Below are 57,671 nucleotides of genomic sequence, written 5' to 3' on the forward strand. Positions count from 1 at the left end.
CATCCGATGCAGTTATTAAGTGCGGAAACATTTTTGATGTTTTGTACACTTGAAAAAGCTGTTGATTGGGGAGGTAAGAAAGTACAAGTTATTATTTTATTTAGTGTAAAGCGCAATAATAATGAGGATTTACAACGTCTTTATGATTTTTTATATGATATTATGTCTAGTCAAAGTACGATAGAGAAATTAACGCATGCTGAAGGTATTGAAGATTTCCAAGAGGTATTACTATCTATATAAGAAAAGTATGTAAAAACTTCCGTTACACAACGGAAGTTTTTTATGTTTAATTGTATGCGTTTTCATAATAAGATAAAAACATAGAAAAAAGATAGCTTGGGGGAATTTAAAATGGCTGATATGCAAACTCCATTTGCGTTAATTTTACATGGTGGCAACGCGAGAAGTGCAGCGCTTGAAGCAATTGCTTTTGCAAGAAAAGGAGATTTTGAGAATGCGAGTGAAAAGATGACACTTGCTAGTGAAGAAATTTCAGCAGCTCATCGCATTCAAACAGATTTAATTCAAGAAGAAGCAAGAGGAAATCATGCAGAAATCAGTTTACTGTTAGTACATGCACAAGATCATTTAATGAATGCAATTACAGTGAAAGAACTTGCGGAAGAATTTATTACTCTTCATAAACGAATGGAAGAGAAAGTGATAGCATAAGATGTACATTTTACTATGTTGTGCAGCAGGCATGTCAACGAGTATGGTCGTAAGAAAAATGCAAGAAGAAGCAAACAAGCAAGGAAAGAATTATAAAATTAAGGCAGTTGATTCAGAACTAGTGAAGCTTGAAATTAAGGAAGCTGATGTCGTTTTAATTGGGCCACAAGTGAAATATTTATTTCCAGCCGTACAGTTTCTTGCAAATTCATACAATATACCAGTTGCAATTATAGACCAACGAGATTATGGCATGTGTGATGGTTTGAAAGTACTGAAACAAGCAGAACAATTAGTTTTAGCATAATTATATTTTTTTAAATATAAACATTATAATGTTATAACTTTATTTCGTTCTTTCATAGAAAAGAGAAAGAGGAGGGGTTTTGATGAATGGATTTATGAGTTTTATGGAACAAAAGATTATGCCAACAACGCAAAAGATTGCCGGACAGCGGCATTTATTAGCAATTCGAAACGGGGTTATTTCTACATTACCGTTAACGATTGTCGGATCATTTTTCGTTATCTTTTTAAACTTACCAATTGATGCATATATGGAATGGATTGCACCGTTTCGCCATATTTTAGATATTCCATTCCGATTTACAGTAGGATTAATGGCGTTATACGCAGCATTTGGGGTAGGAGCTTCGCTCGCAAATTTTTATCAGCTCAATCAATTAAGTGCAGGGTTATTATCTGTACTCGCCTTTTTACTAGCATCGGTTGAACCAATTCAAATTACGAAAGCTGTACCAGGTGTTATTGATGCGGGTAGATATATTTCAGTAGGAACATTAAGTGCGACATCTTTATTTGGCGCAATTGTTACAGCTTTAATTGCAGTAGAAATTTATCACTTTATGATTAAGCATAATATTTCGATTAAATTACCAGATAGTGTACCACCAGCAGTTTCAAATTCATTTGCAGCATTAATTCCAACATTAGCAGTTATTCTTTTATTCTGGGGTATTCGTTACGGTTTGAAATTTGATGTAAATACAACAATCACGTATTTAATCGCACCATTAAAATCAGTATTAGTAGGAAATAATTTATTCGGCGGTTTATTAACAGTATTCTTAATCGTATTCTTCTGGTCATTCGGTATACATGGCCCTGCGATTTTAGGACCGATCATTCGTCCAATGTGGGATTCAGCAATTCTTGAAAATATGGAAGTATTCACAGCTACAGGAAATGCACATCAATTACCAAACTTATTTACAGAGCAATTTATTCAATGGTTCGTATGGATTGGTGGATCGGGCTCAACGTTAGCTTTAGTAATTATGTTTATGTTCTCTAAATCTAAGTTCCTAAAAGAGTTAGGTAGATTATCATTTGTGCCAGGCTTATTCAATATTAACGAACCGATTATTTTCGGGGCACCAATTGTAATGAATCCAATCTTAATTATTCCGTTCGTTATTACACCGTTAGTGACAACGACAGTATCATATTTCGCAGTTGTTTCAGGTATGATTCCGATGATGATGGCGAAACTGCCATTTACGATGTTAGCACCAATTGCAGCGATTATTAGTACGGACTGGACAATTATGGCTGGTGTACTTGTACTTGTTAACTTTGTTATCTCATTTGTTATTTACTATCCATTCTTCAAAATGTATGAGAAACAACAATTAGCAGGAGAGGAGAAAACAGAATGCTCGGAGCAATTATCATCTTAATTACATTCGTGGTCGGACAGTGTATTGCCCATTATTCGAAATGGGTACAAAGTAAATCTTTATTAGTGTTACTACTAGTATCAGTTTTATTTATCGGTTGTTCAATGGGTGCATATGTACTGTTAGGATTGCAATCACCGTACGTAATTATTGTACCGACAATTTTATGTGCAACATGTTTATCTGCAAAATATAGATTTACGAGCATGGCATTAATACAACGTGTGAAGGAGATGCAAAAGCATGGAGCGTAAATTAGGAATTTCACTTTATCCAGAGCATTCAACGAAAGAAAAAGATATGGCATACATTTCGGCAGCGGCACGCCACGGTTTTTCAAGAATATTCACTTGTTTATTATCTGTGAATCGTCCGAAAGAAGAGATTGTAGCTGAATTTAAAGAAATTATTCATCACGCAAAAGATAACAATATGGAAGTGATTTTAGATGTAGCTCCGGCTGTCTTTGATCAGCTCGGTATTAGTTATAGTGATCTATCATTTTTCGCAGAGTTAGGTGCAGACGGTATTCGATTAGATTTAGGATTTGACGGATTAACTGAAGCGAAAATGACGAATAATCCGTACGGCTTAAAAATTGAGCTGAACGTAAGTAACGATATTGCGTACTTAGAAAATATTCTTTCGCATCAAGCGAATAAGTCAGCTTTAATCGGTTGTCATAACTTCTATCCGCAAAAATTTACTGGACTTCCGTATGACTATTTCATTCGCTGTAGTGAACGCTTTAAAAAGTATGGTATTCGCACAGCAGCATTTATTACGTCACATGCAGGTGACATCGGTCCATGGGATATTAATGACGGATTATGTACGTTAGAACAGCATCGTAATTTACCAATTGAAGTACAAGCAAAACATGTATGGGCAACAGGGTTAATCGATGATGTGATTATCGGAAATGCTTATGCGAGTGAAGAAGAGTTAGAGAAACTAGGAAACTTAAATCGTTACATGTTACAGCTGAAAGTAAACTTTGTAGACGAGGCGACTGAAGTAGAGAAGAGAGCCACGCTGCAAGAATTACACGTAAGACGCGGTGACATAACAGAATATATGGTACGTTCTACAGAAGTACGTAAAAAGTACAAAGGCTATGACTTCCCAGTGCGCAAAGGTGTACTACAGGAAAGAGGGCAAGTTGTAATTGGTAACAACTCATTTGGTAAGTATAAAGGCGAACTACAAATCATTCTAAAAGAAATGCCGATAGATGAAAGGAAAAATATTGTCGGTACAATTGCGGAAGAAGAGTTATTCTTATTAGATTATGTAGGAGCTTGGACACAGTTTACTTGTGTGGAATAGAGAAGTATAGGAGGCTGTCCGAATTTTGGGCAGCCTTTTTATCATAAAGTACTTTTTAATGTCAAAGTTTGTCGGTAAATCGATATCTCTTGTTTAATCGTTGATATATTATAAGTTACGATAGATATATTCGAAAAATCGTTGATATAATTTCAGATAGAAGTATATTTTTCTTTAGAAGGAACGCAAAAAGAGTCAGCCTCAATGAGACTGACTCTTTTTATACGAACTAGTTTAATACTTTAACTGTAACTGTTTTACGTCCCCAGTTACTTGATGTACCTTTGTCTGGCATTAAAACGTCGATTTTATTTCCTTTAATAGCTCCACCAGTATCACCAGCGATTGCTACTCCATAACCTTCAACCCATACTTTTGAACCTAATGGAATGACACTTGGATCAACTGCGATTAGTTTCATGTTTGGATTAGCTGTTAAGTTATGACCCATAGCTGATTTTACTTGGTCGCCTGCTTTATAACCATTTTCAAGCGGATCTGCTGTGTAAGCTGTTGCTACAACGCGTAACTCACGAGAAGATGATGGTGCACTTGTTTCAGTTTCTTTTGCAACAGGTTGTTGTGTAGCTGGTTTTTGAGCTTTAGCCGCTTCACGAGCCTTAGCTTCTGCTTGAGCTTCAGCTTCTGCCTGGGCTTTAGCTGCTTCACGAGCTTTAGCTGCCTCTTGGGCTTTAGCCGCTGCTTGAGCTTCAGCTGCTTCTTGAGCTTTAGCTGCTTCTTGAGCCTTAGCTTCTGCTTGAGCTTCAGCTTCTGCCTGAGCTTTAGCAGAAGCTTGAGCTTTAGCTGCTTCACGAGCTTTAGCTGCCTCTTGGGCTTTAGCCGCTGCTTGAGCTTCAGCTGCTTCACGAGCTTTAGTTGCTTCCTGAGCTTTAGCTTGCGTTTCAGCTACTTCACGAGCTTTAGTTGCTGCTACAGTTTTAGCTGTATCTTGAACTTTCGTTGTTTTTTCAACTTTTACTGCTGGTTGAACTTTAACTGGAGCTTTACCTGTTAAGTAAGGAACATGAACATAAGCTGTTTTTCCGTTATATTCAAATTGGATCCAATCATTTTCAACTTGGTGTGTTGTTTCAATTACATCATCTTGTTTCAGTTTACCAAGAATTTCTGAGTCTGTGTTTGCACCAGCACGTACATTTAATACGTTAGCTGTTACGTAGTAAGTGTCTTTTGTGTAGTCAGCGCTAATGAAAGCTTCTTTACCGCTATTCAATTTCACTTTTGACCATCCGTTTTCTGTATGTAAAACGTTAACTTTATATCCATCTAATAATTTTCCTACAACTTTTGATTCAGTAGTTGGGTTTTCTCGTACATTTAGTACATCAGTCGTTACGATTGTTTCTGCTTTAGCAGATGTTGTGAAAATCCCAAGACCAAAAACCGCTGCTGTTGCTATACCCATAAATTTTTTCATAATAGCCTCCATTGCATTTGTTTTCGTTGACCTCATTATAGCAACCATTATTTTCTTATTTGCGAAAAACATAAAATTACAAAGCTTTCGTAACGGGTCATTAATATTCTGTAATAATTCCAGTAATATCCTAAAAGCGCTTTCTTATAGTTTTTAGGGGAGGTTAGAGCATATGATGCATAAAAAAGGTAGTATTTCAATTTCTGATAGGTTAATAGTGTTTCTGTATTATTACGTAATTGTTTCGTAATCATTACAAAAATGGCGTATTTTGCTGTCGGAACAGAAAAGTAGTTATGCAAAGATAACTATTTTAGTTGTGGAGAAATAGAAATGAGGTGAAATTTAATAAAATATCGCTATAATTGTTACAAAATAAGTCGAGGTATGGAAAAAATTACGCCTTGATTTTCGACTTTCACATAGTATTTTTGCAATAATAGGATTCTATAATAGATTTAGTAGGTTAAAATAATTAAAGATGTTTATAACGTGAAACATATATAATAGAAGAAACACGATTTAATAGATAAATAAAAAACGTAGGAGTGTAAACTCCTACGTTTTTGTTTATTCATATCGTAAACATTCAATTGGATCCAGTTTTGCAGCTTTGTTAGCTGGAAGTAAACCGAATATAATACCGATTAACATGGAGATACCTACTGCAAGAAGTCCAAGTTCTTTTGAAACAACGAGTGGCCATCCAGCAAAGAATGAGACGATCCAAGCGAAGAAGATACCGAGCATAAATCCGATGAAACCACCGAGTCCTGTTAAAATACAAGATTCAATTAAGAATTGTGTTAATACTTTACCGCGCGTTGCACCAAGAGCTTTACGAATACCGATTTCACGTGTGCGTTCTGTTACAGATACAAGCATGATGTTCATTACACCGATACCACCGACAAGTAAGGAGATAGCGGCAATACCACCGAATACCATCTTCATCATACCGATTGATTCATCTAATTGCTTCGTAAATTCACCTAAGTCTTGTGCTTCGAATTTGTGCTCAAATTTAGGAGCTTTCATTTCGTTTAAAACGGAAACGGCTTGTTTTTCTACATTTTTACGTTCTGTCGGAGAGGTCATTGTTAATCTGACAGAGTCATACTCATTTACTCCTGAAATGACAGGGGCATTTTCAAGTGATGTATAACCTTCAGGCATAGGCATTCCGAAGTCGTTTTTCGTTTCGTATACACCGACTATTTTATACGGCTTTCCTTTTATATCTGTGTATTGATTTGATTCCCAACTACTAAATAATTTGTTGAAAGCTTCTTCATTTAATATAACAGCAGGGATTGCTTGGTTTAGCTCACTGTCGTTTAATTCACGACCGTGAACTAATTTTATCTTCGAATCTGTCATAAAGGCGCCTGTTCCACCTTTTAAATCAAGATTTACATCTTTTGAACCAGCAGATGCTTTTACTTTCATACTTACATCTGGATACACATCTTTAACGCCTGGTACAGTTTGCAGTCGGTTTAGCATATCAGCTGTAATTTTGGCATTATCTGTTCCATAGTCAGGATTGTTGTAGTAAATCGTTACTTCGTTATCTTTTCCTTGGCCTAACTCTTTTTTAAACTTTGCGTTAGTACCATCACCCATTGAAATGATAGTAATAATGGCACTAATACCGATAATAATACCTAACATCGTTAAAATAGAACGCATTTTATGAGCAAAGATAGAGGAAAGGGCCATGCGTATATTTTCACTCGTGTTCAAAATTAACCTCTCCAATCTTGGACGATATTTCCGTCACGAATTACAATTTGGCGTGCTGCTGCTTCCCCAATTTCACGATCGTGGGTAATCATAATGATTGTTGAGCCTTGTTTATTTAATTCGTAAAAGAGGTCCATAATTTGTGTACTTGTTTTCGTATCAAGTGCCCCCGTCGGTTCATCGGCTAAGATAAATTTCGGGTTATTTACGATTGCGCGTGCAACAGCGACACGCTGCTTTTGTCCACCTGATAGTTCGTTCGGCAGGTGAGTAGCACGATCAGCTAAACCTACTTTTGTTAAAGCAGCTAATGAGCGCTCACGCCTTTCTTTTTTATCGACTCCAGCGTAAATAAGAGGGAGCTCTACATTTTGAAGTGCTGAAAGTCTCGGTAATAACATGAAGTTTTGGAATACGAATCCGATCTCTTTATTACGAACATGTGCAAGTTCTGTTTCAGACATGTTTGAAATGTTTTGCCCAGCTAGTTCGTACGTACCTGTCGTTGGTTTATCTAAACAACCGATAATGTTCATTAATGTTGATTTACCAGAACCAGATGGTCCCATAATAGAAGTGAATTCTCCTTGGTTCAGTGTTACGTCAATTCCGTGTAATATTTGAACGGACTCTGCACCATTTTGGAAGGATTTCGTGATGCCTTTTAAGGTAATCATTGGGCGACGACCTCCATACCATCCTTTAAGTCTTTTTCCGGTTTAGAGATAATTTGTTCTCCTTTTTTCACTCCAGAAACTTTTGCTTCGCTATCTGTCTCGAATTCAACAGTAATTGCTTGTTCTTTCGCTTTACCGTCTTTTATGACGAAGACAACATTTTTGTCACCTTTTTTCACGATGCTGCTTTTCGGAACAATTGTACCAGTTGCTTCGCCAGATTTACTCGTTACGTAAACGTGGAAGCCGTTTTGTAATTCTTCACTATTATCTAATGTGACAGTGAATTGATAGTTAGAAACTGTTTTGTTTTCGTCCATACTCTTTAATGGTGTAGAACCGATTTCTGTTACTTTTCCTGTCCAAGTCTTACCAGCGACCGTTTTTGAAGAAACAGTTACTTCTTGCCCAACTTTCATACTAGCAAGCTCATATTCAGAAAGTTGACCTTTTACTTTAAATGGACCAGCGTGACGAAGTGTAATACCGCTCATACCTGTTTTTTCATCAGCAATTTTTACGATATCATCAATTACGCCATCAGCAGGACTCGTTACAGAAAGTGTGTTTACTCTCTCTTTTGCAGCTTTAATCATTTCATCAGATTTTTCAACTTCAAACTTTTTCATTTCAAGCTGTGATTCTAATTGTTGTACCTCGATTTCTGATGCTTTTAATGCTTCAGCCGGAAGACCTGCATTTTTATCTTTTTGTAATTTTTGTTTCGCTGTATCAATTTGTTTTTGGAACAATGTTACTTCTTTTTGTGCGATTTTCTTTTGCATTTCTGCTTCTGTTACACCTTGTTTAGCAGTAGGGTCATTGTATTTAAAAAGGAGTTGCCCTTTTTTTACTTCATCACCTTTTTTAACTGCTAATTCATACGTTCCTTTTGTTGGATCAAATGAAATTGTTTCGATGCCGTTTGGAATAACTTCACCGCCAAATTTTTGCGCGTTTTCAATTTGTTTTTCTGTTACTTTATATCCGCTATATGCCATTGCTACTTCTGAACCGCCGCCAGCAAATGCAAAGTATGATCCAGCTGCAATTCCGATTGCTACTAAACTAGTAATTAACACTTTATTTTTCTTCTTCATCTATTTATCACCTTTTCGTTCGTTTTAGTATCTACATTCAGTATAGAAGAGGTGAAGAATCTGACAAATCGTTTTAGCTTACAATAACCTTACAGTTTTGTAAGGTATGAATATGTAAATGTAAGGTAGAGGTTGTCTTAGTGTAAGCAAATGAATTGACGCGTGTTTTTTTTCTTACAATAATATTGTATGAAGGAGAGGAGGAAGGAAGATGGAAGCTTATTTTAGTGCGCATCCATTAAAACCGTTTATTCCATACTCAAGGCAACATGCCATTATATTATTTATTATGTTGGTGGGAATCGTTTTTTTATATCAATACCAAGATGTATTACGTCAAAATGAGTGGAATATAACGGTTCGATATGCGATTGCATTTTTATTTATAGGGAGTGAAATTGGACTGCACATGTGGGAGTGGAAAGCTGGGATTTTTGAGCTAGCTACTTCATTACCATTCGAGTTGTGTACGATTAGTTTGTTGTTAGCGTCGATTATGATCGTAACGAAAAGTTACCGTATATATGAGATTGTATTTTTTACAGGAATTATTGGTGCATCACAAGCCATTTTAACGCCAAACTTGCAGTATGCTTTTCCGCATTTTCGTTTCATTGAATATTTTATCGCGCATATATTGCTCATTTGGGCACCGCTCTTTATGACTTGGGTAGAAGGTTATCGTCCGACAGTACAATCTATTAAACGCACGATGGTATTTTTAAACATATTGATTCCGCTTGTTTCGTTTGTAAATTACAAAACAGGTGGTAATTATATGTTTTTAGCCCATAAGCCAGAAACAGCTTCATTACTTGATATGTTAGGACCGCATCCTTACTATATTATTTCATTAGAACTCGCAGCGCTTATTGGATGTTTTATTTTGTATATGCCGTTTGCGAAAAGAGAAGGACATACGCATAAAGAATCACTAGGATCATAGCCTAGTGATTTTTTTATATGAATATTTACAATTCAGAAAATTAAGAATAAAATTAGAGAGTAAATTATATAAAGAGAGAAGGGAAAACGTGGTCAAAAAAGTTTTTCTGAATGGGATGGAAGTGACGCTTCAATTTCTTATTTCGATTTTGGGTATTATTTGTTTAGGGACATTGCCGAAACTATTTTATGGATTTGAGCTGCATGCATCACAGTACATACAGAGTTTACAAGAAGTGTTTGTGAATTTAATGGACATCTCCAATTTTAAATATGTGGGAGATAAATTTTTATTTCCACAGTTGTTCGTCCATTATAAAGAAACGATTATTATTTTTTTAGCTGCTTTTTTTATTTCATTATTTGTAGCATTTTGTATTGTTTATGTAATTATGAGTAGTTCACCGCGTATACAACATCGAATTAAATCATTTCTTATCTTCCTAGAATCCATTCCAGATATCCTTCTTATTTTAGTATCACAAATTTTAGTTGTATGGTTTTTTAAACAAACAGGTTTTTTACCTTTTCAAATTGCTTCAATTGGAGGCGAGTCGATTAGGGGGTTGCCAATATTGTGTTTGAGCATCCCGACTACGATTATGTTTGTAAAAATGGTCGTGCTTCGTTTTGAAAATGAACTAGAAAAAGATTATGTACTATTTGCTAAGGCGAAAGGGCTGGGGCGCTTTCATATTTTAAATCGTCATATTTTACGAAATGTGTTGCTTAGTACATTGTTCTTTGCGAAAACGAATATCTTTTTTATGTTATCTAATTTATATATTATAGAATGGATTTTTAATACGGGTGGTATTTTTATGTTTTTGAAATCGTATGAGGGTATTAGAATTGAAGTTTTTATCGTGAGTGTACTGCTTATTTATATTCCGATTTTTATTTTATTTAAATTGTTTCATTATCTCATTCCGGCTGCGATGAAGGAGAGATTATAATATGTGGACGTATATAAAACGTGATAAAAGATTTTGGATAAGCATTGGGTTTCTTTTCCTATTAGTTCTTTTGAGCATCGGAAATACGTTATGGAATGATGGACATATTAGACAAGTTACATTGCAATATGATGCGGATGAAAATCCACAAGTGCCACCTTTTCCACCTTCATTACAATTTTTACTTGGGACAGATCGGAAAGGATATGACCTTTTACATTTAGTCATTGAAGGCGCGAAATGGACGATTGGTATATCTATTTTAATTGCGGCACTTAGAATGGTAATAGGTGTATTTTTCGGTGTCGTGCTCGGAACGTACATAAAAAGAGGATTTTCAAAAATTGAGTCTTTTTTTGATAGTTTTACAGTTATTCCGACAGTTATGATTGCGTATTTTTTTCTTCAATTTGCAAGTACATTTGGAAGTGGGGAGGAAACAACAACCTTTTTTGAAAGGGCTTCGTTTCAAGTTGTCTTACTTGTAATGCTTGTAATGCCAGTTATTGCACTGTATGTTGCGAAGGAAGTTCGTAAATTGCGAACGGAGGAATTTGTTGATGCCGCGCGCATATTAGGTGGATCGAGAAGACATATTGTTATAAAGCATCTTTTCCCGCATCTTTATATGACGTTTATACTTGTATTTTTTCAGCAGTTTACGCAGACTCTTACTATTTTACTGCACTTAGGGTTACTAGAAATATTCTTTGGCGGAACGGTTAAGTTTTTTGGACCGATAGAAGAAATAGAATCTTACACACATGAATGGTCAGGGCTAATTGGAGTCTATTTTAGATCATTAACAGTGAATCCGTGGATCCCTCTCGTTCCAATTACATTTTTTGGACTTACTATTTTTTCAGGAAATATGATTGTAAAAAGTATCGAAGAGGCGATGATGAAAGTAAGGTTAGGAGGAGAGCTAAAGAAGGATGTTGTAGAAGAGGAACAATCTGTTGTGCAGTTGAAAGAAGAGTTATTTACTTTTAAGCATACGATGTAAAGAACCTAGGAGACTAGGTTCTTTTTATTTTGTTATATTACAATATCGTAAGAGAGATGTAATGAAAATCGATAGGGGAGAAATACAATTTCGTATACACTTCATGTATAGAGAAATACGAGGGCGGGTGAAGGTATACGATGGATTTTTTAGAAGTATCAAAACGTAGTATAAAACGAAATATGAAACATTATTTTCTATACTTTATTTCATTAGTAGGCAGCATTATTATTTATTTTACATTCGTATCGATTAAACGAAATGAAAGTGTAGTAGCTCTTTTAAAAGAATCGGATAAGGTGGAAACGACATTTACGTTTGCACAAATATTGTTGATTATCTTTTTAACGATATTTATTTTTTATTGTAATAGCTTCTTTTTACGAAAGAAGAAAAAAGAAATTGCACTATACAGTTTATTAGGTATCCGTAAAGAGGAGATTGCGAAGTTACTCTTTTATGAAACATTATTAGTTGGTGCTGCGGCAAGTGTGTTAGGTATTCTTGCTGGTTTATTTATAGCGAATATGTGCGCAGGGTTTCTCGTAAAGTTAATGGGAAGTGCATTTACTTTTACATTTACGATTTCATTTTTATCTATAGTAGAAGTTCTTATAACGATAGGTGCAATTTTCTTTATTGCATCATGGAAAAGTAAAAAGTTAATTTATGAGCATCGTTTAGTTGAATTACTATATGGCGAAAATCAAAAAGAAGAGGCACCTACGTATTCAAGTAAGAAGGCAAAACGAGCGATTGTTTTATTAATTACAGGTTATATCATTGCGCTACTTACACAAGTTTTTGGATTTGGAGCAATTTTTATTACAGGTCTACTTATTTTTGGCTGTATTGTAAAAGGTACGTTTTTACTATTTGAGCAATATACAGTGAAATCACTCTATACAATCAAGGGAGATAAAACGAAATATTGGAATGGAACGAACATTTTATCGATTTCTTCATTGTTCTTTAGAATAAAAGGAAACGTAAAGATGTTAGCTTTACTCTCTTTATTAAGTGCGGTAACACTATGCACAATTGGTATGAGTTCTAGTATGTATTATGGAGCAAAGAAAACAGCAACACTTATGAATCCAGTTAGTTATGAATATGTAACCACTGGGAAGGAATTAAATAAGAAAGTTAGAGAAGAGATACAAAAACATGGAGGAATCATTAAGGGTGAAACAAAAGTAGAGTTGTTTTCGGGGCAAGTAAATATAGATGGTTCGAGTATGTTAACAGGATATTTAATTAGTGATGGCAATGTACAAGTTATAAAAGAGTCAGATTATAATAAAGCAGCTCCTATGTTAGGTAATAAAAAAGCTGTTTTAGGTTCTGAAAAGGAAGTTGTTTTATTAGATCCGTATAAATCATATAACATCGAAAAGAATTCACTTGAAGGAAATAATGTGTCCTTTGAAGGGATGAAGAGAGATGTAACAATTGTTGATCACCGCAAAGAAACAGTTGTTAGCGCGAAACTTGCACCAGTTGGACTTGTTGTTCAAGATTCGTTATTTAATAAGTTGCAAAGAGGGAAAGCTATTTCAACAGTAAGTGGATTTATTGTTGAAGGAAATGGTAATGCAGAGGTAACGAAAAATCTAGCGAATATCCTTTCCAAAGAAGCGAAATTCCAATCATTTGAAGAGGCGAGCCAATCTGAATTGCAAGATGGTGCAGTGTTATTATTTGCTAGTGTATTTTTAGGGATTGTCTTTATTCTTGCGACAGGTTGTATTTTATACTTTAAACAAATAACAGAAGCGATGGCAGAGCGACCAGCATATGCAATGTTAAAGAAAATTGGACTAACGAAAAAGGAAGCAACAGAGTCTGTAAGAAAGCAAGTAGGTGCAATATTCTTAGTACCATTACTCCTTGCGATTTGTCATACATTCTTTGCATTTTTAAGTTTGATGGGCTTTACAGGCATGTTTGAATATAGCCTTCCTTTATTAGGCAGTATAGGGGTTTATATCATCACTTACTTTGGTTACTATACGTTAACGGTCCGTTCGTACAGAAATACAGTATGTAGCGATAGAAAATAAAAAAGAAGCAAGCATGGATTTCATGCTTGCTTCTTTTTATTTTGTAGAAACTTCACCTTCAGCTTCTGTTTGCGGAATAAAGTATCCAATTATACCACCGATGATTGCCGGGATAATCCAGCCAATTCCTAAGTTATAAAAAGGAATGGTGTGTACGATATTCGCGATAAAACTTGGTATCATTTCCACATTATCAAGTGCATGAATACAGCTAATAAGGAATGCTGCGATCATTGCCCCGATGTAGACAGAAGGTTTACGTTTCGTATATTTATCGATAAATGATACGAAAATTAAAATGATTGTAATTGGATATAGAATAATTAATACAGGCAAAGTAATTTTAATTAGTAAACTTAATCCTAAGTTTGAAATAATGAAGCTAAATATACAAACGTATAGTACGAGCTTTTTGTAAGAAACATTTGTTAATACTGTTGCGAAATAGTTGGCAAATGCACTTACAACGCCGATTGCTGTCGTTAAACAAGCAAAGATAATGGCGATACTTAATAAAACGTTACCGCTTGTCCCAAAGAAGTGATACATAACAGTCGCTAATAGTTGACCACCGTTTTCAAAATTCCCTAAGTTGCCATTTGAAGCCCCGATATAACCGAGTAAGAAGTAAACAATTGTTAAGAATAGAGCGGCAATGCTTCCGCAAATGATTGTATATTTTGCGATAGATTTCTTTTCTTGTATACCGTTTTGACGAATCGCATTTACAACAATCGTTGATAGTACAAGTGCACCGATTGCATCTAACGTTAAAAATCCTTCAAGAAATCCTTTGAAAAATGGAATTTCTTTATAGTCACCAATAGGTTCTGTAAATGTTCCTGGTGAAAGAATCGCTTTTGTTGCCATAATTGCAATAATTCCAAGTAAAATTGGTGTTAATATTTTTCCGATATGATCTACTAATTTTGATGGATTTAATGATAAGAAGTAGACGACTGTAAAGAAAATCGCACTAAAGATTAACATAGAGTACCATTGGTCCGGGAAAAGTGGTGCAATCCCAATTTCATAAGATACAGATCCAGTTCGTGGAATAACAAATAGTGGGCCGATTGAAAGATAAATAATGATAGCGAATATTGCTGCGAATTTTGGGTGAACACGGCTTGCTAAAGTGTTAAAACTACCACCGGCAAGGGCAACAGCGACGATAGCTAGTAAAGATAAACCGACGTCTGTAATAATAAACCCTGTAATGGAAATCCACATATTTTCTCCGGAAGAAAGGCCGAGAAGGGGCGGGAAAATCATATTACCAGCACCGAAGAAAACTGCGAATAGTAATAAACTAATCGAAAGTATTTGCGCTGGTTTTAGAGTTGTACGCATATAAAGAAAATCCTCCTAATGAGTGTTTTTGTCGAAAATTCAAATAATTTGTCGAGTAACTGTTATTATTTTAAAGGTCTGATGACTAGAAAGCAATAGGGAATTTTGAAAAAATTAAAAAATAATGCATTAAATCGAATAAATATACTATTTGTATGTTTAATAAGAAGGATTTAACTTTAAACGTAAAAAAAACACATATCGCTAGGATACGTGTGTTAAAAAAATATTTTCTTATCACGTTCTTCTTTTAAAATTTCAACCGCTTCTCGGAAACGTTGTGAATGGACAATTTCTCGTTCACGTAAGAAGCGTAGGCTGTCATTTATGTCGGGATCGTCTGATAAGTTAATGAGCCATTGATATGTTGCGCGTGCTTTTTCTTCAGCTGCAATATCTTCGTATAGATCGGCAATTGGATCACCTTTAGCCTGTATATAGGTTGCAGTAAATGGAACACCAGCAGCGTTATGGTAGTGGAGTGCACTATCATGGTCAGCGTAATGAGGGTCAAGACCAGCAGCTTTCATTTGCTCTGGAGTTGCATCTTTCGTCAGCTTATAAACCATGGTAGCAATCATTTCAAGGTGAGCAAATTCTTCTGTACCAATATCGGTAAGTAAGCCAATGACTTTATCAGGAATTGTATAACGCTGATTTAAGTAACGGAGTGCTGCAGCTAATTCTCCATCTGCACCGCCATATTGTTCAATCAATAATTTTGCAAGTGCTGGATTACAAGTTCCTACTTTAACAGGGTATTGTAATTTTTTTTCATAAATCCACATAGTTTCTCTCCTTTATATTTGCCATGGCCAAGGACCTTTGCTCCATTCCCAAGGGGCATTAGAATAGCTGTTTCCGTACTGTTGAAGTGGTCCGTATTTTTCTTCCATCTGTTGTTTTAGTACTCTTCGTTTATAAGAAAAGTCATTAAATTGATTAATAGCTGCTGTATCGTCTGGGTGGGTGTCTAAGTAAAGCGTTAGTTCGACTAGTACAAAGTCTAATTCTTGGAGATTCTCTAAAAGTCGATAATATTCTTCTGGTAGTGGCTGGTTCACGTCAGTCGTCACCGCCCTTTTTTATAAGGATTTTCGTAATAGTCATAAAAAACAGGCCATAAAGTTCCTTTTTGTAGTGCTTCTTTCGGTGAGAATTGTGGTAAATTTGGCGGTTGAAAACCTAAATATAAATTAGGAGGGGTAGAGTAATATTTTTTACCAATAGGAGGACAAGGATCTTGAGGACTATGATATGGCACATATGATTTCATATATTTATCCATTAATAAACCTCCCTATATTCTTCATCACTACGTATTGTATTCAGACATAATGAGCATTTATGACACATATAAAAAAGTAATAGGTACGGGGGGAATGAATGTGGAGACTGTGAAACAATTCATTGTATTGGAAGTGAAAAACTTAAAGGAAACTTTGTATTTTTACGAAGGGATTTTAGGAATTAAACCTAGTTTAGAAAGACCACAATCAGATGTAACAGGGGTTTGGTATGATGCTGATTCAACGAGAATTAGTTTTGTCATGAATCGCATGTTAGGTGGACGGGAAAAAAGTGTTACAGATTCATGTGAGGATTTAACGTTTACGATTTCTAACATAGAGAAATTGAAAAAGAAGCTAGCGTTTTATGAGATTTTATATACAGAAAATGAATGTGCGAAGAGTATTGTAGTACAAGACCCAGATGGATATAAACTTCAAGTGATAGAGAAGAATGAATAGATGGAGGGGATTTGGTGGAGAGAAATTATGAAGAAAGTGCGTTGTTCGAGCATCAATTTTGGTTAAAGGTACTTACTGATCATTCGCAATTTTTACTTGATGCGTTAGCTCCGAAGGAAAAAGAAGATATAAAAAAAGCTACTTATTTTGTTGAACTATTTACGAATCTGTTAAATAAAGTTCGGAATGTGAATCTCGTGGCATTTTCTAAAGAGGCGGAACAAGCAGCAAAGGAAATACGAACGTTTAAATTAAATATTATACAGAAGCAGTTGGAAGGGAAAATTACTATTCATTTTACGCCGACTTTTATTAATCATATGGTAAACGAAGTGGAAGAGTATATAACGGTTTTAGAGTTTTTGAAGAAGGGGGAAGTTCCACCTGTTTTTCATGAACTGCATTATCATCTCGTTTGGTTAACAGATGCAGCTGGTCATGCGGGCTCTATTTCTGGTGGATTAGATCTTGTTGAAAAAAGATTAAAAGAGAAAAGTGAAGAATTTGAGAAGCACTTTGAACAATTTTATTTGAAGGCAGTTGAAATGACGGGGTATTTAAGAACAGAGCTTCATCATTTTCCTGCATTAAAGAAGTTTACAAAAGATGTTTCACTTGAACTAAAATTATTTTCACATTTTTTACATGAAGTTGAAGAGCTGGAGTTATCGAATGAAGTATTAAGTGTATTATCAGCGAGAATGGCAGATCATATGGCAAGAGAGGAATGTTATTATTTATTAAAATTAGCCCAATCATCTGGACTCGAAATGCCGAAATGTAATCCGCTTTAAAGAAAAAGAGGTCAATTTTATTTGGCCTCTTTTTCTGTTTTATCGTCTCTTTTTATTTTTGCTTGTTCAATACTTGCCTGTAATGTCTCCATAATATTGATGATGTTTGGAGCAGGAGAGATGGTTTCCGTTTTTTCTTGTTCTTCAATTTTATTTTCGATTAATTCGGTAAGAGCTTCTTTATATTCGTCTGTATATAACTCTTGTTCGAAAGGGTTTGTAAGATGGTGGATTAAATTAATTGCTGCGGTGAGTTCTTGTTTTTGAATCGGATAATTTTCGTTACTTGGTAAGTTAGGTATATTTGTTATATCGCGAATTTCATTAGGATAGTGAATAGTTTGCAACATAAGTCCATCTTCAAAGTTACGGATAATAGCTAAATGTTGTTTTTTTCTAATGGAAATATGGATAAGACCAAGTTTATTCGTACGTTCAAGAGCTTCTTTTAATAATAAATACGATTTTTCGTGTCCTGGAGTAGGGCCTATAAAATAAGAACGATCATAGAGAACAGAATCAATTTCGTTATTTTGGATAAAAGATATAATACGAATAGATCGTGGTTCGTGAGCTTTTTGCAACGCAGCTAATTCTTTTTCATCCATAATAATATATTTATGAGGGGCGTATTCATAGGCTTTTACAATATCTTTATCATCAATTTCTTCATCCGTACAATCAGGAGAAAATTTTTTATATTTAATAGGTGTTAAGCATTCTTTATGGAGACTTAAAAATTTGATATCGTTTTCTTCTACGGCGCTATATAGTTTAATTCCTATATTTAATAGTCCAAGTGAAAGTGCACCTTTCCATACGGTATGCAAATGAAATCTCTCCTTTCATTCAAAAATGATTATGTATATTATGAGATAGTAAGAAATTTCCTATACGTTTTTTGTTTTTTACGGAAGGGGGTGGGATATAAAATATATTGACAAGCCCTCCAAAATATTTTAATGTGATTGTATAAAATTGTGTATATAAAGGGGAGTAACTTATTACAGTAAAGTCGTCATTACAGGGAGAAACCCTCGGCTTTATTGGCAACGTTTCGTTGTTAGTGAGACCTTTACCAGCAATGGTAAAGGCCCCTTATTGTCTTTTTTAGGACCCTTACCATATTTGGTAGGGGCCTTTTTGTATACAAGGAGAGGAGATATAAAAATGAAAAAACTTATTAGTAGATTAAGAGTTGTATTTCATGTTCGCCGATTTGTTCCATTCCTATTTGACTTTTTTACTTCAAAAGAGGTTTCAATAAAGAAGAAAATCTTATCCGTTGCTTTTTTAGTTGGTTATGTAGCGATGCCGCTCGATTTAATTCCAGACTTCCTACCGTTCATCGGTATTTTAGATGATATTGGAATTGTGTTATTTATCCTGAACCGAATTGTAAAAATGGCGCCAGTTCAATTACAAGAAAAGCATAACGTAAACATAGGATAGGAGTTAAAATATGGAGCAAATTATTTTAGATATAATTGAGTTTTTAAAGCAGTTTTCTTATTTTGGAGTTGTATTGGCTTTAACGTTTGAATTTATTCCAGCAGAAGTCGTTTTGCCTATGGTTGGATATTGGGTGTACGAGGGGGATATGAATTTTTGGCTAGCTGTATTAGCTGGAACACTTGGCGGAACGACAGGACCGTTAACGTTATATGCACTCGGTTATTACGGTGGTCGTCCTCTATTAATAAAGTACGGGAAATACTTCTTTATTAAAGAAGAACAAATTCAAAAAGCAGATGATTTCTTTGAGAAATATGGACCAGTTGTAGCATTTGTTGGACGCTTTGTACCTGGCGTTCGAACGCTTATTTCTGTTCCATGTGGTATGGCGAAAATGAACATATGGAAATTTAGTATCTATACATTTGTAGCAATGTTCCCGTTAACAACTTTATATGTCTATTTTGGAATGAAATTAGGTCCGCATTGGGAAAAAGCGGCGGATGTTGTGGGGCAATATATGCTACCGATATTACTAGTCGTCGTTATTGTTGTCGGCGGTATTTTAATCTATAAATTTATGAAAAAAAGAAACAGAACGGAATCTATCTAGTCATTGGTATTGGTATTTGTATATTTTTTGAAAATAGATGAATAGTACAGGCAAAAGACTCTGAAGGACATACACATATAGGGAATATAAAAGAGAGAGGGGAAACAACTATGTCTTGTGAGTGCTCAGGGGCAGCATTAACTTGTTGTCCAGATAAAAATTATGTACAAGATAAAGTGTGTAGTCCGTGGTCTGCTACTGTAGTTGCAACAGCAATTGATAATGTTCTCTATACAAATAATATTAACCAAAACGTAGTGGGGACTGGTTTTGTTAAATATGATGTTGGACCAGGACCAATTACTGTAGAGGCGCTTGATTCTGCTGGTACTGTAATAGATACACAAACATTAAACCCAGGAACGAGTATCGGGTTTACGTATCGGCGTTTTGATATTATACAAGTTGTGTTACCTGCAACGCCTGCTGGAACGTATCAGGGAGAATTTTGTATTACAACACGTTATCCACTTTCATAGCAGAATAGGAGAGGATCAAAATGGGAATGAGAAGTTCCAGTTTGTCTTGTTGTTCTAATAAAACGCTTGTACAAGATCAAGTATGTACAGACTGGTCTATTACAGGTGCGGGTACTCAAATTGTATATACAAATAATATCACGCAAGAAGTATATGGTTCAGGTTACGTGAAATATGATGTAGGTACGGCTCCAATTACAGTTGATTTTTTAGTAGGTGCTACAGTAGTTGATACAATTACTGTACAACCGCAAAGTAGTAGTACTTTCACTGTACGATATTTTACGACTGTTCGAATTACTACAACCGGAACAACTGTTAATCAAGGGGAATTTTGTATTACAGTACGTTATCCAATTTCATAAAAAAGCATACCGTAAATGGTATGCTTTTTTAATTGAGGAAGTAATAAAATTGGTATTTTATAAACAACATGTAAATTGGCAACAATACTTGCCTTCTAAATATAGTGAAGGATTATGTTGGATATTAGCAATACTGACTGACTGTAAGTCTTTTCCTGTGTACGATATTGTATTACCAGGAAACACAGTGAAAATATTGGTTACTGCTCCAACGATTTCAATTGTAATTGCTTCTGTGCTGCTAGTACTATTGTAAACCGAGACAGTACCCGATATAAGTAGTATCCCATCACTTTGCCACAGTATCATCGATTGTGATGCACCTTTGGCAGAGGGCATGGTGTTATTCGTTATGAGGAAATTTCCTGCAAATTCATTTGTTACTCGCTCGCAATTTGGATTTGGAGGAGGGGTCGATGGACAAGGGTCTGGGCAAATGATAGATAAAGGAGCAAAACAGCCGATATTTTTTTTGTTATTCAATACAACCCCTCCTTTTAAGTTGTCTTTTACTACTATTAAATGTAGAAGCATGGCCGATGTGTTAAAAAAAGAAGGAAATGTTAAAAATTAAGATTGTCTAATAGGCTTAAAACTTAAATTATTATTCATGTTATAGAAAAGATTATATGTGAATAGACATGGGAAAAGAATGCTCAGACTCTTTTAGACAAAAAGTGGTTGTATACAATAGTAAGAAGAATGTTGGACTTAACCTTTAATTAACTGTATATTTACAAAAATCTAATAAAATTCATTTATTATTTAAACGACATTAATATGCTTTAGATAAAATAGCCCTTGTAATGAATCGATTATTATGAGGAGGATACACGTGGACAGAACTGCTTTACGAAAAGTAAAAGGTCTTATTGGATTATTAATGGTTTTTGTATTAGCATTTGTATCATTTCCGTGGAGTACATCAGTTAAAGCGGAAGAGAAGAAGCAAGAAAAGGTACCTAGTGAAAAGAAGATCGTTTTTCCAGTTGTAAGTGATGTACATATTAAAAATAGTGGAACGGATGATACGTTTCGCTGGAAACGAGCGATTGAACAGCTCAATACGCTTGCACCAAAGCAAGATGCATTTGTTATCGTAGGTGATTTCACAGATACAGGGTCATTGCAGCAATATGATCGTTTCATGCAAGTGTATAATGAAAATGCAAATAAAGATGCCGTGCGAATGAATTCTCTTGGTAACCATGATTATTGGAACGGTTTATCTGTAGAGGGCGCACAGAAGCGTTTCTTAGAAAAAACAGGAATGGAATCGATTTATTATCATAAAGTGGTGAAAGGGTATCACTTCCTTGTTATGTCGCCAGAAAATGGGACAACACACGGATATTATTCAGACAAGCAAATTAATTGGTTAAAAGAAGAGATGGCGAAAGCACAAAAAGATGACCCAGAAAAACCGATTTTCGTATTTTTACATCAACACATTAAAGAGACAGTATACGGTAGTCATGAATGGGGAACGCAAGATAGTGCAAAAATTAATGCGGTATTAAAAGAATATCCGCAGGCTATTACGTTTTCAGGTCATTCACATTATCCGCTAGATGATCCAAGATCGATTCATCAAAAAGACTTTACATCCGTTGGTACATCTTCTATAAGTTACATGGAAGTTGAAGGTGGTAAAGTGCAGGGGAATATCCCGCCAGGAGCTAGTACATTAAGCCAAGGTTTATTAGTAGAAGTAGATGATGAAGAAGTAACGATTAATCGTCGTGATTTCCATACAAATTCTTGGACAGGTGAGCCTTGGAAAATTAAATTACCAGCAAAGAAAGAAACTTTTACACATGTAGAAGATCGTGATAAAGAAAAACCTTACTTTGCTAAGGATGCAAAACTTGCGGTATCAAATGTAACAGAAAATGCAGCAACAGTAACATTCCCACAAGCGCTGGATAACCTTCTTGTTCACTCTTATCGTGTACAAGCTAGAGATAAGCAAACGGGCGAAATAAAGAATAAATTGTTAGCATTCTCAGAGTTTTATCGTGATCCAGTACCAAAAGATCTTACGTTTACGCTTGCAGGATTAGATGGTGGAAAAACATATACGCTTGAAGTTGTTGCAATCGATTCGTTCGGTAATGAAAGTGCGCAGCCGTTAACGGCAGAAGTTACTACGAAAAAAGATAATATTGATCCGAATGTAAAAGTGCCAAAGGCAGATGTTTTTGATGTGAATTTCTTAGATGGTACATTTAAAGATAATTCATCGTTTGGAACGAAGGGCGATGTGAAAGGGAATGTATCTATTGCATACGATAAAGCTTTAAAAACAAATGTAATGAAATTGAATGGACAAGCTAATACATTTGGATACCTTCCATTTTCAGCAGCACAAAAAGAGAAAGTAGCAAATACGTTCACGCTAGAAACTGTATTTTCAATGAATGAAATTCGCGGACAAGGTATTTTACAAAATACAGAGAGCGGCGGAATTGGCTTTGAATCTACAGGAAGTGGAAATGTTGAATTGTGGGCTCATATTGGCGGCAGTTATAAACGTGTTGGCGTTCAATTAGAAGCAAATAAAACGTATCACTTAGCAGGAACGTATAACGGAAGTGAAGTAGCTATTTATGTCGATGGTAAAAAAGTAAATAGCCAACCAGCTAAAGGGAAAGTGTCTCATCCGAACGTACCATTTGCATTTGGAGCTGATCCTGATAGCAAAGGAAATGGTGGTATTCCGTTGAATGGACAAATTGCGCTTGCGAGATTATATAGTAAAGCGTTAAGTTCTTCTGAAGTATTAGCGGCGTACAATGAGTTTTCTAACCGCACAAAGTTAGAGCAAGTGAACGCGTTATATGAAGAGCTTGGGAAAGTGAAAGAAGTGTTAGCAGGTACGTATGAGTTTGGTGATAAGCCAGGTCAATATTCAAAGGAAGCATTTCAAGAATTAGAGAAAAGCTATAATAATGCAAAGCAAGCATTTGAAAATGTAGGGAGTACGGGAGAGCAAATCGTTCAAACGTATAACGAATTAAAAACAGCTAATGTAACATTTGTACAATCTAAAGTAGTAGAACAACCGAAAACACCGAAAGAAAAATTACAAATCAATATTGAATCTGCAATAGCAGTAGTGAAAAAAGCGCAAGATGCAAATGTAACGGACGGTTCAGTGAAAGCACTGAGTCAAAAAATTACAGTGGCCGAAGCTGTAGTGAAAGATGTAAAAGTAAAAGATGCACAGGTAGAAACGATGAATCGTACATTAGAGTATACGATTTCACTTGTTGAAAAAAGCATAAACAAATAAGAGAGAAGAAAAGAAGCTTATCATGATAGGCTTCTTTTTTGTTATACTAAAAATAGCATAGAAAAAAGGAGCGAATAATTTGGAAGAGAAAAAGCTAAAAAGAATTCTGGAATATGTATGGATCGCGGTTGTGCTCCTTGTAGGATATTATTTCTTAAAAGAAAAAAGTATATGGGTTCTATTTTTAATGACGTTTTTATTAGCAGGTTTAGGCACGTTATTTATTAACTTCTTCTTTGATAGTTTAAATGCATGGAAGAAGAAAAAGAAGGGAACGAAGTAAAGGAGGGAACATATGCAAAAGTGGAAGCTTATATATCAGGTGATTATTTTTCTATTGCTTGTAGGTATTGGCGTTTTTAAATACGCAACACCAATAGGAAATTGGGCATCGTTTACAGCTTGCATCGGCATATTTTTCATTTTACAATCGTTAACGAAAAAATATAATAGTACAGAAAGATAGCTCGCCGCTAAAAAGGCGAGCTATTTTGTTATGCTTTTTTCTGTTCATCACTCGTTTTTTCGGTAGCTAAATGGCTATGCTTTCTAGAATAGAAGAAATAGAAGCATAATCCGACTATAAGCCAAACGGCAAAGCTAATCCATGTTGTTTTAGACAAATTGATCATTAAATATAAGCAGCAAAGAATCGCGACAACTGGTAGTACAGGTACGAAAGGTGTGCGGAATCCGCGTTTTAAGTCAGGGTGTGTTTTTCGTAAAATAAGTACTGCGCAGCAAACAAATGTAAAGGCTGTTAATGTCCCGATGTTTACTAAATTCGCTAATACGTGCAGGTCTAAAAGTCCTGCTAATAAAGCGGCAACAACACCAGTAATCCACGTGTTTAATAAAGGGATTTTCACTCTTTTATTTACACGTGCTAACGCTTTTGGAAGTAAACCGTCACGGCTCATCGCATATGAAACGCGAACTTGTCCATACATAACGACTAAGAGGACGGTTGTCATTCCAGTCATCGCACCAACAGCAAGTAGTCCTGCAATGGTATCTTCACCAACGAAATGTAAGGCAAACGCAACTGGATCAGAAACATCTAATTGTGTATAAGGAACCATACCTGTTAAAACGAAAGATACGATCATATATAAAACAGTACAAATAAGAAGGGAACCGATAATGCCGATTGGTAAATCGCGCTGTGGTTTTTTCGTTTCTTCCGCAGCGGTTGCGATTGCATCAAAGCCTAAGAAGGCGAAGAATACAGTGGCAGCTCCAGTAATAATACCGTCGTATCCGAATGGAATGAACGGCGTCCAATTTTCAGGTTTTACATATTTTGCGCCTGCTACGATAAAGGCGATAATAACAGCCAATTTAATAAGAACCATAATATTATTAATGCGTGCGCTTTCACGTATACCAAAACTTAAAAGACCAGTAATGATGAGTAAAATACAAACAGCTGGTAAATCGATGAGACCACCTTTTCCTACGCCAGGGGCCGAGGCGATTATGGCGGGCAGATGGATGTTAAATCCTTGTAGTAAAGATTGTAAATAACCAGACCAACCGACAGCTACTGCTGCGACTGCAAGTAAATATTCGAGCATTAAACACCATCCAACGATGAAGGCGACGACTTCTCCGACTGTCATGTATGCGTAAGTATACACACTGCCTGAGACAGGAATAGAAGAAGCAAATTCGGCATAACAAAAGGCTACACAAGCACAAGTAAATGCAGCAATAAGAAATGATAGCATAATACCAGGACCAGAATGTTTCGCTGCAACAATACCTGTTAATACAAATATCCCTGTCCCAATTACGGCGCCAATTCCTAAAAACGTTAAATCAAGTGCGGTTAATGTTCTTTGTAGTTGCCGTGGTGATTCAGTACTAAGCGCTTTTTTTCGTAATAATGACTTCACTTTGGACTCTCCCCCCGTTTTTCATTTCCATAACCGCGAATGTAGTAGGAGCCCACTAGAAAAGAGTATGTAAGTAAATGGAGGTACAGTTATGGTATATAGTTTTTGGAATTGCTGGGTTCATTTTATTATAATTCAGAATATTTTGTCAAATGAAAATGTGACAAATAAAATGCGAATGAATAGGGGAAACTACTTGCAGGAATGGACGGGGATTACCAATCTATTCGGATGGAGAAAATCCACTGATTAAAGTTAAAGTAGGAGAAGATGCTATGCTATTTTATTTTGAACTTGTCGTCATTTTACTTTGTACGAAATTAGCTGGTGATATTAGTGTGAGACTCGGCCAGCCTTCTGTACTTGGGAAATTAATTGTTGGTATTATTATCGGTCCAGCTGTACTCGGTATTATTAATAGTTCTGAACTTATTGATGAACTGAGTGAGATTGGTGTTTTACTACTTATGTTTATGGCGGGGCTTGAAACAGATTTAGAAGAATTAAATCGGAATTTGAAATCATCATTTGCAGTAGCGGCTGGTGGAATTATTTTTCCTTTCATCGGTGGTTATGTAACAGGATTGCTGTTTGGATTAATACAATCTCATGCCATTTTTTTAGGGTTATTACTTTGTGCAACGTCGGTTAGTATTACGGTGCAAACGCTAAGAGATTTAGGGAAAATGAATACGAGAGAAAGTACAACGATTTTAGGTGCAGCCGTATTTGATGATGTCATCGTCGTTATTTTATTAGCGTTTGTTATGAGCTTTTTAGGAACGCAAGATGTGAATATAACACTTGTTATCGTAAAGAAAATTATTTTCTTTGTCAGCATTGTTTTTATCGCCTGGAAAGTTGTTCCGTGGATTATGAAAATGCTTGTGCCACTTCGTGTAACAGAAGCGTTAATTAGCGCGGCTCTTATTATTTGTTTTTCTTTTTCATATTATAGTGAAATGATGGGGATTGCAGGTATTATTGGAGCATTTGCAGCTGGAATTGCCATTTCGCAAACAGAGTATAAGCATGAGGTAGAACATAAAATTGAACCGATTGCGTATGCGATATTTGTACCAGTGTTCTTCGTAAGTATTGGAATGGAAATTACATTTCAAGGTATCGGAAGCCAGCTTTGGTTCATTATCATCATGACGCTTATTGCGATTTTCACAAAGTTAATTGGATCAGGTTTAGGAGCAAGACTAACAGGATTCAACCTTCAATCTTCTATTAGTATTGGTGCGGGAATGGTATCACGTGGTGAAGTAGCACTTATTATTGCAGCAAATGGACTGGCGGCGAATTTACTAGCGAAAGAAAATTTCACAGCGATTGTTATTGTTGTTATATTAACGACGATTATTACGCCGCCGCTTTTAAAGAAATATTTCGTGTAAAGAGGAAGAGCTTATCTGAAGTAGGTAAGCTCTTTTTTTATTGGAAAAGCAATAGTCATGTGGCATGAAAGGTTTGTAATTATGGTAAAATCTATGTATGTGATATGACAAGGAGAGGGAAGTGTTTGAGGATTACGAAGGGAAAGATTATAGGTGTAATTATACTTCTTTTATTGTGCATACCATTTACTGCATGGAAAGAATCAAAAGTGAAAGATTTTCCGGTTTCTATTTTCTCGGAAGAAGCAGATGGTGAGTACGACCAGAAGCTGAAATATACTGCTTTTTTACCTGATGTTGCGATTTGGATGAACGGTTGGGAAAAGAAGTGGACAGAAGGGGAAAGAACTGTTTATCAAAAAGGGAATCGCATTGTAAATGTGTTTCATCCTCCTGGTGATGATGGTTTTTACCTTCTTGAAGCAAGAGAAAATAAGTGAACGCAACCGTAAGAAGTGGAGGTTAAATAGTGAAAGCTTCAACATTACTATTTAAAATTGAAAGTAATATGGATCAATTTTCACCAGCTGAAAAGAAGGTTGCCATGTACATAATGGAGAATGCAGAGATTGTTCCGAACTTAACGACGAAAGAAGTGTCAACGAATGCAGGCGCAAGTGAGGCGAGTGTTGTTCGCTTTTGTAAATCGATTGGGATTGGGAGCTTTAAAGCATTTAAAATCGCACTCGTTCGTGAATTAACGATTGCTGATTATAATATTAACGATTTTTCAGTGATGAATACGGAAGATGGACCGTATGACTTGTTTAATAAAGTTACATATGTAAATAAAGCTGCAATTGAGGCGAGCGTTACGGCGATAGATAAGAAGGAGCTTGAGAAAGCAGCAGATCGTATTGTAAATGCGGATAAAATTATCTTTTACGGAGTAGGTGGATCAGCTACTCCAGCGATGGACGGGGCTTATAAATTTACAAGGCTCGGATTTACAGCAATGATGTTATCTGATTTTCATATGATGTTGCCGCTTGTGACGAATTTAAAAGAAGGCGATATATTTGTAGCGATTTCAACATCTGGTCGTACGAAAGATGTACTTGAAATGGCACAATATGCAAAGAGACAAGGAGCAACAGTTATTGCGATTACGAAGCTTGATCAATCGTCACCATTATATAAAGAGGCAGATATTCGTCTTTGTATGCCAGATGTAGAACAAGATCATCGTATTGCAAGTATTGCTTCAAGAATGACGCAATTGAACATGATAGATGCTCTATATGTGATTACCTTTAATCGTATTGGTAATAAAGTGCTGGATCAATTTATGGAAACAAGAGAAGAAGCTTTGCGATTACGGAAGCTGAAATGAGAAGATGGGGGAACCCATCTTTTTTTGCGTACGGACGGACATAAATTCGTCATGAAAAGAAATTAAATTTCATAAAATAATAAAGTAATATTGATTTTAAATTTCTTAAAGTTATAATGAAAGTATGAAATTAAATTTCAAAGTAGGTGGGAATATGTTAGAGAATTTATCGACAGAACATCGTAATGAGAAGACGATGAATTTAGATGAGATGAGCATAAAAGAAGTTCTGCAAAGTATGAATGAAGAAGATCGAACTGTTGCAATAGCAGTTGAAAAAGAGATAGAACATATTGAAAAGGTTGTACGGGCTGTTATTCAATCTTTTGAAGAAGAGGGCCGATTAATTTACATTGGGGCTGGCACGAGTGGCCGTTTAGGTATTTTGGACGCGGTGGAATGCCCGCCGACATTTGGCACAGATGATAAAATGGTGCAAGGATTTATAGCAGGTGGATTGAAAGCGTTTACTACAGCGGTTGAAGGTGCCGAAGATCGCGAAGAGTTAGCGGAAGAAGATTTGAAAAGTATTGGGTTAAATGAGAAAGATACTGTGATTGGGATTGCGGCAAGTGGTCGAACTCCTTATGTAATTGGCGGCTTGAAGTACGCGCATAGCGTGGGAGCGAGTACAGCGAGTATTTCCTGTAATAAAAATGCTGAAATAAGTAAATATGCAAAACTAAATGTGGAAGTAGAAACGGGCGCAGAAATTTTAACAGGCTCAACGCGGTTGAAGGCTGGTACAGCGCAAAAATTAGTACTGAATATGATTTCAACAGCTTCTATGATTGGTGTTGGAAAAGTATATAAAAATTTAATGGTAGATGTGCAATCTACGAATGAAAAGTTAGTAGAACGATCAAAACGAATTATTGTGGAAGCAACAGGGGTTAGTTATGAAGTAGCAGCAGAGCATTATGAAAAAGCAGAACGTAACGTGAAAGCTGCGATTGTTATGGTGCTATTGCAGTGTGAGTATGGGGAAGCACTGGAGAAACTAAAAGAAGCGAAAGGGTTTGTGAAGAAGGCATTATAAATAATAGGGAGGGGGATTCTATTATGAGGAAAGAAGAGAGAATGGCGCAAGAAATTTCGGAGCAACTTGGGGGAGTAAAAAATATTCGCGGTATTGCTCATTGTATGACGAGACTGCGATTAACGCTTCATGATGAAAGTAAAGTGAATATGGACCTTTTGAAAAAGGTTGAAGGGGTTATGGGTGTTATTGAAGATGAGACGCTTCAAGTTGTTGTTGGACCAGGAACGGTAAATAAAGTAGCAGCTGAGATGGAAGGTTTAACGGGACTCCGAATTGGTGAGGTGGCAGATCATCACCTTGAAGATCTTGGGCAAGAGATGAAGTCAGAGATTAAGAAGAAAAATAATACACCAGTGAAAAACTTTTTAAGAAAAATAGGAAGTATCTTTATTCCATTAATTCCGGGTCTTGTTGCATCAGGTATTATAAACGGGGTTGCTAACTTTGCGAAAAACGCAGGTGCTGATCCGAATGCAACTTGGCTACAAATGTTACTACTTATTGGCGGCGGTATCTTTACATTCTTAGGCATTTTAGTCGGCTGGAATACAGCGAAAGAGTTTGGCGGGACTCCAGTTCTTGGGGCAATTGCTGGTATTTTAATTTTCAACCCGGCAATGGCGAATGTAAAATTATTTGGTGAAGCGCTTGTACCTGGACGGGGCGGATTATTTGCAGTTATTTTTGCAGCGTGGCTTATGGTTGTAGTGGAAAGACAAGTTCGAAAAGCTGTACCAAATGCAGTTGATATTATTATAACGCCGCTTATTACTGTGTTAGTCGTAAGTATCGTAACGATGTTAGCAATTCAGCCGGTAGCAGGTTTCTTATCTGAAGGAATTACAAACGGAATTAATGGCATTTTAAATATTGGCGGAGCGTTTGCGGGAGCAGTACTTGCTGGAACATTTTTACCGCTCGTTATGGTCGGATTACATCACGGTTTAACACCGATTCACATGGAGTTTATTAATCAAACGCACGTAACACCTTTATTACCGGTACTTGCAATGGCCGGCGCTGGGCAAGTAGGAGCAGCGATTGCTATTTTTGTAAAAACAAAAAACAAACGACTTCGTAACGTAATTAAAGGGGCATTACCAGTTGGATTTTTAGGGATTGGTGAACCGTTATTATACGGGGTTACATTACCACTGGGAAAACCGTTTCTTACAGCTTGTTTAGGAGCAGCAGTTGGCGGTGCGTTCCAAGCAGTTATGAAAACAGCTGCACTCGGAATTGGTGTATCAGGATTATCATTAATTCCGTTAATTGCTGATAACAAATATTTATTATATTTCCTTGGGTTAGTAGTGGCATATACGTTCGGATTCATCTTTACGTACTTCTTCGGATTTAAAGAAGAAATGGCAGAAAACATATAGAGAAAGGGATTCCTTTCTCTTTTTTTATTCATAGAAAGGGAGATTCATATGATCGGAGTTTCAATTTATCTTTCAAAAGAACGAGTAAAGAAGCAAGAAGAGTGGCTAAAAGTAGCGAAGGAAAACGGGTTTTCATCTATTTTTACATCATTGCACATTCCTGAAGATGACCCTGGTACGTATAAAGAGTTAATTCAAATACTTGGGAAACAGGCTCTTGAAAATGAAATGGAATTAATGGTTGATGTTTCCCAAAAATCGCTACACCATTTAGGAATGACGTACGAAAATGTGGAAGAGTTAGTAGAGTGGGGAATTACTGGTTTACGAATGGACTATGGCATCACGTCAAAAGAAATCGCACGCGTATCTCACAAGATGAAAGTAGCTTTAAATGCGAGTACGATTACAGATTCATTTTGGAAAGAGTTAATTACTGAAAAGATACGGGTCGAGAATGTAGAAGCGTGGCATAATTTTTATCCGCGTCCAGAAACAGGACTAGCAAAGTCTTTCTTGCAAAAACAAAACCAATACTTGCATAAGTGCGGAATAAAAACGATGGCATTTATTCCGGGAGATGGTGAAAAACGTGGTCCGTTACATAAAGGCTTACCAACGCTAGAAAAGCACCGCAATATGCGCCCGCTTGAAGCGTACTTAGAACTTGTACAAGATTGTGGTGTCGATAAAGTGTTAATCGGGGATATAAGCGGACGTGTAGAAAGTGTACAAGAGATAGCGAGTGCGAGTAGAGGGATTATTCCGCTACGATATGAGCCATTGATAGAGAAAAGTGAAGCGTTAAAAATGGTAGAACAAGTGCATACAAATAGACTAGATCCAGCCCGTGATGTCATTCGGTCTGTACAATCACGAGAAGAAAATAAAGTGATTTTACAGCCAATGAATGCAATTGTAAGAAAGAAAGGCAGCATTACAATTGATAATGAATTGTACGGTAGATATGCAGGGGAGATGCAAGTTGCTGTACATGATTTGCCTGTAGATGAGAAAGTGAACGTTGTTGGCATGGTTGTAGAAGAGGATATATCATTATTACCGTATGTTGGTGCTGGAAAAATGTTTCAATTTTTTTGTGCGATAGAGTAAAAGCTTGCATTAGCGCTATTTTGTAAGAAAACATTATCCGTAAAAGGGATAATGTTTTTTGTTTTCTTTAAAAAAGTATTTGACGAATGAAATGAAATACCGTATTGTTTTGATTTGTAAATAAAAGTTCACCATAACAAAACAAAAAGGAGAGTTTAAAATGAATCAACATATTGGGAATTTAATTATTCGTATCGTGTTAGGAGTAACATTCTTTGCACATGGTTTAGCGAAGTTTCAATCAGGTATCGATAATGTAGCAGGCTGGTTTACAAGCATTGGCTTACCAGGCGGTCTTGCATATGGCATAGCAACAGTTGAATTAGTTGGTGGTATATTATTAATTATCGGTTTAGGCGTAAGATATGTAGGGTTGTTATTCGCTCTTATTTTAGCTGGAGCTATCGTGAAGGTAAATGGAGCAGCAGGATTATTAGGAGATGGAAAGAATCCAGGGTATGAATTAGATCTTGCCTTATTAGCAATGGGTGCGTATTTATTCGTTGTAAAAGCAGAAGGGTATGTAGATCGTTTCTTAAAAGAGAAAGTAATGAAAACGAAGTAAACTTTATTTATAAATTGTTGACTTGAATCATTATTGTAACTATAATGATTACATCGTATAGATTAAGAATAAAACAATTTAAATATTTTTTTGGGTAGGTTGTAATTGTTTTGGTTACAACTTGCCCGAAAATAAATGAAAGGGGAGGAAGTAACATGTCTAAATCAAATTTAGAAATAATTCGAAGTACATATGAAGGATCAGCTTCTTCGAATGCAAAACATTTAGCAGAAGCCCTCTCTGAAAAAGCAGAATGGACAGAGGCAGAAGGGTTCCCGTACGGGGGGACTTATATAGGTGTAGAAGCAATCATGGAAAATGTATTTATCCGATTAGGATCAGAATGGGATGCTTATAAAGCAAGTGTAAATACGTATCATGAAGTAAAAGGAAAAGATGTAATTATTGCTGAAGGTGTTTATTCAGGAGTTTATAAAGAAACAGGAAAATCATTTGAAGCAGAATTTGTTCATGTATGGCAACTTGAGAACGGAAAAATTGTGATGTTTAAACAATATGTAGATAGTCATATTGTTAGGGAAGCGATGAAGAGCTAATGCTTTTTAAATGGATCGTAAGTATATCCATTACAATTATAGTCATTATCTCGTCTATAGTTGGTGGAAAGAAATTGCTTGCATATGTAGAAAAAGAAAATAAAAATATTCAAACCCAGCAAGCTGCAAACGAAAAAGAGAAGAAAGTTGCAGAAGAACCTCCACAAGTTAGTGAAGGTGAAATTATTTCTACTATGCACAAAATGGTGCACCAAAAGGTAAAATCCTCTGAAAAATGGGGATTTGTAGAAATGACGAAAAAGGAAATTTCTAATGTGAAAAGAGATATTGAAAATAGTACAGGTTTTCGATATAAAATGAAGTTATTTTCTATTATAAATAGATGGGAAAAAGGAGACTTTTCTCAAACGGTTGAGGAGCACAACTTTTTATGGAGCCTTCAAGGTGGAGATACTGGCAAGGCAACAGAACGTTTATCGCCAGAAGAAGAAAAACAGTATATAAAAGAAATGAAGAATAAATAAAAAACATCGCCAACTCAGATGACGATGTTTTTTCATTAAGAATGTTTTCGTAATAAAGCTCCAGTTGGCTGTACAGTAACTGTTTTGAAATGAGAAAATAAATAACATCCTGTCACAACGATCATTGTTCCTACAATTTGTATCCACGTTAGTTCTTCACCGAGGAAAAGAAATGCTAAAATAGCTGTAAAAATTGGATTGAAGTTTAGAAAAACACCTGATGTAGTTGCTCCTAATTTTTGTACGCCAATATTCCAAAATACCATGCAAAGAACTGTGGAAATAAGCCCTGTATATAAAAGTGAAGTTATGAAAGAAGTATTTATATTTGTAACAGTGAAGCTCCCTATATTAAATGGCAGTAATAAAATAACGCCGAAAATACCAGAGTATAGCGTCGCCATAAGTGGTGTTGTTGTCTTTGTTGCCCATTTACTACAAACAGAATACATTCCCCAAATACAAACAGCCGCAATCATCCATAAATCGCCACTATTAAAATGTAGTGAAAATAAAAGGGCAAAGTTACCTTTTAATAGGACGAGGATAACCCCGAAGAATGAAAGAATCATAGATAAAATTTGAAGTGTATTTACTTTTTCTTTTAGAAATAAGACAGAAAATAGTGCGATGGAAATCGCGTTTAATGTAGAAATAAGCCCTACATTTGTTGCGGATGTTTTTTCTAATGCTAAAAATTGAAAGATGTTAAAAAGAGCGACCCCTGAAATTCCCATCAATATTAACGGGAGTATCGCAGCGCGTGGTGGAATGATTTTCTTTTCTTTAAACCAAACCATTGGTAATAAACAAACGATCGCAATTATCCATCTTAAACTTGTAAGTGTCATTGGAGACGCGTGATCAACGAGTGATTTCCCAACGACGAAATTTCCTCCCCATAATAAGCTCGTTAATAATAGTAAAAAGACATAAAAATAAGGCATATTAAAATCCCCTTTGTTGTAATCAATTTGAATTGTAAATAATTTTAACATTTTTCTTTATTGTGTAATATATTCTTTTGTATAATGGATAAAAGTCGATAAAATGTTTTGTTATAAAAGCTATTTAAAGAAAGATATTCAATTTTATATAAGTTATAAGGTGTTTTTTCGAATAATCATCGGTAAGAAAAAGGGGGATTATAATGGAATCGTCTGTTATTAAAGTGTTGGATGATTTAGATGTACAAATTTTAGATATATTGCAGAAAGAATCACAAGTAAGTAATGCAGAGCTTGCGCGACGTGTTAATTTATCACCAGCTGCAATGCATGCAAGAATTAAACGGTTAGATGGGGAAGGGTTCATTGATAAGCAAGTAGCTATTTTAAATCAAGAAAAGCTTGGTTTTGACTTGTTATGCTTCATTTTTATGAGTACGAATATTCATCAATCGGATAAACTTGAAGTGTTGGAAAAAGAATTAGAAGCGATGCCGGAAGTGTTAGAATGTCACTGTTTAACAGGGGAGTATGATTATTTATTAAAGGTTGCAAATCGTGATCGTAAAGAGCTGGAACAGTTTATTAGAAAGCTAAATAAGCTTGGTATTACAAGGATACAGACGAGTTTAGCACTTCGTGAAATTAAATATTCGACGGTATTACCGATACGAAATGAGGAACCGAGCATCGATTAGATTGCTTGGTTTTTTGTTTGTATAAAGTGATTGACGAGAAGAAAAGAGAGATGTATTATTATATAAAATTATGTATTAAAATTCATTTTGGGTTATAAATATTAATATTGGGGGCAAGGGGATAGCATATGAAAATCTGTAATGCGGTTACGAGTGATGTGAAAGGAATTTATGGTCTCATTGAGGTTTACGCAAAAGAGGGAGTGGTTTTACCGCGTTCTCTTTTATCTCTCTATCAATACTTACAATGTTTGTATGTTGTGAAAGAAGAGGGAGAAATCGTTGGAGTTGCTGGTTTACATGTATTAGGGGAGGACCTTGCAGAAGTACGATCGTTAGTCGTTTCGCATACATATGCAGGAAAAGGAATCGGACGTATGTTAGTAAACCATGTAATAAATGAGGCAGCGAAAATAAAAGTGAGTAGAGTTATTTCTTTAACATATGAAACGGAATTTTTTCAAAAGTGCGGGTTTGATTTTGTGAATAGAGATGCATTGCCAGAAAAGGTATGGATTGATTGTAGACATTGTCCAAAGGTTGATTATTGTGATGAGGTGGCGATGATTCGGTATGTTGGGTGAAGCAAAAGAAATAAGAGCAGCTAGCAAAAGCTAACTGCTCTATTTAAGGGATCTCTCCAAGGGGGAGTGGAGAAAATATTATGTTACTAGCAGTATTGACAGATTATTAGGAAATATACAAATCGGATGAAAGAAATTTTAAATAAACTTTCGGCATTGACAGTTTTTAAAATATTCATGTACAATACATGTGAATGACATTCAGTCATTTTTGAAAAATAGCAGGATGTAGTTTGCTTGGAAACGGAACAAATATAAATGGTAAATGAGGATGATAGTTGTTTTTATATAGTAGAGATGAAAGAATATATTTTTTTAAACAAAAAATGACTGATAGTCAGTCATAAGAGGTGAGAGGTATGAAAAATAAAGCTTGGTTATATGTCATATTAACATGTATCTTTGAAATTTTTTGGGTGTTTGGTTTTAACACGGCTAATACTTGGTGGCATTGGATTGTTATTTTAGGAGTTATCGCTGTTGATTTTTACTTCCTTTCTAAAGCTTGTGAACATCTTGCAACAGGAACTGTATATGCCATTTTTGCCGGAGCTGGTACGGTAGGTACTTTCTTAATGGATGTATTCCTTTTCGGCGGAAGTTTCAGTGTAGGGAAATTATTCTTTATCGTAATGGTTGTAGCTGGCGTTATCGGTTTAAAGCTAGCTGATAATAAAGAAGAAACTGTGGAAGGAGCTGCTTAAAGATGGGTTGGTTTTTCGTATTTTGTGCTGCAATTAGTGAAATAGTCGGTGTGATTGGCCTTAAAATGTATAGTAAAGATAAAACGGTAGCAAATGGGGCACTTTATATAGGTGGCTTTGCTACATCCTTCGCATTCTTGTATACATCTTTCTTATTCTTACAAGTCAGTGTCGCGTATGCGGTTTGGATTGGTATTGGAACAGCAGGAGCCGTTTTATTAAACATGTTCCTGTTTGGTGAGTCGAAAAGTAAAGCGCGTATCATTAGTGTGGCTCTTATTGTATGCGGCGTGACAGGATTAAAGGCTCTTTCGTAAAGATATACTGTATCTCCTAACAAGTTGTTAGGAGATTTTTATTGTAAAAAGTACACGATAATTGACAGTATAGCTAGTTATTCTATAAAATGAGTGACAGTCATTCAATACGTGTTTGAAAGGATTTAGATGATGAATAAAAAAGAAAAAATTGTCTATGCAGCGATTGAAGTGTTTCAGGAAAAGGGCGTTGAAAAAACGAAGATTTCTGATATCGTGAAATTGGCTGGCATTGCACAAGGCACTTTCTATTTATATTTTCCTTCTAAGTTATCTGTTATGCCTGCAATAGCAGAAGTGATGGTTGAAAAGATGATACTTGCGGTGAAAGAGAAAGTGCAAAATGATGCGCCTTTCTCAAGTAAAGTTACGCAAGTAATAGATGCGGTGTTTCACTTCATAGAGGAATATCGTGAAATACAAGCTTTAATGTATGCGGGTCTTGCATCTACAGAACATATAAAAGAATGGGAAGCTGTGTATGAGCCTCTTTATATGTGGCTAAGTGAATTTTTAAGTGAGGCGAAAGAAGCCGGTGAAATTCGTGAGTCGGTACACGCAGAGCGAACAGCGAAGTTATTTATTGCTCTTGTTGAATCAGCAGCGGAACAAGTTTATTTATATGATCATAAAGATGATGAGCAAGTGGATTTGCAAAAGGCAGAAGTACTAGATTTTTTAACACATGCACTACATATAAAGAAATAGTGGGATGAACCTGTCTGAAAAGGTAGGTTCATTTTTGAGGAAAACTGAATGATAGTCATTCACCTAATACTTATGTATGTGTGAAAGGATAGAGTGAAATTCTAATGAGTGGGGCATCTTCACTCATTATTAGCCCATAAATAGCAGGATAAAGAAAAAGCTTCTTGGGCATTATTTTTTGAGAGGAACTTACGGGAAGAGGTGTTAAAAAGTGAAGAAACCGATAAAAGAACAAAAGATGGTATTGGTTATTCTTTTGAGTAATATATTTATCGCTTTTTTAGGGATTGGATTAATTATTCCGGTTATGCCGTCTTTTATGAATGATATGCATTTAACAGGGAAGACGATGGGGTATCTCGTTGCAGTATTCGCAATGGCTCAGCTTATCGCTTCACCTATTACAGGCCGGTGGGTCGACCTTTACGGTAGGAAGAAAATGATAATCATTGGATTATTTATTTTTGGTGTTTCAGAGCTTCTTTTCGGATTAGGAACAGATGTATGGATGCTTTATGTAGCACGGGTGTTAGGCGGAATTAGTGCTGCGTTTATTATGCCTGGTGTTACGGCGTATGTTGCGGATATTACATCTATGCAGGAACGTCCAAAGGCGATGGGATATTTATCTGCTGCTATTAGTACTGGCTTTATTATAGGACCTGGAATTGGCGGATTTATTGCAGAGTACGGTATACGTGTGCCGTTTTTCGTTGCAGCAGCAATTGCTTTTATAGCATGTGTCATTTCGATCTTTATTTTAAAAGAACCGTTAACGAAAGAAGAGCTTGCAGAGATTTCTTCTAATACGAAAGAATCAAGCTTTATTGGTGATTTAAAGAAATCATTACATCCAATGTATGCAATTGCATTTATTATCGTATTTGTACTTGCATTCGGTTTATCGGCGTATGAAACTGTGTTTAGTCTGTTTTCTGATCATAAGTTTGGGTTCACACCGAAAGATATCGCGGCAATTATTACAATTAGTTCCATCTTTGGGGTAGTTGTGCAAGTATTTATGTTTGGAAAATTAGTTGATATGTTCGGTGAAAAAGTGTTAATTCAAATCTGTTTAATTGTAGGTGCAGTATTAGCATTCGTTTCAACTGTCGTCTTTAATTATTGGATTGTACTTCTCGTTACGTGCTTTATTTTCCTTGCATTTGATTTACTTCGTCCAGCTTTAACGACGTTTTTATCGAAAGCAGCTGGAAAAGAGCAAGGATTCGTTGCTGGTATGAACTCGACTTATACGAGTTTAGGAAATATCGCAGGACCAGCGATGGGTGGAATATTATTTGATATGAATATTCATTATCCATATGCATTTTCAGGAGTTGTCTTAATAGTTGGTCTCGCTATTACATTTATGTGGAGAGAGAAACAGCTAGCTGAGAGTTTTGCGAAGTAATAACCCCCCCTTACGACGGTAAGGGGGTTTTTGTTTTATCCTGCTATGTCTGTGGGAGTCGGGCTGCCTGTAAAAGCCTGAATGGTGCGGGTGAATAATTGGTAGTGATGAACAAAATTCTCACTAATAAAGTTTTATTTTATGAAATACGTTGAAAATCTTTTTTCTAAGGTGCGTTTCATGTTTTTCTCCTTTTATAAAAGCCCTAATAATTTAATACGTGGATGGCTGTATCCACAACTTCGCAAAATTTGCCCAACCGAATGAATCAATCGTCACGTTTTTTAAAGAAGAAGGATATGTTTTTCTTTTTAAAACGTGATAGTTAAATAAAATGATGTGTTCTGCTTGTAAAAATTCTTCGATCTCATACATGAGCTCATAGCGTTTCTCTTTATTTTCTTCTAATAAAAATGTATCAAGTAAACAGTTAATTTGTTTTTCATAGTGCGGGTCCATGAACCGGTTTACGAAGCAGCTTTTATTTTTAAATACATTTAAGAATGCAAGTTCATGATCGGCAGCAAATACTTCTCCCATGAAAATAATATCGGCATGTTGATCAATAGAGCGATCCATATAATCTGAGACGAGAAATGGGTGAAGCTCTACTTGTATACCTAAACTTTCACATCGTTCTTTTAGGAAATATGCATCATTTGCACTATCTTTAAATGCGAAGAAGTAAATATGTATCGTCTCTCCGTTATAAGTGCTCTTTTTTAAATACTCTTTCGCTTTTTCTAAAGAGTAAGATCTTTTAGAAGCTTGACGACTTCTTTCAGGGAAAAAGCTTGATGCAGCAATTGTTCGTCTTCCTTCTATGCTACGAAGTATCGTTTCAACGTCATATAGTTCTCTCCAAGCTTTTCGAAAGTACATGTCGTGATGAGGACCAGGTTTTGTAAAGTTGAAGCCAGCATAAATACAACCTATTTCTTCTATTTGTATATTATGTCTTTCATTTTCCTCTTCATTTGGTAGTTCATAATCAGCATCGATTTGTACATGATCCGGAATACCCCAAAATTCAATACGGTCTAATAATGCGCGCTCTTTAAAATAATGAGTGAATGCTTCGAGTACGATATTATCTTCAGAGTAATGAGTAAGTTTGAAAGGTCCGGTACCTATATAATGATGATTTTCGATACTCACATCACGCGGTAAAATTGCTAGTTGTATGGAACTTACATAGTGTAAGAAAAAAAGGTTGGGTTTTGCTAAATGGAACCTTATTTGCAGTGGTGATGGTGTTTCAATTTGAACAATTTCTTCTGTTAACCATTCGAAAGGAGAGTGAACTTCTTTTAGTCTTTCAAATGAAAATTGTACATCTTTAGAAGTTAAAACTGTTTCGTTATGAAAATGAATATCCTTTCGTAAATAAAAAGTCCACGTAAGCCCGTCTTCACTTAATTCCCACGTATGCGCAATGTGTGGCTCCATTTTTTCCGTAACATCGTTATAAACGACTAACGTATCAAAAATTTGACTCGTAAGATGGCTCTCTGTAGTTACAGCCACAAAAGCCGGATCTAATGGGAATATCTTTCTCGATATAGGAATCTTTAAAATGTCGTACATATCACTTGAAGGTTCGTATCCAAAATGATGATGTAGTTTATTTTCTATCTTTTTTTGAAGTGCAGGGGGGAGAGGTTCTTTTAAAAGAAGAAAAACGTCCTTTAATTTTTCTTGTGCTAACAGTTCATCTGTATAGGATTCAATAGCTTCTACGAAAGTATGTGAAAATAGAATTTCCGTTTTATTTCCGCGTCCTCGCCCTGGAGTCCACCTAATTAATTGCTCCTCGCTCATTTTCTTTAATAAAATCTTTACGTTTTTCGTACTGCAATATAAAACATCCGCTAATTCTTGTAAGCTATTTCGTATATGTTGTTGATCTTGTGCATGTAGTCTTAGTCTAATGTAATAGTCCATAATTTTCATATATACACTTCCTTCTATCATAAAAGGGGAAACTCTTTAGAATATTCTAACCTTTTTCTTCCTTTTTTTCAAAGTAAAATAAGTAAGCATAAGGAGGGGGAAACAATGGGATTTTGGAGTATGCATCGAAATATAAAAATTAGAATTATAACTTCGTTTTTAACACGTACTGTATCCACGATGATTTTTCCATTTATGGCGATTTATTTTTCAATAAAATTAGGTAGCGCGATCGCTGGTGCGTTACTACTCATTAATGTCATGGCTTCATTAGTAATTGGTTTATACGGTGGATATGTTGGAGATCGGCTTGGTCGTAAAAAGGTGATGATTATCGGTCAAAGTATACAAGTCATTTCCATTGCTTGTATGGGGATTGCAAATTCGGATTACGTAGATTCACCGTGGCTCACATTTGTATTTATGCTAGTGAATAGCCTAGGATCTGGACTTATGAATCCTGCGACAGAGGCGATGTTAATTGATGTGAGTACACCGGAAAATCGAAAAGTGATGTACAGCATTAACTATTGGGCAATTAATTTATCCATTGCGATTGGAGCGATATTTGGCGGATTACTATTTGAGAACTATAGATTGCAATTGTTTATCGGATTAACAGTGATTGCAGTTATTACTTTATATGTGATGGCTGTATATATGGAAGAAGTGTATGTAGCACGGAAAACGGTGGAGAAGAAAAATGTATTAAAAGATATGGCGGATAGTTATAAAGTCGTAATGAAGGATAGAGCATTTTTAATTTTTTGTGCAGCAAGTATATGTACATTATCTTTAGAGTTTCAGGTTAATAATTATTTAGGAGTACGTTTGCAGCAGGAATTTGAAACGGTGCACTTTTTCTTTGGGAATGGTGTTACGTTTGAGTTAACAGGTATTCGAATGATGAGCTGGATTTCAGCAGAGAATACAATTTTAGTTGTGTTATGTTCAGCACTTCTTATTAAAATGCTAAAAAGCTTCAACGATTTGAAAATCTTATATGTAGGCTTATTCATTTATACAATTGGATTTACAATACTCGGAACGAGCAATAGCTTATGGATTTTATTATTTGCAGGGCTTTTCCAAACGGTAGGCGAGATGATGTATGTGCCAGTGCGCCAATCTATTATGGCAGATATGGTGCCAAATGAGGCGAGAGGTTCATATATGGCAATTAACGGAATGGTCTTTCAAGTGGCAAAAATGAACGGGGCATTAGGTGTTATGCTAGGTTCATTTATCGCATCTTGGGGCATGAGTGCTCTGTACTTTATCGTTGGTATGAGCAGTATTTTATTATTTATGAAGGCGATAGGGAAAGAGAAGTATGAGAGGCAGATTTCTCAGATTGGATAAAACTATATGAAAAGCGATGCTAAGAATTGCTTTTCATATGAATTTTAAAACGGATCAACTTCAGCTAAATTTGGAGTAGTATTTGGCTGTAGCAAAAGATTTTTTAGCGTTCCTACTTCAGAAAGAGCGACTAATATGTAGCCACTAATCAGTACGATAAGCCCGATGACGCGTAACGTTTGTAAGCTCACTTCACGATTATTTGTTTCTGTAGGATTTGGGGGCGTTGAAGGTGGATTGTTATTCATAAATAAGGCTCCCATCTTTTGTATTTATATATTTGTAAAATCATTATTTAACTTATGGATAGGAATCGTATAGTCATTTTCACTATATGAGAACTGCCTATGAAAAGTGATTAGAAGTTTTTGGGAGAGAAAAGAGGGGGTATGACAAGATCATTAAAAATAAGATTCTTTTTTGTTTTTCATACAAATAAAAAGGTTAATCAAAGTAGCAAAATAGCTACTTTGATTAACCTCTAATAACTATCTCAATATACGTAACGATTCTTCGATAAACGCTGGGATGTCTTCCGGTTGTCTACTTGTTACTAGCTGATTTTGGCATACGACTACTTCTTTATCGTGAAAGTTTCCACCGGCGTTTTTTAAATCGACTTCAATAGATTTATATCCAGTGACATCACGTCCTTCAAGTGTTTGCGCAGTGATGAGTAGCTGAGGTCCGTGACAAATAGCGAAAACAGGTTTTTCCGCATCCATAAATGCTTTACTAAAGCGAACGAAACGCTCATCTGCACGAAGTATATCTGGAGAAAATCCGCCTGGTATGAAGAGTGCATCAAAGTTTTCTGGAGAAACATCATCGATACCTTTATCAATTACGACTTCGCTTTTTCCTTGTTTACCGTGTACCGTTTTACCTTTTTCTGCTTCAATAGTTGTTAATTCATATCCCTTTTGTTTAAAAGCTTCTGCTGGCTCTGTGTATTCTGTGTCCTCGAAATAATCCGTTATTAAAATAGCAATTTTTTTACTCATTTTAATCCGCTCCTTATATTATATTATCGATTCCAAAATCGTCCTTGGGCAATGCCTTCTATAAATGATTCAATTGAAGTGTTTGCTAAGTTGTAAATTCCAGCTCCATCTAATTTAATTTTACTATTGTCCAAAGCATGAGGATTACTTAGGACATAGGCTATCGGTTTAAAGTGTTTAAAAGTAGTTTCTGCAAATTCTAAAACAGGGGGTTGAATGGCAGATTCACTACTAAACACTAATACCGCATCAAAAAGTACAGAGTCTGCTGTTGTATAAGTATCCGTTACTTTAATGGAATCATTGAAATGATGAATTTTATTATCTATGATGCTATAGTTAATGCGATGCTGTGCAAAAGCTTGAATCCATTCGGACAGAAGGGAGACGCTTGGGTCACCATTTAATACAATTGCAACATTTTTAGAATCAGTTTTAAAAATAGTATTGGACATACTTAGTGCAGGTGATTTGGCATCTGAATTTACTTCGTGATTTTCCTTAGGCAAGGGAGCTCCAACAATGTTAGCAACTTCTTTTGCTAATTGACGATCGACATGATTCAGTAGAGTAATTACATTTGCCTTCACCATGTCTGATTTGCACTTCCCAACTTCAAAGCAAAATGCATCTTTTATGTGCTGCTTTTCAATAGGGCTCATACTATTGTAGAAAAGTTTAGCTTGCGAATAAAAGTTAAGGAAGCTTTTACTGCGGCCTCTAATTTTATGTCCATCAATCTTTTCTTGATAATGCTCATATCCGCCCTGTTCAGCTTGCACGGTTGCTGGTTGATTGTCATTTAAGCCATTAGGATGATAGCTTGTTTGACCGCGATGAATTTGCATTTGATGCATACCATCACGTTGATTATTATGAAAAGGACATACGGGCTGGTTAATAGGGATTTGATGGAAATTAGGGCCTCCTAAACGAGATAATTGTGTATCTGTATAGGAGAATAATCTTCCTTGCAGAAGAGGGTCATTTGAAAAATCAATACCTGGTACGACATGACCAGGGTGGAAAGCTACCTGCTCCGTTTCCGCAAAGAAGTTATCAACATTTTTGTTCAATGTCATTTTACCAACTAGTTTTACAGGAACTTCTTCTTCCGGCCATAATTTCGTTGGATCTAAAATATCAAAATCAAATGCATGCTCATCTTCTTCTGGAATTAGCTGTAATCCGAGCTCCCATTCCGGATAATCCCCTTTTTCAATTGCTTCATATAAATCTTGACGATGGAAATCAGGATTTTTCCCAGCAATCTTTTGAGCCTCATCCCACACGAATGAATGAACTCCAAGAGCAGGTTTCCAGTGAAACTTTACGAAATGGGCTTTTCCTTCTGCGTTAATGAGTCGAAATGTGTGAACTCCAAAACCTTCCATCATTCGTAAACTACGCGGAATAGCACGGTCGCTCATTTGCCACATGACCATATGAGTGGACTCAGGATTATGTGCAACAAAATCCCAAAAGGTATCATGAGCGCTAGCCCCCTGAGGAATGTCATTATGTGGTTCTGGTTTAACCGCATGGACAAAATCAGGAAATTTAATAGCATCTTGGATAAAGAATACTGGCATATTATTACCTACTAAATCGTAGTTCCCTTCATCTGTATAAAATTTTGTGGCGAATCCGCGTACATCTCTTACTGTGTCGTTGGATCCTTTAGAACCTTGAACGGTTGAGAAACGTACAAATACAGGTGTTTTCTTTGAAGGATTAGTAAGAAAATCTGCTTTCGTATATGCTTCTAACGATTCATAAAGCTGAAAATAACCATGAGCGCCAACTCCGCGTGCATGAACAATTCTTTCGGGAATTCGTTCGTGATCAAAATGGGTCATTTTCTCGCGAAAGTGGAAATCCTCCATTAAGGTTGGGCCTCTTAAGCCCATCTTTAAAGAAAATTCATCTTCAGCTATTTTTACCCCTTGGTTTGTTGTTAAAGCATGTTTGCGTTGATTATCCGTAACGTGGTGTTCCAATTGCTCCATTTTTTTATTCACAATATAGGCCCCTCCTTTACTTTGTTAATTAATAGATACCCTTTTTATTAGGACGTAAACATGTATTATCGTTTTTGTATGTAAAAATCAAAAAATATCGGTTGTTTCAGTGATTCTTGTTTGAGGAAGAAAAATAAAAAAGCCAAGGAGAAAAATTATTCGCTCCTTGGCTTTTAAGATATTTCTTTTCGTTAAAATGCGGAAATTCGTTGCTTCGTTTTTGGTACAATAATAAATTTGATCCAGATTACCCCGATTACCATAATAATCAAAGCATGTAGTAATTGTCCCGTAGCAATGAGTATAACAATTGAAAATATAATGAGCTGAATGCTTAGCAATATAAAGATTAAGCGAAGAAATTGATTCATTCGTTTTTCAGTATCAATTGGATATAATGCTACAATAATATTTCCCGAAAAATATTTCCATAGGGAACGGAGCTGCATAGAAATCATATATAGGACGATGTATGCGATAGCGCCTTTTACGTATATGTTTGGGATAAAATATAAGGCGAAGGCACCAATCAGCCCTAAGCGAATATATATACCGAAATAATCATTCCCGCGTAAAAACGCGAGTGTATGTAAATAGAAGAAAGTTGCTCGTTTTTTATGTAATAAAGGTTCAATCCAATTTGTAAGCCATTTTCTTTTATTTACTTGCTTATTCAGTTGCGGAACATCGGTGAAGATGCTAGCAAATTGATAAAAACGAACGTTCATTTTTTCTTCTTGCTCAATTATGTAATCCCACGGTATTCGTTTTGTAGGCTGTTTGTTCGTGTATAGAAGCAGGAAAGCAAGTAGTAAGAGTAATCCGCCCAATATGAGAACATTTGCTGCATAAAACAGCATGTAAATAAGGAGGGCGTTACAAGTGATACGAATGATCAGCCATATGTTTTTTTCGTGACGATCACGCCACATCCAATGTATGTATATGTTCCAAGCTTTCGTAACCATTAAAACGATAAAGATTGTACATAAGAAAGGTACAGTTAATTGTAATGATTGAAGTGCAAGTGGAACGAGAATAAGGAACGTAAATAATAATGGGAAAAGCTGCATGATGTAATTATATAGAAGAGATTTTTTGAAATAAGAAGTTAATTTCTCTTCTAGTGCTAGTAAATAGACAGCGTCAGGTTTTTGAATAAATGTACGAATAGGGCATCTCGTTATAATGAATGTAAGTACAATCGTGATGAGTAGTAAAGATATTCCTTTAGAAGGAGATGTTTTTAGAAACTGGGCATAGTAGTATGCGCCAACGCATGAAATAAAGATAAAGCTATATAGTAAACCGTTAATCATACGTGCAAAGTATGTAATGATATTTTGCATATATTGTTGGAAACGGCTGCTCCATAGTGATTCGATTGACATGTTTTTCACCTCTTTGTTCTATTATATATGTTTTGCAAAAGAAAAAACGAGCAAATTGCGTTATGCAACTTGCCCGTCTTTCTTTTCGTTATTTTTTTTCTGATCACGATTCATTAATGGATAGAAAGCAAAGCCGATTACGAATAAACCAATTCCGAGAAGGAACGTTTTTATATCGGATGCACCCGTTTTAATAACCCATAGTGCGTAGCAAAGTGCAATTACTGCAACTATACCGTCCGTAATTCTTGCCCGCATTTCATTTTTATACGTCTCACCAGTAGCGACTAGTTTTAACTGGAAGATTGGTGAAACGAGATATGGGATGAGATAGGCGAGTGTTGATACGGTAATAACGAATGTATAAGCTTCCGCAATTGTTCCTGATAATGTTGAGAATAAGAACACTTGTGACATAATGTTTGTTAATCGTAATGAATAAATTGGACTTCCTTTTTTGTTTGTTTTTGCGAAGAAGGAAGGGAAGAAACCTTCTTTTGCTGCTTGATATGGTACTTCTGAGCTTAATAAAATCCAGCCTAAAATCGAACCGAACAGGGAAGTAAGAGCAAGTAATGCCATCAGTTTCCCGCCGCCGTGACCCATTGCAGCATTTAATGCATCTGCTAACGGACGTTCTGAGGCTTGTAATGTATCAACGTGAAGTACACCCATTGTTAAAATTGTAATTCCTAAGTAAATCGCAACTGTAATAAGTAATCCCGCAACTGTTGCGCGTTTTACTGTTTTTGGAGAAACAGCACGGTTTGATAAAAGAACGGCTGATTCAATTCCGATAAATGCCCAAAGCGTTGTAAGAGCAGCTAAATTTACTTGCGAAAGAAGGCCGTGTGATACACCTGATTTATCGATCATCGGTGTGTACCATTGTCCAAACTTAGAAGCTTCGAATGCAAATAAAGTAACGACGATGAATAAAAGGAATCCAGTTACTTTCGTTGTTGTTGCTAAGAAGTTTAGCTTTCCAGCTCCGCTTACACCGTTTGTTAAAATAACATGAGTTCCCCAAAGTAAGATGGAACAAATGGTAAATGTAATTAGTTTTCCGACTTCTATGTTAAAAGAACCGATTGAAAATAGCAGTCGTGTATCTTTCATAATTGGGAAGAAGAGTGATAAATATCCCGCAAATGATGTAATGATAGCAACGTTACTTGCCCAGTTTGCAACCCAATATCCCCATACCATACTGAAACCAGCCATTTTTTTCTTTTTTGGTGTTGAGAATAAAGCATATGCATGACTTTGTGGTCCTGTCGTTAAATCAGGACGACGAATTGCTAAATTACCGAAAACAAGAGCTAGCATTAAAACACCAAACCCTGTTGTTAACCAAGCTAATGTGACACCGAGAGGGCTTGCTGTTTGTGCCAACGTACTTGGCACCATGAAAATCCCAGCGCCAACCATATTACCGACAACGAAAGCTGTGAGTACCCAAAAGCCCCATTTTTTTTGTTGCATAGAAAATACCTCCAAAGTTAGTATAACCAAGTCAAGCGAGGAGATATGTATGTCTTCCTGAGTCAGGAAGAGAAGTTCCAAACAAAACAAAAAAAGCACGTAATTTGCCGCTACATGCTTTCTATCTTATAAGAAACCCACGACATACCTCTCGATAGCTCTCCACAAACGAAACGTTTGTGACAGTTCTGCACTTATTAAATGCAGACCCAGCAAGTGTGCATGGTGGACACAACTTACTTCGGCAATCATTCCTTTCTCATTCCTTCATCAATGCCACTACATCTCCAGAAATGATACTCTTAATGACTGCAACCTCTACCTCACCGAGATACGAATGAGGATTTAAATATTAAATTAACGTCTTTAAGAGTAACAAATGAATTTTTATACGTCAATGGATATAGTAATAATCAGATTATAGAGAAGAGTTTGTCATTAGAAATGAATAATTATTTGATATCAAAAGAAGCTGATCTAAAACTAGATCAGCTTCTCCATATAAGATTAAACTAAGTTTAATACAGTTACTTTTTCACGTGTCATAGACTCAAGGCTTTTACGAATACCTTGTGCGCCCATACCTGAACCTTTTACACCGATGAATGGGAAGTGGTCAGGGCCGCGCTCTGTGCGTCCGTTAATTTGAACAGAACCAGTTTCGATTTTGTTAGCAATTGCAAATGCTTTGTTAATGTCTTTTGTGAAGACACTTGCTTGCAGACCGAACTCTGATTTGTTAGCAATTTCAATCGCTTGCTCATCTGAAGAAACGCGGATGATTGGAAGGATTGGGCCAAATGGCTCTTCCCAAGCAACTTTCATTTCTTCTGTTACGTGGTCGATTAATGTTGGGTAAATTAAGTTACGCTCACGTTTGTTACCGATAATGATTGTAGCACCTTTTTCTACAGCGTCGTCAACTAAACCTTGAACGAAGTCAGCAGACTTATCGTCGATTAATGGAACGATTGTGCTGTCTTGTTCTGGAGATCCAACTGATAGTTTAGCTACTTGTTCTTTTAATAAGCCAACAAGCTCGTCTGCTACGTTTTCGTGTACAAGTACACGTTTAATAGCTGTACAACGTTGACCAGAGTAAGAGAATGCACCGCTTACGATATGGTTTGCAGCATCTTGTAAGTCAGCATCTTCACGAACGATACCAGGGTCTTTACCACCAAGTTCTAATACAAGTGGAATCATTGAAGCTTTTTTCGCTAAATGTTTACCTGTGTTTGTACCACCTGTGAACGATACCATATTGATGCCTTCGTGTTCTACTAAGTAGTCACCAATTACAGAACCACGTCCTGTCGCTACGTTTACAAGACCTTTTGGAAGGCCAGCTTTATGAAGTGCTTCCACCATTTTAATACCACTAATTGCACCTTGAGTTGCTGGTTTGAAAATAACAGCGTTACCCATAATTAATGCTGGTGCAAGTTTTGCAGCAGATAAGTTTACTGGGTAGTTAAATGGTGCGATTGCTAATACAACACCAAGTGGTGCGCGTTGGATAATCGCAAGTTTTGATTTTGTACCGCCCGGGAAGCTATCGCCCATCATGCTTTCTCCGTGCATATGTAAAGCTTCTTCGATCGTATAACGAATGAAATCAGCTGTACGAACAACTTCTTTCTTCGCATCTTTATATCCTTTACCGACTTCTTTCATAATGATATCGGCAATTTCATCTTGCATATTTACGAGCTCATCAGCCCATTTATATAAATACTTTGCGCGATCTTGTAGAGAAGCTTCCGCCCATGATTTTTGAGCTTCCTTTGCAGATGCAATTGCTTCATCTACTTCTCCGCGAGTAATTGCTTGTACTTGTCCAATTACTTCGTGTAAGTATGGAGATGGAATTTCGATTGTTTCTCCTGAAGAGCTTTCTCTCCATTCTCCATTTAAATAAAATTTGTACGTATTGCTAGTTGTCATGATTAGTCCTCCTAAAATAGCAACTTGTAAGAGTGAGTATAAGGTGATTGTATGGGGTTTGATAACATTTTTCAAATGAAATATTTGTGAAAACGATTTCTTATGAAGTTTTTATTTTGTATGCCCTTTCTTACAGAACATTCCCTTATTTCGAAATGATGGATCATATATTTTTATTCAATTTGTAAAAAAAATAATTGACAGAATACTCAATAAAGTTATAAGATTATAAATGGAAAATAAATGAAGGGGGTGTGCGTAATGATTGTAATCGTAAATGTAATGGGTTTAGCTCTGTTAAATGGCAGAAAACATTTATATCATTACGCAACCCGTGCGGATATATAGGGCATTTTTGTCTTATAAAAAGCGTACGTTGCGTATATCGTAACGTACGCTTTTATGCATTTTTGTGCATATCGTCAAGCGGCGGTATGCTTTTTTTTGTTTATTTTCCATGTTACTAAATAAAACTTTGGAAGGTGGAAAAATGTGATGAGATTGTATGGGTTACGGAATGTAAATGTAATGGGTCTGGATAGCGGATAGAGAAATGAGAGATAAACGAGAACGAGAAGGGAGAGATTACATTGTTTTCAGTATTACTAAAGTTAAAGTGGTTTTTTAAGGAGCACTGGAAGAGATATAGTATCGCCATTGGAGCTCTTTTAATTGTGAATATAGTGGAAGTTATCCCCCCGAAAGTGTTAGGGGTTACGATAGATAATATAAAAACAGGAACGTTATCGAACGAAGCTATTATACAGTCTATTCTTATTTTAATTGGGGTTACGATAGTTGGATATGGCCTCACTTTCGTATGGCAACATCAATTGTTTGGCGGTGCATTCGTGCTTGAGAAAACGATGCGCTCTAAATTTATGGGGCATTTACTTAAGATGACGCCGACTTTTTACCAAAAAAATCGTACTGGTGATTTAATGGCGAGAGCAACGAATGATTTAAAAGCAATCGCTATGACAGCTGGTTTCGGTATATTAACGCTCGTGGATTCGAGTTTATATATGCTTACGATTGTCTTTATGATGGGATTTACAATTAGTTGGGAGCTTACATTTGCGGCACTTATACCACTTCCAATTATGGCATATGCGATGAATATATATGGAAAGAAATTGCATGAAAGATTTACAGTTGCGCAAGATGCGTTCGGTGATATGAACGATAAAGTACTAGAATCGATCGCTGGCGTGCGCGTTATTCGTGCGTATGTACAAGAGAACGCAGATCAGGAAAGATTTCATCATTTAGGAGATGACGTCTACGAAAAAAATATGAAGGTAGCAAGAATCGATGCATTATTCCAGCCAACTGTGAAAATGCTTGTCGGCCTTAGTTATTTAATTGGTTTAGTGTATGGCGCGTACCTTGTATTTCAATCAAAGGTAACACTCGGTGAACTTGTTTCCTTTAACGTGTATTTAGGGATGATGATTTGGCCGATGTTTGCAATTGGGGAATTAATTAATGTTATGCAAAGAGGAAATGCATCACTCGATCGTGTAAATGAAACGTTAGCGTATGAACCAGATATAAAGGATCCGAAACATCCAAAGCTTGTACAAGAGCCGGATTATATTCAGTTTGATGATGTTACCTTTTCATATCCTTCATCAACTGAAACAAATTTAAAAAAGGTTTCGTTTACATTAAAACAAGGGGAAACGCTTGGGGTTGTTGGAAAAACCGGAAGCGGAAAAACGACGCTTGTACGTCAGCTTCTTCGCCAATATCCGCTTGGAGATGGGGATATTGCAGTCTCTGATGTGACATTAGATAAAATGACGAATGAAAATGTACTTGGGTGGATTGGTTATGTACCGCAGGAACATATTTTATTCTCAAAAACAGCGCGGGAAAATATTTTATTCGGAAATAGGGAAGCGACGGAAGAAGAACTTGAGAAAGCGATTGAAATTGCGGCGTTTAAAAAGGATTTAGAGTTTTTGCCAGAAGGGTTAGAAACGCTTGTTGGAGAGAAAGGTGTTTCTTTATCAGGAGGGCAAAAACAAAGGATTTCAATTGCACGAGCTGTTATTCAAAATCCAGAAATTTTAATTTTGGACGATTCTTTATCAGCTGTTGATGCTCGTACGGAAGCGGCGATTATTGAAAATATAAGAACAGAGAGAAGCGGAAAGACGACGATTATTACGACGCACCGTTTATCTGCCGTACAACATGCGGATTGGATTCTCGTTATGGATGAGGGAGAAGTAATGGAAGAAGGTACGCATGATCAGCTTATCCAAAAGGGAGGCTGGTATGCGGAGCAGTTTGAAAGACAACAAGGTGAAAGTGAAAGTGCGGATAGTGGGGTGAAAATATGAGCGTTTCAAAACGATTGTTTCAATACGCAATGAAAGTAAAAGGAACAATTTTTGCAGCGATGCTAATGTTATTTATTTTCGTCATCGCAGAGCTTGCTGGTCCTTTCGTCGCGAAAACGATGATTGATGATCATATCGTTGGAATAGAGAAACCTTGGTATGAAACAGAAAAGAGTGAAGAGGCTGTTTCGTATAATGGCGCCTTTTATAAGAGAAGTGATCGCTTTGAACAAGGTGAGAAAAAAGGAAAAGAAGTACGCGTGATGCAAGTCGGTTTTCAATATTACTTTGTGCCGAATAAAGTGAATGCTGAAGGATCACGTACTGTAAAAGGGGATATGATTACCGTTCAAAATGGTAAGGCAGTGCAAGTGTATAAAGCGAAAGCATTAACGAAAGAAGAAGTGTTTGCGTTTTATAAACCAGAAATAAACCGACTATTATTACTTGGTGGAGGCTATTTTGCTTTATTAGTAGTCGTTTCATTGTTTGCATACGGAAAGCAATTTTTCTTGCAGAAAGCGGCGAACAAAATTATTCAAATTATGAGGGAAGATGTCTTTTCTCATATCCAAACGTTGCCGATTCGGTATTTTGATCATTTACCGGCGGGGAAAATTGTATCGCGCGTGACGAATGATACGGAAGCCATTCGTGATCTATACGTAACGGTACTTGCGACATTCGTTTCTAGTATCATCTATATTATTGGGATATTTGCCGCGCTATTTTTACTCGATGTAAAATTGGCGACGTTATGTTTACTTATTATCCCGATTTTAATTGTTTGGGCCATTTTATATAGAAAATATGCGTCTGTATACAATCATAAAATGCGTTCGCGTTTATCTGATATTAACGGAACAGTGAATGAATCCATTCAAGGGATGCCAATTATTCAAGCGTTCCGTCAAGAGCGTGAAACGAAAAAAGAGTTTGAAGAATTAAATGGTGATTATTTTAAGTATCAAAATAAAATTTTAAATTTAAATGCAGCAACTTCTCATAATTTAGTAGGTGTATTAAGAAATATCGCTTTCACAGGTGTGATCTGGTATTTCGGTGGTGCTTCATTAAGTGCTTCAGGATTCATTTCTCTAGGGATACTGTATGCGTTCGTTGATTATTTAACACGATTGTTCTCACCGATTACAAATATGGTGAATCAGCTTGCTAACTTAGAACAATCGCGCGTTGCATCCGAGCGCGTTTTCGAACTGTTAGAGGAAAAGGGAGAGACAGTAGAAGAAGAGCGTATGCCTCGCTTACAAGGAAATGTGAAGTTTGATAATGTGTCATTTTCTTATAATGGAAAAGATGAAGTGTTAAAAAATATATCATTTGAAGCGAAACAAGGTGAGACAGTGGCACTTGTCGGGCATACTGGATCAGGGAAAAGTTCTATTATGAACGTACTCTTTCAGTTTTACGAGTTTGAAAAAGGAAAGCTTACGATTGACGGTCATGATGTAAAAGAGATGCCGAAACAAGCAACTCGTGAACATATGGGAATCGTACTGCAAGACCCGTTTTTATTTAGCGGAACAGTAGCATCTAATGTAAGTTTAGAAAATGAAAACATTTCAAAAGAGCGCATCGTAAAAGCATTGCGTGATGTAGGTGCTGAAAGATTTGCGAACAATATAAATGAAGAAATTACGGAGAAAGGAAGTACACTTTCAACCGGAGAACGTCAGCTTATATCGTTTGCTAGGGCGCTCGCTTTTGACCCAGCCATTTTAATATTAGATGAGGCTACGTCGAGTATCGATACAGAAACAGAGGCGATGATTCAACAAGCGCTAGAAGTTGTGAAAAAAGGAAGAACGACATTTATTATCGCTCACCGACTTTCAACAATTAAAAGCGCAGATCAAATTATTGTGCTTGATAGAGGAACCATTTTAGAAAAAGGGTCTCACGATGAACTAATGAAAAAGCGCGGGCGTTATTACGATATGTACAAAACGCAAATGGAAGGGAACCAGAGTGCTTAATAGGTATGGGGAGGAACTTGTGATTTTCACAAGTTCTTTTTTTAGTGAATTACGGCAATTAAATAAGAAGTATTATTTTACCTTTCGTACAATAAATGCTATATTAAAAAATGTTACTTATTTTTTGTATGTACGGTTATTTTTCAATTTTGTTTGATTATGAAGAAAAAGGATAAACTAAATAAGAACATTTTCATTGAAAAATTGTTCAAGATTGCATACAATCAATATAGTTTTTAAATTCCTATCAGAATACTTGGAGGATTATCATCATGAAGAAATTATTTTCAGTACTTGCAGTAACTACATTAGCGATCGGGATTGTAGCCGGCTGCGGTAAAGAAGAGAAAAAAGATACAGCTAGTCAAGACGCATTACAAAAGATTAAACAAAGCGGTGAACTTGTAATTGGTACAGAAGGTACATACCCACCATTTACGTTCCACGATTCAAGCAATAAATTAACTGGATTTGACGTTGAATTAGCAGAAGAAGTTGCAAAACGTTTAGGAGTAAAACCTGTATTTAAAGAAACACAATGGGATAGCTTACTTGCTGGTTTAGATGCAAAACGTTTTGATATGGTTGCAAACGAAGTTGGTATTCGTGAAGATCGTCAAAAGAAATACGACTTCTCTAAACCATACGTTTCATCTTCAGCGGTATTAGTTATTGCAAAAGATAAAGATAAACCTGCTACATTTGCTGATGTAAAAGGATTAAAAGCAGCACAATCTTTAACAAGTAACTATGCAGATATTGCTAAGAAAAACGGTGCGGAAATTACGAATGTAGAAGGCTTTAGCCAAGCTGCAGAATTATTAAACACTGGCCGCGTTGATTTCACAATTAATGATAAATTATCAGTGTTAAACTATTTAGAAACGAAAAAAGATGCAAAAATTAAAATTGTAGATACAGAAAAAGAAGCGTCACAAAGTGGATTCTTATTCCGTAAAGGTAGCGACAAGCTAGTACAAGAAGTAGATAAAGCGTTAGAAGATATGAAAAAAGATGGTACGTATGACAAAATAGCGAAAAAATGGTTCGGTGAAAATGTATCTAAGTAGTGCATTGGCTTCAGATCGATTGTCTACTTGGATAGATATTATGCAGTCTTCCTTCATGCCTATGCTGAAGGAAGCTGTTTTTACGACAATTCCATTAACGCTTATTACATTTATTATCGGGATTATACTTGCGACGTTAACGGCGCTTGCACGTATTTCAGGTAGTCGTATTTTACAATGGATTGCTCGTATCTATGTATCTATCATTCGCGGAACGCCACTTCTTGTACAATTATTTATTATTTTCTATGGCCTTCCAACTCTTAATGTTGAAGTTGAGCCATATACAGCAGCAGTGATTGGATTTTCATTAAATGTCGGTGCGTATGCATCTGAAATTATTCGTGCTTCTATCCTTTCCATTCCGAAAGGGCAGTGGGAAGCAGCTTATACAATTGGGATGACATATCCACAAGCGTTAAAACGTGTTATTTTACCGCAAGCAACGCGTGTATCAATCCCGCCGCTTTCGAATACATTTATTAGCTTAGTGAAAGATACTTCATTAGCATCGTTAATTTTAGTAACAGAAATGTTCCGAAAAGCGCAGGAAATTGCGGCAATGAACTATGAGTTTTTAATTGTTTATTTTGAAGCAGGTCTTATTTATTGGGTTATTTGTTTCTTATTATCAATCGTACAACAGATGTTAGAAAAGCGTTCAGAACGCTACACATTAAAATAATCCTTTTACAAAAGGAGTTTTTGTTTTTATGATTTCAATTCAGCACTTACAAAAAAGTTTCGGAGATAATACCGTACTAAAGCATATAGATTTAACAGTTGAGAAGGGCGAGGTTGTTGTTATTATCGGGCCGTCTGGATCTGGTAAAACGACATTCCTGCGTTGTCTCAATGTATTAGAAACGCCAAACGCTGGTAATATTCGTATCGGTAATAAAGAACTTAACTTCTCTCAAAAAGTAACGAAGAAAGATATTGTCAACCTTCGTACGCAAACAGGCATGGTATTCCAGCACCATAATCTATTCCCGCATTTAACAGCACTTCAAAATGTAATGGAAGGGCTCGTTACAGTGAAAAAGATGGGGAAAGATGAAGCGAAGAAAAAAGCAAACTATTTCCTTGAAAAAGTTGGTTTAGCAGATAAAGTGGATTTATATCCGTTCCAACTATCAGGCGGACAACAACAGCGCGTTGGAATTGCTCGCGCGCTTGCAATGGAACCAGAAGTGTTACTATTTGATGAGCCGACGTCAGCGCTTGATCCTGAGCTAGTTCAAGAAGTTCTGAAGGTCATGAAAGAACTTGCTAAAGAAGGCATGACAATGGTCATTGTAACGCACGAAATGCGCTTTGCACATCAAATTGCGAACCGTGTTATTTTCATGGATGGCGGTGTCGTTGTCGAACAAGGTACACCAGAAGATGTATTTACAAATCCAAAAGAAGAACGTACGAAGAAGTTTTTACAAATGTTGCAATAAATGAAGGAAGGTCTCAAGGCATATGCCTTGAGACCTTTTTGCCATATATATTTATTTGTGGAATCCGCCAAGGCTTTGCTCAGCCATTGCAACTAGACGTTTTGTGATTTCGCCACCAACAGAACCGTTAGCACGAGCTGTAGAATCTGCTCCTAATTGTACACCAAATTCTTGAGCGATTTCGTACTTCATTTGGTCGATTGCAGCTGTTGCTCCTGGTACTACTAATTGATTTGAAGAATTTTGGTTTGCCATAGGAATATATCCTCCTTAGAGTTATAAAAATTTTTTTGGTTGGACTAGCTGGAGTTGAACCAGATTATCGCCCCGTTTGGCGCTAATCCATCGGTAATTAAGTTTGTACTCATAGTATGGATGTTACCTAGAAAGATATACGAAATAATAATTTGTAAATTTTGTAAAAAATTCTTAGTGATTTCGTAAATTATGAAATAAGAGTAATCGTTGTATTTTTTAGAAAGAAGGCTAAACTAAGAGCGATATGAAATATATTTTTCTTTTTGTATCCTGCTATTTTGAGGCAAATGTAAGTAAGAAAGGGGCAAGCCGCTCCTATACGTAGCTAGATACAATTATATGGAGGAATCGTGATGGGAATTTGCCCGCTTTGCAACGCATTAGAATTACAAACATATTCTTGTCAAAATTGCCAAAGTATACTCCAAGATTATGGGAAGGCTGTAGATTACATAGACGATTATAGTGCGTATATGGACCAAGAATTATTA

The 57,671-nt window shown here is 36.1% G+C and carries 62 protein-coding genes and 1 riboswitch (2 of these 63 cut by a window edge); of the genes, 42 read left to right on the plus strand and 20 right to left on the minus strand.

The window, feature by feature from the left end; translation table 11 throughout:
• From ACVWY7_RS03825 to ACVWY7_RS03850, 6 genes are all read left to right on the plus strand, one after another.
• Positions 1–243, plus strand: the final stretch of a protein-coding gene (locus ACVWY7_RS03825; RefSeq protein WP_000169823.1) for a BglG family transcription antiterminator. Its footprint begins 1,698 nt before the window's first position; 243 of the gene's 1,941 nt are visible here — the last part of the coding sequence; its start codon lies beyond the left edge, outside the window; the stop codon is at positions 241–243.
• 111 nt (positions 244–354) lie between these two features.
• Positions 355–675: a PTS lactose/cellobiose transporter subunit IIA gene (locus ACVWY7_RS03830; protein WP_000774622.1), complete on the plus strand. Its 321-nt coding sequence runs from the start codon at positions 355–357 to the stop codon at positions 673–675.
• A 1-nt stretch (position 676) separates the two neighbouring features.
• Positions 677–982, plus strand: coding sequence for a PTS sugar transporter subunit IIB (locus ACVWY7_RS03835; protein ID WP_000275656.1), 306 nt, complete (start codon positions 677–679; stop codon positions 980–982).
• An 82-nt stretch (positions 983–1,064) separates the two neighbouring features.
• The gene (locus ACVWY7_RS03840; RefSeq protein WP_001013054.1) at positions 1,065–2,375 is read left to right on the plus strand and encodes a PTS sugar transporter subunit IIC; all 1,311 of its coding nucleotides are present in this window, start codon (positions 1,065–1,067) and stop codon (positions 2,373–2,375) included.
• On the plus strand, positions 2,351–2,629 hold the full coding sequence (locus ACVWY7_RS03845; protein WP_000900045.1) for a hypothetical protein: 279 nt from the start codon (positions 2,351–2,353) through the stop codon (positions 2,627–2,629). Before ACVWY7_RS03840 ends, ACVWY7_RS03845 begins: the two co-directional genes overlap by 25 nt.
• Entirely contained in the window at positions 2,619–3,704 is a 1,086-nt protein-coding gene (locus ACVWY7_RS03850) for a DUF871 domain-containing protein (protein WP_000440036.1), read from the plus strand. Before ACVWY7_RS03845 ends, ACVWY7_RS03850 begins: the two co-directional genes overlap by 11 nt.
• A gap of 229 nt (positions 3,705–3,933) precedes the next feature.
• On the opposite strand, the gene entC is transcribed toward ACVWY7_RS03850, so the two are convergent.
• The 4 genes from entC to ACVWY7_RS03870 form a co-directional block, all read right to left on the minus strand.
• The gene (entC, locus tag ACVWY7_RS03855) at positions 3,934–5,265 is read right to left on the minus strand and encodes a cell wall-binding protein EntC (RefSeq protein ID WP_144507787.1); all 1,332 of its coding nucleotides are present in this window, start codon (positions 5,263–5,265) and stop codon (positions 3,934–3,936) included.
• Between the two features lie 447 nt (positions 5,266–5,712).
• Positions 5,713–6,864 carry an ABC transporter permease gene (locus tag ACVWY7_RS03860; protein WP_419146070.1) on the minus strand — a complete coding sequence of 384 codons (1,152 nt, stop codon included), beginning with the start codon at positions 6,862–6,864 and terminating at the stop codon, positions 5,713–5,715.
• Between the two features lie 26 nt (positions 6,865–6,890).
• The gene (locus tag ACVWY7_RS03865; protein ID WP_000631358.1) at positions 6,891–7,565 is read right to left on the minus strand and encodes an ABC transporter ATP-binding protein; all 675 of its coding nucleotides are present in this window, start codon (positions 7,563–7,565) and stop codon (positions 6,891–6,893) included.
• Positions 7,562–8,665 carry an efflux RND transporter periplasmic adaptor subunit gene (locus tag ACVWY7_RS03870; protein ID WP_000728791.1) on the minus strand — a complete coding sequence of 368 codons (1,104 nt, stop codon included), beginning with the start codon at positions 8,663–8,665 and terminating at the stop codon, positions 7,562–7,564. Before ACVWY7_RS03870 ends, ACVWY7_RS03865 begins: the two co-directional genes overlap by 4 nt.
• 211 nt (positions 8,666–8,876) lie before the next feature.
• Between ACVWY7_RS03870 and ACVWY7_RS03875 the strand changes: the two genes are divergently transcribed.
• From ACVWY7_RS03875 to ACVWY7_RS03890, 4 genes are all read left to right on the plus strand, one after another.
• Entirely contained in the window at positions 8,877–9,611 is a 735-nt protein-coding gene (locus tag ACVWY7_RS03875) for a YwaF family protein (RefSeq protein ID WP_000388691.1), read from the plus strand.
• 88 nt (positions 9,612–9,699) lie between these two features.
• Positions 9,700–10,566, plus strand: coding sequence for an ABC transporter permease subunit (locus ACVWY7_RS03880; protein WP_142395588.1), 867 nt, complete (start codon positions 9,700–9,702; stop codon positions 10,564–10,566).
• Position 10,567: 1 nt separating this feature from the next.
• Complete coding sequence (locus ACVWY7_RS03885; RefSeq protein ID WP_456523674.1) at positions 10,568–11,572, plus strand: ABC transporter permease; 1,005 nt, start codon at positions 10,568–10,570, stop codon at positions 11,570–11,572.
• A 140-nt stretch (positions 11,573–11,712) separates the two neighbouring features.
• On the plus strand, positions 11,713–13,635 hold the full coding sequence (locus ACVWY7_RS03890; protein WP_212114594.1) for an FtsX-like permease family protein: 1,923 nt from the start codon (positions 11,713–11,715) through the stop codon (positions 13,633–13,635).
• A gap of 36 nt (positions 13,636–13,671) precedes the next feature.
• Here the strand turns inward: ACVWY7_RS03890 and brnQ2 are convergent, their stop codons facing one another.
• From brnQ2 to ACVWY7_RS03910, 4 genes are all read right to left on the minus strand, one after another.
• Complete coding sequence (gene brnQ2 / locus ACVWY7_RS03895; protein ID WP_001260896.1) at positions 13,672–14,988, minus strand: branched-chain amino acid transport system II carrier protein BrnQ2; 1,317 nt, start codon at positions 14,986–14,988, stop codon at positions 13,672–13,674.
• A 218-nt stretch (positions 14,989–15,206) separates the two neighbouring features.
• Entirely contained in the window at positions 15,207–15,776 is a 570-nt protein-coding gene (gene cotJC, locus ACVWY7_RS03900) for a spore coat protein CotJC (protein ID WP_000265273.1), read from the minus strand.
• Positions 15,777–15,788: 12 nt separating this feature from the next.
• Positions 15,789–16,052, minus strand: a complete 264-nt coding sequence (gene cotJB / locus ACVWY7_RS03905; RefSeq protein WP_001075543.1) for a spore coat protein CotJB — start codon at positions 16,050–16,052, stop codon at positions 15,789–15,791.
• Positions 16,053–16,060: 8 nt separating this feature from the next.
• The gene (locus ACVWY7_RS03910; RefSeq protein WP_000362188.1) at positions 16,061–16,276 is read right to left on the minus strand and encodes a spore coat associated protein CotJA; all 216 of its coding nucleotides are present in this window, start codon (positions 16,274–16,276) and stop codon (positions 16,061–16,063) included.
• Positions 16,277–16,310: 34 nt separating this feature from the next.
• On the opposite strand from ACVWY7_RS03910, the gene ACVWY7_RS03915 reads away from it, so the two are divergent.
• Positions 16,311–16,739, plus strand: coding sequence for a VOC family protein (locus ACVWY7_RS03915; RefSeq protein ID WP_175556177.1), 429 nt, complete (start codon positions 16,311–16,313; stop codon positions 16,737–16,739).
• A 14-nt stretch (positions 16,740–16,753) separates the two neighbouring features.
• Positions 16,754–17,533, plus strand: a complete 780-nt coding sequence (locus tag ACVWY7_RS03920; protein ID WP_073526431.1) for a DUF2935 domain-containing protein — start codon at positions 16,754–16,756, stop codon at positions 17,531–17,533.
• 17 nt (positions 17,534–17,550) lie between these two features.
• On the opposite strand, the gene ku is transcribed toward ACVWY7_RS03920, so the two are convergent.
• Positions 17,551–18,363: a non-homologous end joining protein Ku gene (ku, locus tag ACVWY7_RS03925; protein WP_073526433.1), complete on the minus strand. Its 813-nt coding sequence runs from the start codon at positions 18,361–18,363 to the stop codon at positions 17,551–17,553.
• A gap of 340 nt (positions 18,364–18,703) precedes the next feature.
• On the opposite strand from ku, the gene ACVWY7_RS03930 reads away from it, so the two are divergent.
• The 4 genes from ACVWY7_RS03930 to ACVWY7_RS03945 all read left to right on the plus strand — a co-directional run bounded on the left by ACVWY7_RS03930 (position 18,704) and on the right by ACVWY7_RS03945 (position 20,445).
• Positions 18,704–18,985 carry a YkvA family protein gene (locus tag ACVWY7_RS03930; protein WP_000733851.1) on the plus strand — a complete coding sequence of 94 codons (282 nt, stop codon included), beginning with the start codon at positions 18,704–18,706 and terminating at the stop codon, positions 18,983–18,985.
• 10 nt (positions 18,986–18,995) lie between these two features.
• Positions 18,996–19,601 carry a DedA family protein gene (locus tag ACVWY7_RS03935; protein WP_000435019.1) on the plus strand — a complete coding sequence of 202 codons (606 nt, stop codon included), beginning with the start codon at positions 18,996–18,998 and terminating at the stop codon, positions 19,599–19,601.
• 110 nt (positions 19,602–19,711) lie between these two features.
• A complete protein-coding gene (locus ACVWY7_RS03940) occupies positions 19,712–20,080 on the plus strand; it encodes a DUF3992 domain-containing protein (protein ID WP_001277529.1) in 369 nt (122 codons plus the stop codon).
• A 20-nt stretch (positions 20,081–20,100) separates the two neighbouring features.
• Complete coding sequence (locus tag ACVWY7_RS03945; RefSeq protein WP_000525823.1) at positions 20,101–20,445, plus strand: DUF3992 domain-containing protein; 345 nt, start codon at positions 20,101–20,103, stop codon at positions 20,443–20,445.
• Positions 20,446–20,502: 57 nt separating this feature from the next.
• Here the strand turns inward: ACVWY7_RS03945 and ACVWY7_RS03950 are convergent, their stop codons facing one another.
• Positions 20,503–20,886 (minus strand): DUF3992 domain-containing protein, encoded by a 384-nt coding sequence (locus ACVWY7_RS03950; protein ID WP_260857878.1) that lies wholly within the window; start codon positions 20,884–20,886, stop codon positions 20,503–20,505.
• Here ACVWY7_RS03950 and ACVWY7_RS03955 point away from each other — a divergent pair.
• The 4 genes from ACVWY7_RS03955 to ACVWY7_RS03970 all read left to right on the plus strand — a co-directional run bounded on the left by ACVWY7_RS03955 (position 20,771) and on the right by ACVWY7_RS03970 (position 24,206).
• Positions 20,771–21,019: a hypothetical protein gene (locus ACVWY7_RS03955; protein ID WP_306475117.1), complete on the plus strand. Its 249-nt coding sequence runs from the start codon at positions 20,771–20,773 to the stop codon at positions 21,017–21,019. The two genes, ACVWY7_RS03950 and ACVWY7_RS03955, sit on opposite strands and share 116 nt — an antisense overlap.
• Before the next feature lie 261 nt (positions 21,020–21,280).
• On the plus strand, positions 21,281–23,740 hold the full coding sequence (locus ACVWY7_RS03960) for a LamG-like jellyroll fold domain-containing protein (protein WP_139242374.1): 2,460 nt from the start codon (positions 21,281–21,283) through the stop codon (positions 23,738–23,740).
• Positions 23,741–23,819: 79 nt separating this feature from the next.
• Positions 23,820–24,023: a hypothetical protein gene (locus tag ACVWY7_RS03965; RefSeq protein WP_000391504.1), complete on the plus strand. Its 204-nt coding sequence runs from the start codon at positions 23,820–23,822 to the stop codon at positions 24,021–24,023.
• Positions 24,024–24,035: 12 nt separating this feature from the next.
• Positions 24,036–24,206: a hypothetical protein gene (locus tag ACVWY7_RS03970; RefSeq protein ID WP_001174845.1), complete on the plus strand. Its 171-nt coding sequence runs from the start codon at positions 24,036–24,038 to the stop codon at positions 24,204–24,206.
• Between the two features lie 28 nt (positions 24,207–24,234).
• On the opposite strand, the gene ACVWY7_RS03975 is transcribed toward ACVWY7_RS03970, so the two are convergent.
• Positions 24,235–25,638, minus strand: coding sequence for an amino acid permease (locus tag ACVWY7_RS03975; protein ID WP_105989888.1), 1,404 nt, complete (start codon positions 25,636–25,638; stop codon positions 24,235–24,237).
• A gap of 275 nt (positions 25,639–25,913) precedes the next feature.
• Between ACVWY7_RS03975 and ACVWY7_RS03980 the strand changes: the two genes are divergently transcribed.
• From ACVWY7_RS03980 to ACVWY7_RS04020, 9 genes are all read left to right on the plus strand, one after another.
• Positions 25,914–27,041, plus strand: a complete 1,128-nt coding sequence (locus tag ACVWY7_RS03980) for a cation:proton antiporter (protein ID WP_000899806.1) — start codon at positions 25,914–25,916, stop codon at positions 27,039–27,041.
• A 125-nt stretch (positions 27,042–27,166) separates the two neighbouring features.
• Positions 27,167–27,481 (plus strand): hypothetical protein, encoded by a 315-nt coding sequence (locus tag ACVWY7_RS03985; RefSeq protein ID WP_001223243.1) that lies wholly within the window; start codon positions 27,167–27,169, stop codon positions 27,479–27,481.
• A 29-nt stretch (positions 27,482–27,510) separates the two neighbouring features.
• Positions 27,511–28,374: a MurR/RpiR family transcriptional regulator gene (locus tag ACVWY7_RS03990; RefSeq protein WP_000648163.1), complete on the plus strand. Its 864-nt coding sequence runs from the start codon at positions 27,511–27,513 to the stop codon at positions 28,372–28,374.
• Between the two features lie 154 nt (positions 28,375–28,528).
• Positions 28,529–29,413 (plus strand): N-acetylmuramic acid 6-phosphate etherase, encoded by an 885-nt coding sequence (gene murQ, locus ACVWY7_RS03995; protein WP_073526440.1) that lies wholly within the window; start codon positions 28,529–28,531, stop codon positions 29,411–29,413.
• 23 nt (positions 29,414–29,436) lie between these two features.
• The gene (locus tag ACVWY7_RS04000; protein WP_073526442.1) at positions 29,437–30,801 is read left to right on the plus strand and encodes a PTS transporter subunit EIIC; all 1,365 of its coding nucleotides are present in this window, start codon (positions 29,437–29,439) and stop codon (positions 30,799–30,801) included.
• A 48-nt stretch (positions 30,802–30,849) separates the two neighbouring features.
• A complete protein-coding gene (locus ACVWY7_RS04005) occupies positions 30,850–31,914 on the plus strand; it encodes a DUF871 domain-containing protein (protein WP_002080282.1) in 1,065 nt (354 codons plus the stop codon).
• A gap of 160 nt (positions 31,915–32,074) precedes the next feature.
• Entirely contained in the window at positions 32,075–32,479 is a 405-nt protein-coding gene (locus tag ACVWY7_RS04010) for a DoxX family protein (RefSeq protein ID WP_144507793.1), read from the plus strand.
• Positions 32,480–32,634: 155 nt separating this feature from the next.
• A complete protein-coding gene (locus ACVWY7_RS04015; RefSeq protein ID WP_105989980.1) occupies positions 32,635–33,036 on the plus strand; it encodes a nuclear transport factor 2 family protein in 402 nt (133 codons plus the stop codon).
• Positions 33,036–33,521, plus strand: a complete 486-nt coding sequence (locus tag ACVWY7_RS04020) for a PRK06770 family protein (protein ID WP_033682626.1) — start codon at positions 33,036–33,038, stop codon at positions 33,519–33,521. The genes ACVWY7_RS04015 and ACVWY7_RS04020 overlap by 1 nt, the downstream gene beginning before the upstream one ends.
• A gap of 35 nt (positions 33,522–33,556) precedes the next feature.
• Here ACVWY7_RS04020 and ACVWY7_RS04025 read toward each other — a convergent pair whose 3' ends face one another.
• Positions 33,557–34,468, minus strand: a complete 912-nt coding sequence (locus ACVWY7_RS04025; protein ID WP_001146252.1) for a DMT family transporter — start codon at positions 34,466–34,468, stop codon at positions 33,557–33,559.
• A gap of 203 nt (positions 34,469–34,671) precedes the next feature.
• Between ACVWY7_RS04025 and ACVWY7_RS04030 the strand changes: the two genes are divergently transcribed.
• From ACVWY7_RS04030 to ACVWY7_RS04055, 6 genes are all read left to right on the plus strand, one after another.
• Entirely contained in the window at positions 34,672–35,166 is a 495-nt protein-coding gene (locus tag ACVWY7_RS04030) for an Lrp/AsnC family transcriptional regulator (RefSeq protein ID WP_000446106.1), read from the plus strand.
• Positions 35,167–35,294: 128 nt separating this feature from the next.
• A complete protein-coding gene (locus ACVWY7_RS04035; protein ID WP_000686684.1) occupies positions 35,295–35,750 on the plus strand; it encodes an N-acetyltransferase in 456 nt (151 codons plus the stop codon).
• Positions 35,751–36,109: 359 nt separating this feature from the next.
• The gene (locus ACVWY7_RS04040) at positions 36,110–36,454 is read left to right on the plus strand and encodes a DMT family transporter (RefSeq protein ID WP_000790627.1); all 345 of its coding nucleotides are present in this window, start codon (positions 36,110–36,112) and stop codon (positions 36,452–36,454) included.
• 2 nt (positions 36,455–36,456) lie between these two features.
• A complete protein-coding gene (locus tag ACVWY7_RS04045; protein ID WP_000539677.1) occupies positions 36,457–36,771 on the plus strand; it encodes a DMT family transporter in 315 nt (104 codons plus the stop codon).
• A 129-nt stretch (positions 36,772–36,900) separates the two neighbouring features.
• Positions 36,901–37,479, plus strand: a complete 579-nt coding sequence (locus ACVWY7_RS04050; protein WP_073524703.1) for a TetR family transcriptional regulator — start codon at positions 36,901–36,903, stop codon at positions 37,477–37,479.
• Positions 37,480–37,690: 211 nt separating this feature from the next.
• Positions 37,691–38,893 (plus strand): MFS transporter, encoded by a 1,203-nt coding sequence (locus tag ACVWY7_RS04055; protein ID WP_000742951.1) that lies wholly within the window; start codon positions 37,691–37,693, stop codon positions 38,891–38,893.
• Between the two features lie 213 nt (positions 38,894–39,106).
• Here ACVWY7_RS04055 and ACVWY7_RS04060 read toward each other — a convergent pair whose 3' ends face one another.
• Positions 39,107–40,867 carry an SgrR family transcriptional regulator gene (locus tag ACVWY7_RS04060; RefSeq protein ID WP_144507795.1) on the minus strand — a complete coding sequence of 587 codons (1,761 nt, stop codon included), beginning with the start codon at positions 40,865–40,867 and terminating at the stop codon, positions 39,107–39,109.
• A gap of 84 nt (positions 40,868–40,951) precedes the next feature.
• On the opposite strand from ACVWY7_RS04060, the gene ACVWY7_RS04065 reads away from it, so the two are divergent.
• Positions 40,952–42,208, plus strand: coding sequence for an MDR family MFS transporter (locus ACVWY7_RS04065; protein WP_105989977.1), 1,257 nt, complete (start codon positions 40,952–40,954; stop codon positions 42,206–42,208).
• Between the two features lie 44 nt (positions 42,209–42,252).
• Here the strand turns inward: ACVWY7_RS04065 and ACVWY7_RS04070 are convergent, their stop codons facing one another.
• The 6 genes from ACVWY7_RS04070 to gapN all read right to left on the minus strand — a co-directional run bounded on the left by ACVWY7_RS04070 (position 42,253) and on the right by gapN (position 50,056).
• Entirely contained in the window at positions 42,253–42,456 is a 204-nt protein-coding gene (locus ACVWY7_RS04070; RefSeq protein WP_001063868.1) for a hypothetical protein, read from the minus strand.
• 240 nt (positions 42,457–42,696) lie between these two features.
• Positions 42,697–43,212 (minus strand): type 1 glutamine amidotransferase domain-containing protein, encoded by a 516-nt coding sequence (locus ACVWY7_RS04075; RefSeq protein ID WP_047956437.1) that lies wholly within the window; start codon positions 43,210–43,212, stop codon positions 42,697–42,699.
• 23 nt (positions 43,213–43,235) lie between these two features.
• The gene (locus ACVWY7_RS04080) at positions 43,236–45,233 is read right to left on the minus strand and encodes a catalase (RefSeq protein ID WP_142395596.1); all 1,998 of its coding nucleotides are present in this window, start codon (positions 45,231–45,233) and stop codon (positions 43,236–43,238) included.
• 191 nt (positions 45,234–45,424) lie between these two features.
• Positions 45,425–46,624: an ABC transporter permease gene (locus tag ACVWY7_RS04085; RefSeq protein ID WP_105989976.1), complete on the minus strand. Its 1,200-nt coding sequence runs from the start codon at positions 46,622–46,624 to the stop codon at positions 45,425–45,427.
• A gap of 60 nt (positions 46,625–46,684) precedes the next feature.
• Positions 46,685–48,109 (minus strand): amino acid permease, encoded by a 1,425-nt coding sequence (locus ACVWY7_RS04090; RefSeq protein WP_017561815.1) that lies wholly within the window; start codon positions 48,107–48,109, stop codon positions 46,685–46,687.
• Positions 48,110–48,256: 147 nt separating this feature from the next.
• Positions 48,257–48,438, minus strand: a riboswitch (Lysine riboswitch).
• A gap of 178 nt (positions 48,439–48,616) precedes the next feature.
• Positions 48,617–50,056: an NADP-dependent glyceraldehyde-3-phosphate dehydrogenase gene (gene gapN, locus ACVWY7_RS04095; protein WP_105989975.1), complete on the minus strand. Its 1,440-nt coding sequence runs from the start codon at positions 50,054–50,056 to the stop codon at positions 48,617–48,619.
• Positions 50,057–50,646: 590 nt separating this feature from the next.
• Between gapN and ACVWY7_RS04100 the strand changes: the two genes are divergently transcribed.
• The 5 genes from ACVWY7_RS04100 to ACVWY7_RS04120 all read left to right on the plus strand — a co-directional run bounded on the left by ACVWY7_RS04100 (position 50,647) and on the right by ACVWY7_RS04120 (position 56,922).
• The gene (locus tag ACVWY7_RS04100; RefSeq protein WP_212114616.1) at positions 50,647–52,407 is read left to right on the plus strand and encodes an ABC transporter ATP-binding protein; all 1,761 of its coding nucleotides are present in this window, start codon (positions 50,647–50,649) and stop codon (positions 52,405–52,407) included.
• The gene (locus tag ACVWY7_RS04105; RefSeq protein ID WP_046946806.1) at positions 52,404–54,404 is read left to right on the plus strand and encodes an ABC transporter ATP-binding protein; all 2,001 of its coding nucleotides are present in this window, start codon (positions 52,404–52,406) and stop codon (positions 54,402–54,404) included. Before ACVWY7_RS04100 ends, ACVWY7_RS04105 begins: the two co-directional genes overlap by 4 nt.
• Positions 54,405–54,676: 272 nt before the next feature.
• Positions 54,677–55,474, plus strand: a complete 798-nt coding sequence (locus ACVWY7_RS04110; RefSeq protein ID WP_000732848.1) for an amino acid ABC transporter substrate-binding protein — start codon at positions 54,677–54,679, stop codon at positions 55,472–55,474.
• Positions 55,461–56,159, plus strand: a complete 699-nt coding sequence (locus tag ACVWY7_RS04115) for an amino acid ABC transporter permease (RefSeq protein WP_000281491.1) — start codon at positions 55,461–55,463, stop codon at positions 56,157–56,159. Before ACVWY7_RS04110 ends, ACVWY7_RS04115 begins: the two co-directional genes overlap by 14 nt.
• 28 nt (positions 56,160–56,187) lie before the next feature.
• Positions 56,188–56,922 (plus strand): amino acid ABC transporter ATP-binding protein, encoded by a 735-nt coding sequence (locus ACVWY7_RS04120; RefSeq protein ID WP_000623606.1) that lies wholly within the window; start codon positions 56,188–56,190, stop codon positions 56,920–56,922.
• 51 nt (positions 56,923–56,973) lie between these two features.
• Here the strand turns inward: ACVWY7_RS04120 and sasP are convergent, their stop codons facing one another.
• Positions 56,974–57,177, minus strand: a complete 204-nt coding sequence (sasP, locus tag ACVWY7_RS04125; RefSeq protein ID WP_000013338.1) for a small acid-soluble spore protein, SasP family — start codon at positions 57,175–57,177, stop codon at positions 56,974–56,976.
• Positions 57,178–57,533: 356 nt separating this feature from the next.
• On the opposite strand from sasP, the gene ACVWY7_RS04130 reads away from it, so the two are divergent.
• Positions 57,534–57,671, plus strand: the 5' portion of a protein-coding gene (locus tag ACVWY7_RS04130; protein ID WP_000510456.1) for a hypothetical protein. Its footprint extends 108 nt past the window's final position; 138 of the gene's 246 nt are visible here — the first part of the coding sequence; its start codon is at positions 57,534–57,536; its stop codon lies off the right edge, out of view.

Source organism: Bacillus sp. TE9106W, from assembly GCF_054062215.1.

Bases quoted from the DNA above. Each gene is read 5' to 3' on its own strand.
- ACVWY7_RS03830 (WP_000774622.1), top strand. From the start codon at position 355: ATGGCTGATATGCAAACTCCATTTGCGTTAATTTTACATGGTGGCAAC.
- ACVWY7_RS03835 (WP_000275656.1), top strand. From the start codon at position 677: ATGTACATTTTACTATGTTGTGCAGCAGGCATGTCAACGAGTATGGTC.
- ACVWY7_RS03840 (WP_001013054.1), top strand. From the start codon at position 1,065: ATGAATGGATTTATGAGTTTTATGGAACAAAAGATTATGCCAACAACG.
- ACVWY7_RS03845 (WP_000900045.1), top strand. From the start codon at position 2,351: ATGCTCGGAGCAATTATCATCTTAATTACATTCGTGGTCGGACAGTGT.
- ACVWY7_RS03850 (WP_000440036.1), top strand. From the start codon at position 2,619: ATGGAGCGTAAATTAGGAATTTCACTTTATCCAGAGCATTCAACGAAA.
- ACVWY7_RS03860 (WP_419146070.1), bottom strand. From the start codon at position 6,864: ATGGCCCTTTCCTCTATCTTTGCTCATAAAATGCGTTCTATTTTAACG.
- ACVWY7_RS03865 (WP_000631358.1), bottom strand. From the start codon at position 7,565: ATGATTACCTTAAAAGGCATCACGAAATCCTTCCAAAATGGTGCAGAG.
- ACVWY7_RS03870 (WP_000728791.1), bottom strand. From the start codon at position 8,665: ATGAAGAAGAAAAATAAAGTGTTAATTACTAGTTTAGTAGCAATCGGA.
- ACVWY7_RS03875 (WP_000388691.1), top strand. From the start codon at position 8,877: ATGGAAGCTTATTTTAGTGCGCATCCATTAAAACCGTTTATTCCATAC.
- ACVWY7_RS03885 (WP_456523674.1), top strand. From the start codon at position 10,568: ATGTGGACGTATATAAAACGTGATAAAAGATTTTGGATAAGCATTGGG.
- ACVWY7_RS03890 (WP_212114594.1), top strand. From the start codon at position 11,713: ATGGATTTTTTAGAAGTATCAAAACGTAGTATAAAACGAAATATGAAA.
- brnQ2 (WP_001260896.1), bottom strand. From the start codon at position 14,988: ATGCGTACAACTCTAAAACCAGCGCAAATACTTTCGATTAGTTTATTA.
- cotJC (WP_000265273.1), bottom strand. From the start codon at position 15,776: ATGTGGATTTATGAAAAAAAATTACAATACCCTGTTAAAGTAGGAACT.
- ACVWY7_RS03910 (WP_000362188.1), bottom strand. From the start codon at position 16,276: ATGGATAAATATATGAAATCATATGTGCCATATCATAGTCCTCAAGAT.
- ACVWY7_RS03930 (WP_000733851.1), top strand. From the start codon at position 18,704: ATGAAAAAACTTATTAGTAGATTAAGAGTTGTATTTCATGTTCGCCGA.
- ACVWY7_RS03935 (WP_000435019.1), top strand. From the start codon at position 18,996: ATGGAGCAAATTATTTTAGATATAATTGAGTTTTTAAAGCAGTTTTCT.
- ACVWY7_RS03940 (WP_001277529.1), top strand. From the start codon at position 19,712: ATGTCTTGTGAGTGCTCAGGGGCAGCATTAACTTGTTGTCCAGATAAA.
- ACVWY7_RS03945 (WP_000525823.1), top strand. From the start codon at position 20,101: ATGGGAATGAGAAGTTCCAGTTTGTCTTGTTGTTCTAATAAAACGCTT.
- ACVWY7_RS03970 (WP_001174845.1), top strand. From the start codon at position 24,036: ATGCAAAAGTGGAAGCTTATATATCAGGTGATTATTTTTCTATTGCTT.
- ACVWY7_RS03980 (WP_000899806.1), top strand. From the start codon at position 25,914: ATGCTATTTTATTTTGAACTTGTCGTCATTTTACTTTGTACGAAATTA.
- murQ (WP_073526440.1), top strand. From the start codon at position 28,529: ATGTTAGAGAATTTATCGACAGAACATCGTAATGAGAAGACGATGAAT.
- ACVWY7_RS04000 (WP_073526442.1), top strand. From the start codon at position 29,437: ATGAGGAAAGAAGAGAGAATGGCGCAAGAAATTTCGGAGCAACTTGGG.
- ACVWY7_RS04005 (WP_002080282.1), top strand. From the start codon at position 30,850: ATGATCGGAGTTTCAATTTATCTTTCAAAAGAACGAGTAAAGAAGCAA.
- ACVWY7_RS04010 (WP_144507793.1), top strand. From the start codon at position 32,075: ATGAATCAACATATTGGGAATTTAATTATTCGTATCGTGTTAGGAGTA.
- ACVWY7_RS04015 (WP_105989980.1), top strand. From the start codon at position 32,635: ATGTCTAAATCAAATTTAGAAATAATTCGAAGTACATATGAAGGATCA.
- ACVWY7_RS04020 (WP_033682626.1), top strand. From the start codon at position 33,036: ATGCTTTTTAAATGGATCGTAAGTATATCCATTACAATTATAGTCATT.
- ACVWY7_RS04025 (WP_001146252.1), bottom strand. From the start codon at position 34,468: ATGCCTTATTTTTATGTCTTTTTACTATTATTAACGAGCTTATTATGG.
- ACVWY7_RS04030 (WP_000446106.1), top strand. From the start codon at position 34,672: ATGGAATCGTCTGTTATTAAAGTGTTGGATGATTTAGATGTACAAATT.
- ACVWY7_RS04035 (WP_000686684.1), top strand. From the start codon at position 35,295: ATGAAAATCTGTAATGCGGTTACGAGTGATGTGAAAGGAATTTATGGT.
- ACVWY7_RS04040 (WP_000790627.1), top strand. From the start codon at position 36,110: ATGAAAAATAAAGCTTGGTTATATGTCATATTAACATGTATCTTTGAA.
- ACVWY7_RS04045 (WP_000539677.1), top strand. From the start codon at position 36,457: ATGGGTTGGTTTTTCGTATTTTGTGCTGCAATTAGTGAAATAGTCGGT.
- ACVWY7_RS04050 (WP_073524703.1), top strand. From the start codon at position 36,901: ATGATGAATAAAAAAGAAAAAATTGTCTATGCAGCGATTGAAGTGTTT.
- ACVWY7_RS04060 (WP_144507795.1), bottom strand. From the start codon at position 40,867: ATGATAGAAGGAAGTGTATATATGAAAATTATGGACTATTACATTAGA.
- ACVWY7_RS04065 (WP_105989977.1), top strand. From the start codon at position 40,952: ATGGGATTTTGGAGTATGCATCGAAATATAAAAATTAGAATTATAACT.
- ACVWY7_RS04070 (WP_001063868.1), bottom strand. From the start codon at position 42,456: ATGAATAACAATCCACCTTCAACGCCCCCAAATCCTACAGAAACAAAT.
- ACVWY7_RS04075 (WP_047956437.1), bottom strand. From the start codon at position 43,212: ATGAGTAAAAAAATTGCTATTTTAATAACGGATTATTTCGAGGACACA.
- ACVWY7_RS04085 (WP_105989976.1), bottom strand. From the start codon at position 46,624: ATGTCAATCGAATCACTATGGAGCAGCCGTTTCCAACAATATATGCAA.
- ACVWY7_RS04090 (WP_017561815.1), bottom strand. From the start codon at position 48,109: ATGCAACAAAAAAAATGGGGCTTTTGGGTACTCACAGCTTTCGTTGTC.
- gapN (WP_105989975.1), bottom strand. From the start codon at position 50,056: ATGACAACTAGCAATACGTACAAATTTTATTTAAATGGAGAATGGAGA.
- ACVWY7_RS04105 (WP_046946806.1), top strand. From the start codon at position 52,404: ATGAGCGTTTCAAAACGATTGTTTCAATACGCAATGAAAGTAAAAGGA.
- ACVWY7_RS04110 (WP_000732848.1), top strand. From the start codon at position 54,677: ATGAAGAAATTATTTTCAGTACTTGCAGTAACTACATTAGCGATCGGG.
- ACVWY7_RS04115 (WP_000281491.1), top strand. From the start codon at position 55,461: ATGTATCTAAGTAGTGCATTGGCTTCAGATCGATTGTCTACTTGGATA.
- ACVWY7_RS04120 (WP_000623606.1), top strand. From the start codon at position 56,188: ATGATTTCAATTCAGCACTTACAAAAAAGTTTCGGAGATAATACCGTA.
- sasP (WP_000013338.1), bottom strand. From the start codon at position 57,177: ATGGCAAACCAAAATTCTTCAAATCAATTAGTAGTACCAGGAGCAACA.